At 63.6% G+C, this 55281-nt stretch carries 58 protein-coding genes (2 of these 58 cut by a window edge); 28 read left to right on the top strand and 30 right to left on the bottom strand.

Annotated features, from left to right (window positions below; genetic code table 11):
• From ACOQOU_RS10205 to ACOQOU_RS10190, 4 genes are all read right to left on the bottom strand, one after another.
• A protein-coding gene (locus ACOQOU_RS10205; RefSeq protein WP_306025977.1) for a malate synthase G crosses the window boundary here: on the bottom strand, nucleotides 1-657 show its 5' portion. Its footprint begins 1491 nt before the window's first position; only the first 657 of its 2148 coding nucleotides appear in the window; its start codon is at nucleotides 655-657; its stop codon lies beyond the left edge, outside the window.
• A gap of 119 nt (nucleotides 658-776) precedes the next feature.
• Entirely contained in the window at nucleotides 777-2783 is a 2007-nt protein-coding gene (locus ACOQOU_RS10200) for a hydantoinase/oxoprolinase N-terminal domain-containing protein (protein ID WP_109768383.1), read from the bottom strand.
• Between the two features lie 73 nt (nucleotides 2784-2856).
• A complete protein-coding gene (locus tag ACOQOU_RS10195) occupies nucleotides 2857-4245 on the bottom strand; it encodes a cytochrome P450 (RefSeq protein ID WP_306025978.1) in 1389 nt (462 codons plus the stop codon).
• Nucleotides 4246-4309: 64 nt separating this feature from the next.
• Nucleotides 4310-5026 (bottom strand): glutathione S-transferase, encoded by a 717-nt coding sequence (locus tag ACOQOU_RS10190; RefSeq protein ID WP_306025979.1) that lies wholly within the window; start codon nucleotides 5024-5026, stop codon nucleotides 4310-4312.
• Here ACOQOU_RS10190 and ACOQOU_RS10185 point away from each other — a divergent pair.
• Nucleotides 5025-6068 (top strand): aldo/keto reductase, encoded by a 1044-nt coding sequence (locus ACOQOU_RS10185; RefSeq protein ID WP_109768400.1) that lies wholly within the window; start codon nucleotides 5025-5027, stop codon nucleotides 6066-6068. The genes ACOQOU_RS10190 and ACOQOU_RS10185 overlap by 2 nt on opposite strands.
• A gap of 6 nt (nucleotides 6069-6074) precedes the next feature.
• On the opposite strand, the gene ACOQOU_RS10180 is transcribed toward ACOQOU_RS10185, so the two are convergent.
• Both ACOQOU_RS10180 and ACOQOU_RS10175 read right to left on the bottom strand, forming a co-directional pair.
• Nucleotides 6075-6572: a thioesterase family protein gene (locus tag ACOQOU_RS10180; protein WP_306025980.1), complete on the bottom strand. Its 498-nt coding sequence runs from the start codon at nucleotides 6570-6572 to the stop codon at nucleotides 6075-6077.
• A 172-nt stretch (nucleotides 6573-6744) separates the two neighbouring features.
• Nucleotides 6745-6957 carry a hypothetical protein gene (locus ACOQOU_RS10175; RefSeq protein WP_306025981.1) on the bottom strand — a complete coding sequence of 71 codons (213 nt, stop codon included), beginning with the start codon at nucleotides 6955-6957 and terminating at the stop codon, nucleotides 6745-6747.
• A gap of 95 nt (nucleotides 6958-7052) precedes the next feature.
• Here ACOQOU_RS10175 and ACOQOU_RS10170 point away from each other — a divergent pair, with 95 nt between their 5' ends.
• On the top strand, nucleotides 7053-7610 hold the full coding sequence (locus tag ACOQOU_RS10170) for a DUF2269 family protein (protein WP_306025982.1): 558 nt from the start codon (nucleotides 7053-7055) through the stop codon (nucleotides 7608-7610).
• A gap of 34 nt (nucleotides 7611-7644) precedes the next feature.
• Here the strand turns inward: ACOQOU_RS10170 and ACOQOU_RS10165 are convergent, their stop codons facing one another.
• Entirely contained in the window at nucleotides 7645-7917 is a 273-nt protein-coding gene (locus ACOQOU_RS10165; protein WP_109768378.1) for an usg protein, read from the bottom strand.
• Between the two features lie 262 nt (nucleotides 7918-8179).
• On the opposite strand from ACOQOU_RS10165, the gene gyrB reads away from it, so the two are divergent.
• From gyrB to ACOQOU_RS10135, 6 genes are all read left to right on the top strand, one after another.
• Nucleotides 8180-10639: a DNA topoisomerase (ATP-hydrolyzing) subunit B gene (gyrB, locus tag ACOQOU_RS10160; RefSeq protein ID WP_306025983.1), complete on the top strand. Its 2460-nt coding sequence runs from the start codon at nucleotides 8180-8182 to the stop codon at nucleotides 10637-10639.
• Between the two features lie 56 nt (nucleotides 10640-10695).
• Nucleotides 10696-10914, top strand: a complete 219-nt coding sequence (locus tag ACOQOU_RS10155; RefSeq protein WP_109768377.1) for a hypothetical protein — start codon at nucleotides 10696-10698, stop codon at nucleotides 10912-10914.
• Nucleotides 10915-11010: 96 nt separating this feature from the next.
• Nucleotides 11011-12780 (top strand): B12-binding domain-containing radical SAM protein, encoded by a 1770-nt coding sequence (locus ACOQOU_RS10150; RefSeq protein ID WP_306025984.1) that lies wholly within the window; start codon nucleotides 11011-11013, stop codon nucleotides 12778-12780.
• Nucleotides 12781-12963: 183 nt separating this feature from the next.
• Nucleotides 12964-14385 (top strand): cytochrome ubiquinol oxidase subunit I, encoded by a 1422-nt coding sequence (locus ACOQOU_RS10145; RefSeq protein ID WP_306025985.1) that lies wholly within the window; start codon nucleotides 12964-12966, stop codon nucleotides 14383-14385.
• Between the two features lie 11 nt (nucleotides 14386-14396).
• A complete protein-coding gene (locus ACOQOU_RS10140) occupies nucleotides 14397-15398 on the top strand; it encodes a cytochrome d ubiquinol oxidase subunit II (RefSeq protein ID WP_306026079.1) in 1002 nt (333 codons plus the stop codon).
• Nucleotides 15399-15437: 39 nt separating this feature from the next.
• A complete protein-coding gene (locus ACOQOU_RS10135; protein ID WP_306025986.1) occupies nucleotides 15438-16052 on the top strand; it encodes an alpha-ketoglutarate-dependent dioxygenase AlkB family protein in 615 nt (204 codons plus the stop codon).
• A gap of 29 nt (nucleotides 16053-16081) precedes the next feature.
• Here ACOQOU_RS10135 and coaA read toward each other — a convergent pair whose 3' ends face one another.
• The 7 genes from coaA to hisB all read right to left on the bottom strand — a co-directional run bounded on the left by coaA (nucleotide 16082) and on the right by hisB (nucleotide 20865).
• Nucleotides 16082-17122, bottom strand: a complete 1041-nt coding sequence (coaA, locus tag ACOQOU_RS10130; RefSeq protein WP_109768374.1) for a type I pantothenate kinase — start codon at nucleotides 17120-17122, stop codon at nucleotides 16082-16084.
• Nucleotides 17123-17158: 36 nt separating this feature from the next.
• The gene (locus tag ACOQOU_RS10125) at nucleotides 17159-17476 is read right to left on the bottom strand and encodes a phosphoribosyl-ATP diphosphatase (RefSeq protein WP_306025987.1); all 318 of its coding nucleotides are present in this window, start codon (nucleotides 17474-17476) and stop codon (nucleotides 17159-17161) included.
• Nucleotides 17477-17482: 6 nt separating this feature from the next.
• Nucleotides 17483-18268, bottom strand: a complete 786-nt coding sequence (gene hisF / locus ACOQOU_RS10120) for an imidazole glycerol phosphate synthase subunit HisF (protein ID WP_306025988.1) — start codon at nucleotides 18266-18268, stop codon at nucleotides 17483-17485.
• Nucleotides 18265-19026, bottom strand: coding sequence for a 1-(5-phosphoribosyl)-5-[(5-phosphoribosylamino)methylideneamino]imidazole-4-carboxamide isomerase (hisA, locus tag ACOQOU_RS10115; RefSeq protein WP_306025989.1), 762 nt, complete (start codon nucleotides 19024-19026; stop codon nucleotides 18265-18267). The genes hisF and hisA overlap by 4 nt, the downstream gene beginning before the upstream one ends.
• A gap of 105 nt (nucleotides 19027-19131) precedes the next feature.
• Nucleotides 19132-19782 carry an imidazole glycerol phosphate synthase subunit HisH gene (gene hisH, locus ACOQOU_RS10110; protein WP_306025990.1) on the bottom strand — a complete coding sequence of 217 codons (651 nt, stop codon included), beginning with the start codon at nucleotides 19780-19782 and terminating at the stop codon, nucleotides 19132-19134.
• A complete protein-coding gene (locus tag ACOQOU_RS10105; RefSeq protein ID WP_306025991.1) occupies nucleotides 19782-20261 on the bottom strand; it encodes a DUF2628 domain-containing protein in 480 nt (159 codons plus the stop codon). The genes hisH and ACOQOU_RS10105 overlap by 1 nt, the downstream gene beginning before the upstream one ends.
• Before the next feature lie 4 nt (nucleotides 20262-20265).
• The gene (gene hisB, locus ACOQOU_RS10100; RefSeq protein ID WP_109768396.1) at nucleotides 20266-20865 is read right to left on the bottom strand and encodes an imidazoleglycerol-phosphate dehydratase HisB; all 600 of its coding nucleotides are present in this window, start codon (nucleotides 20863-20865) and stop codon (nucleotides 20266-20268) included.
• Nucleotides 20866-20997: 132 nt separating this feature from the next.
• On the opposite strand from hisB, the gene hslV reads away from it, so the two are divergent.
• From hslV to hslU, 4 genes are read left to right on the top strand one after another with little or no spacing between them, the layout of a single operon-like run.
• The gene (gene hslV / locus ACOQOU_RS10095; protein WP_306025992.1) at nucleotides 20998-21561 is read left to right on the top strand and encodes an ATP-dependent protease subunit HslV; all 564 of its coding nucleotides are present in this window, start codon (nucleotides 20998-21000) and stop codon (nucleotides 21559-21561) included.
• On the top strand, nucleotides 21551-22102 hold the full coding sequence (locus ACOQOU_RS10090) for a GNAT family N-acetyltransferase (protein ID WP_306025993.1): 552 nt from the start codon (nucleotides 21551-21553) through the stop codon (nucleotides 22100-22102). The genes hslV and ACOQOU_RS10090 overlap by 11 nt, the downstream gene beginning before the upstream one ends.
• Before the next feature lies 1 nt (nucleotide 22103).
• Nucleotides 22104-23276 (top strand): hypothetical protein, encoded by a 1173-nt coding sequence (locus tag ACOQOU_RS10085; protein WP_306025994.1) that lies wholly within the window; start codon nucleotides 22104-22106, stop codon nucleotides 23274-23276.
• Complete coding sequence (gene hslU / locus ACOQOU_RS10080; protein ID WP_109768365.1) at nucleotides 23273-24583, top strand: ATP-dependent protease ATPase subunit HslU; 1311 nt, start codon at nucleotides 23273-23275, stop codon at nucleotides 24581-24583. The genes ACOQOU_RS10085 and hslU overlap by 4 nt, the downstream gene beginning before the upstream one ends.
• Nucleotides 24584-24762: 179 nt before the next feature.
• On the opposite strand, the gene ACOQOU_RS10075 is transcribed toward hslU, so the two are convergent.
• Genes ACOQOU_RS10075 through ACOQOU_RS10060 form a run of 4 tightly spaced genes read right to left on the bottom strand, consistent with a single transcriptional unit; the run spans nucleotide 24763 to nucleotide 27577 of the window.
• Complete coding sequence (locus tag ACOQOU_RS10075; protein ID WP_306025995.1) at nucleotides 24763-25134, bottom strand: helix-turn-helix transcriptional regulator; 372 nt, start codon at nucleotides 25132-25134, stop codon at nucleotides 24763-24765.
• Nucleotides 25131-25763 (bottom strand): Smr/MutS family protein, encoded by a 633-nt coding sequence (locus tag ACOQOU_RS10070; RefSeq protein WP_306025996.1) that lies wholly within the window; start codon nucleotides 25761-25763, stop codon nucleotides 25131-25133. Before ACOQOU_RS10070 ends, ACOQOU_RS10075 begins: the two co-directional genes overlap by 4 nt.
• Entirely contained in the window at nucleotides 25760-26857 is a 1098-nt protein-coding gene (locus ACOQOU_RS10065; RefSeq protein ID WP_306025997.1) for a murein transglycosylase A, read from the bottom strand. The genes ACOQOU_RS10070 and ACOQOU_RS10065 overlap by 4 nt, the downstream gene beginning before the upstream one ends.
• A 21-nt stretch (nucleotides 26858-26878) precedes the next feature.
• A complete protein-coding gene (locus ACOQOU_RS10060; protein ID WP_109768395.1) occupies nucleotides 26879-27577 on the bottom strand; it encodes a Tim44/TimA family putative adaptor protein in 699 nt (232 codons plus the stop codon).
• A gap of 137 nt (nucleotides 27578-27714) precedes the next feature.
• On the opposite strand from ACOQOU_RS10060, the gene ACOQOU_RS10055 reads away from it, so the two are divergent.
• Together ACOQOU_RS10055 and secB are read left to right on the top strand one after the other, a co-directional pair.
• Nucleotides 27715-28215, top strand: coding sequence for an FxsA family protein (locus ACOQOU_RS10055; RefSeq protein WP_306025998.1), 501 nt, complete (start codon nucleotides 27715-27717; stop codon nucleotides 28213-28215).
• 122 nt (nucleotides 28216-28337) lie between these two features.
• Complete coding sequence (secB, locus tag ACOQOU_RS10050) at nucleotides 28338-28859, top strand: protein-export chaperone SecB (RefSeq protein ID WP_109768360.1); 522 nt, start codon at nucleotides 28338-28340, stop codon at nucleotides 28857-28859.
• A 27-nt stretch (nucleotides 28860-28886) separates the two neighbouring features.
• Here secB and dnaQ read toward each other — a convergent pair whose 3' ends face one another.
• From dnaQ to ACOQOU_RS10030, 4 genes are all read right to left on the bottom strand, one after another.
• Nucleotides 28887-29594: a DNA polymerase III subunit epsilon gene (gene dnaQ, locus ACOQOU_RS10045; RefSeq protein ID WP_109768359.1), complete on the bottom strand. Its 708-nt coding sequence runs from the start codon at nucleotides 29592-29594 to the stop codon at nucleotides 28887-28889.
• Nucleotides 29595-29688: 94 nt separating this feature from the next.
• On the bottom strand, nucleotides 29689-30300 hold the full coding sequence (gene coaE, locus ACOQOU_RS10040; RefSeq protein WP_306025999.1) for a dephospho-CoA kinase: 612 nt from the start codon (nucleotides 30298-30300) through the stop codon (nucleotides 29689-29691).
• The gene (locus tag ACOQOU_RS10035; protein ID WP_306026000.1) at nucleotides 30297-31154 is read right to left on the bottom strand and encodes a shikimate dehydrogenase; all 858 of its coding nucleotides are present in this window, start codon (nucleotides 31152-31154) and stop codon (nucleotides 30297-30299) included. Before ACOQOU_RS10035 ends, coaE begins: the two co-directional genes overlap by 4 nt.
• The gene (locus tag ACOQOU_RS10030) at nucleotides 31147-31740 is read right to left on the bottom strand and encodes a Maf-like protein (RefSeq protein WP_109768356.1); all 594 of its coding nucleotides are present in this window, start codon (nucleotides 31738-31740) and stop codon (nucleotides 31147-31149) included. Before ACOQOU_RS10030 ends, ACOQOU_RS10035 begins: the two co-directional genes overlap by 8 nt.
• A 479-nt stretch (nucleotides 31741-32219) precedes the next feature.
• Here ACOQOU_RS10030 and hemE point away from each other — a divergent pair, with 479 nt between their 5' ends.
• From hemE to ACOQOU_RS09990, 8 genes are all read left to right on the top strand, one after another.
• Nucleotides 32220-33245 (top strand): uroporphyrinogen decarboxylase, encoded by a 1026-nt coding sequence (gene hemE / locus ACOQOU_RS10025; RefSeq protein WP_306026001.1) that lies wholly within the window; start codon nucleotides 32220-32222, stop codon nucleotides 33243-33245.
• A 5-nt stretch (nucleotides 33246-33250) separates the two neighbouring features.
• Nucleotides 33251-33796 (top strand): protoporphyrinogen oxidase HemJ, encoded by a 546-nt coding sequence (hemJ, locus tag ACOQOU_RS10020; protein ID WP_306026002.1) that lies wholly within the window; start codon nucleotides 33251-33253, stop codon nucleotides 33794-33796.
• A gap of 152 nt (nucleotides 33797-33948) precedes the next feature.
• Entirely contained in the window at nucleotides 33949-35214 is a 1266-nt protein-coding gene (rho, locus tag ACOQOU_RS10015; RefSeq protein ID WP_109768394.1) for a transcription termination factor Rho, read from the top strand.
• Nucleotides 35215-35320: 106 nt separating this feature from the next.
• Nucleotides 35321-36631, top strand: a complete 1311-nt coding sequence (gene mnmE / locus ACOQOU_RS10010; RefSeq protein WP_306026003.1) for a tRNA uridine-5-carboxymethylaminomethyl(34) synthesis GTPase MnmE — start codon at nucleotides 35321-35323, stop codon at nucleotides 36629-36631.
• 140 nt (nucleotides 36632-36771) lie between these two features.
• Nucleotides 36772-38652, top strand: a complete 1881-nt coding sequence (mnmG, locus tag ACOQOU_RS10005; RefSeq protein ID WP_306026004.1) for a tRNA uridine-5-carboxymethylaminomethyl(34) synthesis enzyme MnmG — start codon at nucleotides 36772-36774, stop codon at nucleotides 38650-38652.
• Nucleotides 38649-39305 (top strand): 16S rRNA (guanine(527)-N(7))-methyltransferase RsmG, encoded by a 657-nt coding sequence (gene rsmG, locus ACOQOU_RS10000; RefSeq protein ID WP_306026005.1) that lies wholly within the window; start codon nucleotides 38649-38651, stop codon nucleotides 39303-39305. Before mnmG ends, rsmG begins: the two co-directional genes overlap by 4 nt.
• Nucleotides 39306-39318: 13 nt before the next feature.
• Nucleotides 39319-40110 (top strand): ParA family protein, encoded by a 792-nt coding sequence (locus ACOQOU_RS09995; protein WP_306026006.1) that lies wholly within the window; start codon nucleotides 39319-39321, stop codon nucleotides 40108-40110.
• Nucleotides 40111-40144: 34 nt separating this feature from the next.
• Nucleotides 40145-41023, top strand: coding sequence for a ParB/RepB/Spo0J family partition protein (locus ACOQOU_RS09990; protein ID WP_306026007.1), 879 nt, complete (start codon nucleotides 40145-40147; stop codon nucleotides 41021-41023).
• Between the two features lie 37 nt (nucleotides 41024-41060).
• Here ACOQOU_RS09990 and holA read toward each other — a convergent pair whose 3' ends face one another.
• From holA to leuS, 3 genes are read right to left on the bottom strand one after another with little or no spacing between them, the layout of a single operon-like run.
• Nucleotides 41061-42095, bottom strand: a complete 1035-nt coding sequence (holA, locus tag ACOQOU_RS09985; protein WP_306026008.1) for a DNA polymerase III subunit delta — start codon at nucleotides 42093-42095, stop codon at nucleotides 41061-41063.
• A gap of 12 nt (nucleotides 42096-42107) precedes the next feature.
• The gene (gene lptE, locus ACOQOU_RS09980) at nucleotides 42108-42659 is read right to left on the bottom strand and encodes an LPS assembly lipoprotein LptE (protein ID WP_109768348.1); all 552 of its coding nucleotides are present in this window, start codon (nucleotides 42657-42659) and stop codon (nucleotides 42108-42110) included.
• On the bottom strand, nucleotides 42656-45274 hold the full coding sequence (gene leuS / locus ACOQOU_RS09975; RefSeq protein WP_306026009.1) for a leucine--tRNA ligase: 2619 nt from the start codon (nucleotides 45272-45274) through the stop codon (nucleotides 42656-42658). Before leuS ends, lptE begins: the two co-directional genes overlap by 4 nt.
• Nucleotides 45275-45438: 164 nt before the next feature.
• On the opposite strand from leuS, the gene ACOQOU_RS09970 reads away from it, so the two are divergent.
• The gene (locus ACOQOU_RS09970) at nucleotides 45439-46098 is read left to right on the top strand and encodes a YggS family pyridoxal phosphate-dependent enzyme (RefSeq protein ID WP_196780322.1); all 660 of its coding nucleotides are present in this window, start codon (nucleotides 45439-45441) and stop codon (nucleotides 46096-46098) included.
• 124 nt (nucleotides 46099-46222) lie between these two features.
• A complete protein-coding gene (locus ACOQOU_RS09965) occupies nucleotides 46223-47050 on the top strand; it encodes a lytic murein transglycosylase (protein WP_306026010.1) in 828 nt (275 codons plus the stop codon).
• A gap of 86 nt (nucleotides 47051-47136) precedes the next feature.
• On the opposite strand, the gene rpmF is transcribed toward ACOQOU_RS09965, so the two are convergent.
• Both rpmF and ACOQOU_RS09955 read right to left on the bottom strand, forming a co-directional pair.
• Nucleotides 47137-47319 (bottom strand): 50S ribosomal protein L32, encoded by a 183-nt coding sequence (rpmF, locus tag ACOQOU_RS09960; protein WP_109768345.1) that lies wholly within the window; start codon nucleotides 47317-47319, stop codon nucleotides 47137-47139.
• 141 nt (nucleotides 47320-47460) lie between these two features.
• Complete coding sequence (locus ACOQOU_RS09955) at nucleotides 47461-48087, bottom strand: biosynthetic peptidoglycan transglycosylase (protein WP_342633462.1); 627 nt, start codon at nucleotides 48085-48087, stop codon at nucleotides 47461-47463.
• A 283-nt stretch (nucleotides 48088-48370) separates the two neighbouring features.
• Between ACOQOU_RS09955 and ACOQOU_RS09950 the strand changes: the two genes are divergently transcribed.
• A complete protein-coding gene (locus ACOQOU_RS09950; RefSeq protein ID WP_306026011.1) occupies nucleotides 48371-49276 on the top strand; it encodes a polyprenyl synthetase family protein in 906 nt (301 codons plus the stop codon).
• 6 nt (nucleotides 49277-49282) lie between these two features.
• Here ACOQOU_RS09950 and ACOQOU_RS09945 read toward each other — a convergent pair whose 3' ends face one another.
• On the bottom strand, nucleotides 49283-50158 hold the full coding sequence (locus ACOQOU_RS09945) for a lytic transglycosylase domain-containing protein (RefSeq protein WP_306026012.1): 876 nt from the start codon (nucleotides 50156-50158) through the stop codon (nucleotides 49283-49285).
• Nucleotides 50145-51395, bottom strand: coding sequence for a flavodoxin-dependent (E)-4-hydroxy-3-methylbut-2-enyl-diphosphate synthase (ispG, locus tag ACOQOU_RS09940; RefSeq protein WP_306026013.1), 1251 nt, complete (start codon nucleotides 51393-51395; stop codon nucleotides 50145-50147). Before ispG ends, ACOQOU_RS09945 begins: the two co-directional genes overlap by 14 nt.
• Nucleotides 51396-51575: 180 nt before the next feature.
• On the opposite strand from ispG, the gene ACOQOU_RS09935 reads away from it, so the two are divergent.
• Together ACOQOU_RS09935 and ACOQOU_RS09930 are read left to right on the top strand one after the other, a co-directional pair.
• A complete protein-coding gene (locus tag ACOQOU_RS09935; protein ID WP_109768341.1) occupies nucleotides 51576-52370 on the top strand; it encodes a 3-hydroxybutyrate dehydrogenase in 795 nt (264 codons plus the stop codon).
• Nucleotides 52371-52395: 25 nt separating this feature from the next.
• Entirely contained in the window at nucleotides 52396-53517 is a 1122-nt protein-coding gene (locus ACOQOU_RS09930) for a patatin-like phospholipase family protein (RefSeq protein ID WP_245412769.1), read from the top strand.
• A gap of 48 nt (nucleotides 53518-53565) precedes the next feature.
• Here the strand turns inward: ACOQOU_RS09930 and ACOQOU_RS09925 are convergent, their stop codons facing one another.
• Nucleotides 53566-54162: a TetR/AcrR family transcriptional regulator gene (locus ACOQOU_RS09925; RefSeq protein WP_109768339.1), complete on the bottom strand. Its 597-nt coding sequence runs from the start codon at nucleotides 54160-54162 to the stop codon at nucleotides 53566-53568.
• Between the two features lie 184 nt (nucleotides 54163-54346).
• Here ACOQOU_RS09925 and ACOQOU_RS09920 point away from each other — a divergent pair, with 184 nt between their 5' ends.
• Nucleotides 54347-55281: the 5' portion of an efflux RND transporter periplasmic adaptor subunit gene (locus ACOQOU_RS09920; protein WP_109768338.1), read on the top strand. Its footprint extends 226 nt past the window's final position; only the first 935 of its 1161 coding nucleotides appear in the window; it begins with the start codon at nucleotides 54347-54349; its stop codon lies beyond the right edge, outside the window.

The raw sequence follows: 55281 nt of genomic DNA, 5'->3' as shown, positions 1-55281 counted from the left end.
CGCTTTCGGATTGCCCCTGTAGCCGGCAAACTTTTGCGGCTCGAGCAGCGGCAGATCGTCGATGAGAAGCGCGCCGTCCTTGACGTGGTAGCGGCGCGCATCGGCGTGGCTGGTGCCCTCGATCGGGAAAGCCTGGTCGAGAAAGACACGAGCGCGGGCGACGACGCGTGCTCCGCGTCCGCGGTCGTAACCGCCGGGCCTGGGCGGCGTGCCCATCGCATCGGTGCCGTAAAAGCCGTCATAGAGACTTCCCCAACGTGCATTGGCGGCGTTGAGCGCATAGCGGGCATTGGTGATCGGCACGACGAGCTGCGGGCCGGGCACACTGGCGATCTCCGGATCGACATTGGCGGTCTCGATCTCGAAATCGGGTCCCTCCGGCAACAGATAGCCGATCTCCTCGAGAAAGCCGCGATAGGCGTCATGGTCATGCGGCTGGTTGCGGCGCTTTGCATGCCATGCATCGATCTGCGATTGCAGTTTCTCGCGTGTTTCCAGAAGTGCGCGGTTCTTCGGGGTCAGATCGGAAACCATCGCCGCGAAGGCGGCAAAGAACGCGTCCGCGTCGATACCGGTTCCCGGCATTGCCTCGTCGACGAGGAAGTCGTGCAGGGCCTTGTCGATCTGCAATCCATTGCGGTCGATGCGGTCGGCCATGAAGGTCTCCAAGAGCTGGTTTGGCTGCAGTGCAGCAAAAAGCGGTTGCGCGCGGTTATCGCGGCCGGCCATTCGGTGTCAATCCAGCCGATAGTGCGACCCGGCTCCACGGCGCCGCGTCAGACCGCCGCCGGCCTTCCCGTTGCCGTGGCGGTCACCGTCGCGGAAACGAACTGGCGACGATCATCGAGTGTCACCGCCTCGACGTCGCTGCGCACATCGATCTCCGGTTCGCCGGCGCCCGCCGCCGCGGCCTTGGCCGCCGCCGCGACGCGGCAGGCAGCTGCGGCTGCTTCGAGCGCTGCTTTCTCCGAACGAAGGACCTGACGCGGCGGTTCTATTGCGGCACCGGAGACGACGAAACCGCCGCTTTCATCATCCGGGACGATCTCGGCCATCGCCGAAACGCGAATTTGACCGGCCACCGCGCCGATCGCATTGGCGACATCTGCATGGTCGGGCACGACCGCTTCGATCGCCAGGAGCCCGCCGACGCCGGGATAGACCGATGCCGCGCCGGCGCCTAGCCCGATCACCGGGCGGTCAAGCAGAAGTGCGGCACGCACATAGTGTCCCGATCGGTCGAGGGCACGCTGGACGAGCGGCGAGGCAAGAAGACGCCGATCGCTCAGCCCATCGGCGGCCAGACCGGTTTGCAGCACCCGTTCGGCAGAAAGGCGGACGAGACGCTCGGCGACGGTTCGGGCCAGGGCTTCGGGCGAGGCCGCGATCGGCCTGCCACGCCCATCCTTGCGGCGGGCGAAAAGCGCGGCGCCCAGGTGAGCCGCGTCTGTGTTCCAATGGTCGAACCGGCCCTCCACATGCCCGGCATCGGTGGGCGTAAAGCCGGCCACCAGAACCAGCCCACGCGCGGCGAGCCCGTCGAGCGTTGCCACCTCGGATGTGGATCTCAACAACCGGTCAAGCGGCACGGGCTCGTCGCCGATCCGTGCGAACAGATCGGCCTGCGACCGGGTGAGACCGCCATACTGGTCCTGCGGCAGACCGGCCTGGACGGCGAACCGACCATCGAGCCGGCCTGCGAACGGGGAATCGAGCTGTCGTTTCAGATGCGGAACAATTTGTCCGGGATAGAGCGTTTCGAGCAACGACACTGGAACAAGCCGTCGCGGACCCAGGCACAGTTCGGGTTCGAGCGCGCCGTCTTCGAGATGGATTTCACTGTCACCGCCCAGACCATAGGTGTGAACGTCGATGGCTTCGACCATGGTGCGGTGACCGCCCACTTCGGCGCCGGCGGGGTCGAGCATCGGCCGTCCGGCATCCAGAATCGCGACGTCCGTCGTAGTACCGCCAATGTCGGCGACATAGCCATCATCACGGCCGGTGAGAAAATGCGCGCCGACGACGCTCGCGGCCGGCCCCGACAGGATCGTCTCAATCGGCCGAAGCGTGGCGAACTCTGCCGAGACGAGCGAACCGTCGCCGCGCACGACCATCAGCGGCGCGGTGATGCTGCGTTCCGCCAAAAAGCCGCGCGTGGCCGCGATCAGCCGGGCGATCAGGCCGATCAGACGGGCGTTCAGGACCGTGGTCAAGGCGCGGCGCGGGCCGTCCAGTTTCGATGACAGCTCGTGGCTGCAGGTGACGGCGCGGCCGGTGCGTGTGGCGATCAGGTCGCGCACGGCGATCTCATGCTCGGGGTTGCGAACCGCAAAATATCCGGCCACCGCAAAGGCGGAAACATCGGCGCCGAGCGCATCGATCCGGGCTTCGAGCGGCGCCAGATCGAGCGGCTTGGCGCGGCCGTGAATATCGTGGCCACCGGGTAGAAGCTGGACCGGATCGTCGCCGAGCGCATTGCGCAGGCCGGCCTTATCGAGATCGGCTTCGCCGAAGCCGATCATGACAAGCGCGACCCGCCCGCCCTGACCTTCGACCAGCGCGTTGGTTGCGAGCGTCGTCGAGACCGACACCAGGCCGATCGCGGCCGGATCGGCGCCGGCCCTATCAAGCGCCTTGCCGGCAGCCTCTGCAATGCCGATCGCCAGATCGTGTCGGGTGGTCAGCGCCTTGGCCTTGGCGACAACCAAGCCGGCGGCAGCGTCGAAGATCACCGCGTCGGTGTAGGTGCCGCCCGTATCGAGACCGAGAGAAAGGGACATGGATCACGCCTGTTTGCGGCGTCAGCATGTATGGCGTGCGCGGCACAGCCGCAACGGCTTTGTGGTCTTGGCGTCAGCGTCGGACGATCCGCATGGGCAGGCCGTTTTGCGCCTGCACGGTGAGCTTCTGGACCGGCCAGGGCGCCAGGCCCGGTGTCGGCTCGAAGCGGAATTCGTTGAGCATCAGCGCCAGCGCGATCACCGCTTCCTGCAGCGCGAAGGTGGCGCCGATGCAGATTCGCGGGCCCGCGCCGAACGGCAGATACTGGAACCGGTCGATCGCGCCGCGGTTCTCCGGCCAGAAACGCGATGGCTGGAAGGCGTTCGGATTGTCCCAGTAAAGCCGGTGCCGGTGCAGCACCCAGGGCATGACGAGCACGGTCGTCCCGGCCTTGATCTCGACCGATGTGCCGTCCTTGAAGGTGAAGATTTCGTCTTCGACGGCCATCCGGTTGATCGACGGCGCCGGCGGATAGAGCCGCATCGCTTCCTCAAAAGCCGCACGGGTCTTTGGCATCTTTTCAAGCCACTCGACCGGCGGCGGATCATCGGCCAGAACCTTTGCGATCTCTGCTTCGAGCAGCGCCCGTTCGTGGGGTGCATTGGCCAACAGATAAAGCGTCCAGCCCAGAGCGCGTGCCGTCGTCTCGTGGCCAGCGCCGATGAAGGTTATCAGATTGTCCTCGATTTCGTCGGCGTCGAGACCGTCGGGGCCTTCCGCGTTAAGCAAGAGCGCCAGAAAGTCGTTGCGGACGGCGTTGGCATCGGTGCGCATCTTCTCGCGCCTTGCATCCATCGTGTCGCGGACGACCTTGCGGAACTTGGCGAGCGTCGCCTTGCCGCGCAGGCGCTGGATGCGCGGAAACCATTCGGGCGCCTTGAGCAGGTCAAGCGGATCGACGCGTCCCATGGTCGACAGCAGCCGGTCGACATCCTCGGCAAAATCGACGCCATCGGTGACCACCTCGTCGGAAAACAGCGTGTAGGCGAGGATTTCGTAGGTCAGCTCGGTCATGTCGTGGCTGATGTCGCGCACCGAACCGGCATCCTCTCGGTACCGCGCTAGGAACGTATCGGCCCTCGACCGCATCATGTCGGCGAACCCGTTGATGTGGCGCGGGGTGAAGACCGGCGCCATCGCCTTGCGGCCGCGCCGCCAGGTCTCGCCCTCGGCGGTCAGGAGCCCGTCGCGCAGGATCGGGCGCAGGATGAGCTGGCGCACCCGCGCCATGCGATAGTTCTTCTGGTTGTCGACCAGGACGTGCCGGATCAGCTCGGGATGATTGCAGATCAGTGTCGTCTCGTTGAGAAAGCGCGCGGTGATGTGCGTTTTGGTGTAGGACGGCTCTCCCCACAGTTCGAGCGGGTTGCGCATGACCGTGCGGACCACTTCCAGCCGCGTCGGTATGTGGGTGCGCGGAACCGGATGCGGCGGCACGAAAGGTTGCGGCTTGGTGTCCATGGCGACTGTCCTCGACTTTGGCCAATATGGCCGCAGTTTGCGCCCGGTCAAAGGTGACAGATGATCACGGGAACACGGTATCGACGTCGCCCGGGTGCCATTGCGGGTATTTCCGCATGATCGACGCAAAGCGTTCAGATGCGAGGAAACGGTCCAACCAGTCCCGCAGATGCGGCCATGGCTGCGCATCGAACCAGCCCCGATCGACATGGGCGAATTGGCGCACGAAGGGCAGTATGGCGTAGTCGGCGAGCGTGGCGCGATCTCCGAGCAGCCACTCATGGCGCTCGAGCCGTGCGTCCAGCGGCTGAAGATGGTCCGCCGCAATGGCGCGCTGCTGGGTTTCCGATATTGTTTCGTTTTCGTAACGATTTGGATATTTGTAGCGATCCAATGCCGCCTTGAACGAGCCGTCATTGGCGGCCACCAATGTTTCGACTTCGGAACGAACAAATCGATCCTTCGGCCACCAACATTCGGGATCGGCTTGCGACAGCGCCCAGACCATTACGTCCCAACTTTCGTCGATCACCGTACCGTCGGGCAAGACAAGGACCGGCACAGTGGCCTTGGGGGACGCTTGGATCATGGCGGCGGGCTTGTCGCGCAAGACCACCTCGCGCAGCTCTACCGCGATGCCGCTTGCGGCAATCGCCAGCCTGGCGCGCATCGCGTAGGGGCAGCGGCGAAAAGAATAAAGAACGGGTGGAAGCGCCGTCATGGCCGGCCTATCTTTCAGTGCATCCAAGATTTTCAGCCAGACCAATTTGGGGACGACCATGAAAATGCGCAAGCTGGGCCGCACGGGCCTCGACGTGTCCGAGATCTGCCTGGGCACGATGACCTGGGGCTCGCAAAACTCCGAGGAGGAGGCGCATGCCCAGATGCGCTATGCGGTCGAGGCAGGCGTCAACTTCTTCGATACCGCGGAGATGTATCCGACCACGCCTTTTGCGATCGAGACCGCAGGGCGCACCGAGGAGATCATCGGTACCTGGCTGGCCGAGGACGGACGGCGTGACGAGATCGTTCTCGCCACCAAGGTGATCGGCCCGGGCGGCCATGGCGTCGATGGCGGGCGGCCGATCGATGCGGCGAAGATGCGCACCGCCTGCGAACGCTCGCTCAAGCGGCTGCAGACGGACCATATCGATCTCTACCAGATTCACTGGCCGAACCGCGGCTCCTACCATTTCCGCCAGAGCTGGACCTATGCGCCCGACAAGCAGGACAAGGCCGAGGCGCTCGACGGCATTGCGGAGATTCTCGAAACCGCACAGGCGCTGGTCGACGAGGGCAAGATCCGGCATTTGGGCCTGTCGAACGAAACCGTATGGGGAACGGCGCAATATCTGCGTATCGCCGGGGAGAAGGGCTGGCCGCGCGTGCAGTCGATGCAGAACGAATATTCGTTGCTGCACCGCATCTACGATCTCGATTTCGCCGAACTGGGCCATCATGAGGATGTGGGACTGTTGTCCTATTCCTCGCTGGCCGGCGGGCTCCTGACCGGTAAATATGAAGGCGGCAAACTGCCGGAAGGCTCGCGCCGGACGATCAACGAGAACATCGGCGGGCGCGTGACCGATTACCTGGAGCCGGCGCTCGGCCGGTATCTGGACATCGCCCGCAAGCACGGGCTCGATCCGGCACAGATGGCGCTGGCCTTCTGCCTCTCCAAACCGTTCCTGACCTCGGTGATCATCGGCGCGACGACGATGGACCAGCTCAAGACCTGCATCGACGCGGCCGATGTCACACTGGACGATGCGGTGCTTGCGGACATCGAACAGGTCCACCGCAAATGGCCGATCCCGATGTGAGGCGCCTCAATCCAGCGCCGCCACCATCTCCGGATCGAGGTCCGGCGAGGGACCGTCATGGCCCAGCGCCCGGGCGAGTTCGGCGCTGGGCACTTTTTCTCGCCCCTTGAGGAAAAGCGCCTTCAGCACCCCGCGGGCATGCACCGTTTCGCCGACGACGAAGCGTTGCTCCATGTAAACCCATTTGCCATCCCAGCCGGCGACGCGCGTCGTCAGTTCATATGCCTGGAACGGGTCGAGTGGGCGGCGAAACACCATCCTGGCGCTGCCGACCACGGGATACCAGCGATTGGCACGCATGACACGCCACAGGCCGGAGCGGATCGTCAGATCGACGCGACCGAGATCCATGATCGTCAGGTAACGGCCATTGTTCATGTGGATGTTGGTGTCCAGATCGTTCGGCAGAACACGCAGGCAGATACGCGTCTCATCGAAAACGCCCGTGGCCGGTTTGCGGAACGCGGCCAGCACGATCCAGATTAGACGGAAGATGAGATTCATGGCGCACCATCGCTCGCAGGGCTTCGACATTACGTTTACGTAAAAGGAATATCAAGCCGCCAAGCTTCCACCGGAGGGATCAGCGCGGATCCAGCGGCAACGGCACCATCGAAGCAAAAGAGGCCCGCCAACGGCGCCTGTTGACGACTGGACGCAGCATTTCGCTGTCGGCTCAGCCTTCGGCGTTGGCCCGGAGATGATCGGCGACAGTGTCGGCGTCACGGGTCACGTCCCCGGGATTGTCGCGGAAGTCGAACCGCGTGACATCTTCGAGCATCGGCGGCGTGGCATCACCGAGATGGCCATCAGGGAAGGTGCGCACGCCCTGCGGAACTGCGGCGGCTTCCGAGTGGACGATCGCCAGCCGCTTGCCCGGGACGAGCAACGCGGAAACGGCCGGGTCCGGCAGCGGTACAGCCAGTCTTACAATGGCCCCCACAGGCCCTATAAGATGGTCGGAAACGCCAAGAAGGAGTGCGCATGCGCAAGACCTTGAAAATTCTGCACACGATCGCGGCCTGCGGGCTGATCGGCGGGCTTGCCGGACACATGGTGCTTCTGATCGTGGCGCATCCGCAGACGCCCCGCGCCTACAGCGCCTTGCGGGAGGCGATCGCCGCCATCAGCGATTACGTGCTGCTGCCGTCGCTGGCGATCGCGCTGGTGACGGGGCTCCTGTCGATGGCCGTGCACAAGCCGTTCATCGACAAGGGATGGGTGCTGCTCAAGGCGGCGATGGGCATCCTGATGTTCAAGGGCGTCCTGACGGTGATCGCCGCTCAGGCCGATCATGCGGCGGCGGTCGCCGAACGGGTGGCCAACGGCGAGGCCGGGGCGGACATGCTCGCACGAGCCATCGCCTATGAATGGGCTGCGCTGTGGACTGTGATGGCGCTGTCGGTGGCCAACGTCGTTCTGGGCGTCTGGCGCCCGCGCCTGTCGCGCAGGCCGGCCGCAAAGGCCCGAGAGGTCCGGCCAAAGCCGGCCGACGCCCGCACTGTCGCGGCACGCAAGCAACCATCCGTCAAGGCGGCCTGACCGTCAGCGCGGCCTGCCGAGGCGATGATGCCGCTCAGTGCAGGATGATTTCGCCATCGACCTTGCGCCACTCGCCGGGGCTGATCAGCCGCTTGTGCGCATAGCGCACGGAATGAAGCGGGCCGTCCAGATTGTCTTCCCAGAAGTCCAGGAACCGGTACATTTCGGGAAAGTCCGGGGCCAGATCGTAATGCTGCCAGATGAAGGTCTGCAAGATCCCCGGATGGTCGGGCATGCGGTAGAGAATGTGCGCCGTGGTCAGCCCGTATCCGGCCAGCTGCCGTTGAAGATCTCCGTGTTCGGTCATGCGTGTCCTCGCCTGAACGTGGAACGATTCTCTCATGCTGACGGCGACATGGTAAACAATTAATGAATTCAATGGCTTGGCAGCCTTACATTGCGAGTGCTGCCAGATGTGGCCTGCACGCCGGAACGGCGTTGCGTCTATCCCCCGCAAACTGCGCGGCGGATTTGGATTCGGACCCGCAAAAGCCTATATATCTTGGGCAATTGGCCCGCCGATTCGCGTCCACCGCGCGCACATGGCGATACAGACAAAAAAGGCCCGCATGAGCGATCAACCGCAAACGCCTCCCGATCCTTCCGAAACCGGCAATGGCGCCTATGGCGCCGAGCAGATCAAGGTCCTCAAGGGCCTCGATGCGGTGCGCAAGCGCCCGGGTATGTATATCGGCGATACCGATGACGGCTCCGGCCTGCACCACATGGTCTACGAGGTGGTGGACAACGCCATCGACGAGGCGCTGGCCGGCCATGCCGACCGCGTGACGGTGACGCTCAATGCGGACGGATCGGTGACCGTGACCGACAATGGCCGCGGCATTCCCGTCGACATTCATGAGGGCGAAGGCGTTTCGGCGGCCGAAGTGATCATGACGCAACTTCATGCCGGCGGAAAGTTCGACCAGAACTCCTACAAGGTATCGGGCGGGTTGCACGGCGTCGGCGTCTCGGTGGTCAACGCACTGTCCGTGTCACTGAAAATGAAGATCGGCCGCAACGGCAAGTTCCACGAGATGAGCTTCACGCACGGCGTCGCGGACGCGCCGCTCGCGGTGACCGGCGATGCGGGCGATTATACCGGCACGGAAATCACGTTTCTTCCGTCGACGGACACGTTCACCCGAACCGAGTTCTCGTTCGACACGCTCGAACACCGGCTGCGCGAACTGGCATTTCTCAATTCGGGCGTGCACATCGTCCTGACCGATGCGCGGCATGCCGACCGGCGGGAGGTGGATCTGGTCTATGATGGCGGGCTGGAGGCGTTCGTGCGCTATCTCGATCGCGCCAAGAAACCGCTGATCGAAACGCCGATCGTGATCAGCGGCGAAAAGGACGGAATCACGGTCGAGGCGGCGCTGTGGTGGAACGACAGCTACCATGAGAACGTCCTGTGCTTCACCAACAACATCCCGCAACGCGACGGCGGTACGCATCTGGCCGGCTTCCGCGGCGCGCTGACCCGGCAGGTCAACGGCTACGCAGAAAGCTCGGGCCTTGCCAAAAAGGAGAAGGTCTCGCTGACGGGCGATGATTGCCGGGAAGGGTTGACCTGCGTCCTGTCGGTCAAGGTGCCCGATCCGAAATTCTCGTCGCAGACAAAGGACAAGCTGGTTTCTTCGGAAGTGCGCCCCGTGGTCGAAAGCCTCGTTAACGAGACGCTGGGCGAGTGGCTGGAGGAAAACCCGGCCGAAGCCAAGACGCTGGTCGGCAAGGTGGTCGAAGCGGCCGCGGCGCGCGAAGCGGCGCGCAAGGCGCGCGAACTGACCCGCCGCAAGGGCGCGCTCGATATCACCTCGCTGCCGGGCAAGCTGGCCGACTGCCAGGAACGCGATCCGGCAAAATCGGAAATCTTCATCGTCGAGGGCGATTCTGCCGGCGGCTCGGCCAAGTCCGGCCGCTCGCGCAAGAACCAGGCGATCCTGCCGCTGCGCGGAAAGATCTTGAATGTCGAGCGGGCACGGTTCGACCGGATGCTCGGTTCGGATCAGGTCGGCACGCTGATCACGGCGCTTGGCGCGGGTATCGGCAAGGACGAGTTCGATGCCGACAAGCTGCGCTATCACAAGATCATCATCATGACGGACGCCGACGTTGACGGCGCCCATATCCGCACGCTGCTTCTGACCTTCTTTTTCCGGCAGATGCCGGAGATCATCGAACGCGGGCACCTCTATATCGCCCAGCCGCCGCTCTACAAGGTGACACGCGGCAAGTCCTCGCAGTATCTCAAGGACGAACAGGCGCTCGAGGACTATCTGATCGATGTGGGGCTGGAGGATACCAGCCTCGAGACCGGCGATGGCGACGTGCGCTCCGGCAACGATCTGCGCGCGCTGATCGAGACGAGCCTTCAGGGCCGCACGCTGCTGCAGGGGCTGCATTCGCGCTACGACCGCGCTGTGGTCGAGCAGGCCTGGCTGGGCGGCGCCCTCGATCCGGCGCTTCTGAGCGATCTGGGCCGGGCCGCGGACGTGGCGACGCAGGTTGCCGGCAGGCTGGATACGATTTCCGAGGAGACCGAACGCGGCTGGACCGGACGGATCAATCCCTCCAACGAAGGCGATGGCGGCTTCGTGTTCGAACGCACGGTGCGCGGCGTCAAGGAAGCGGTGATCATCGATGCGGGGCTGATCCAGTCGGCCGATGCGCGGGCCCTCAATGCGCTTGCGCCACGTTTCGACGGCGCGTTCGACGTGCCGGCGACGCTGCGGCGCAAGGATGCCTTCCAGACCATCACCGGTCCGATGGCGCTGATCGAGAGCATCTTCGAGACCGGCCGCAAGGGCCTGACGCTGCAGCGCTACAAGGGCCTTGGCGAAATGAACTCCGAACAGCTCTGGGAGACGACGCTCGACCCGGAAGCGCGGTCGCTGCTGCAGGTGAAGGTCAACGATGCGACGGACGCGGATTCTCTGTTCAGCCGGCTGATGGGCGATGAAGTGGAACCGCGGCGAGAATTCATCCAGGACAATGCGCTTTCCGTGGCGAACCTGGATATCTGATAAGCCGACCAAACGGCGGGCCTGATGCGGCCCGCCGCCGATGTGGGAGGGCCGCCATGGCACCTTCTGACGATTTTCTAGGTGTGCCCGGCTATTGGACGCTCGAAGACCTTGCGCGTTCCGGCCAGGTGGTCATGTTCGAGTGCAGCCATTGCACGCACACCAAGATCCTCGACATTCCGGCGCTCGCCCGCAAGCACGGGCCGCAGACGCGGGTCAATTTTTTCAAGCGCAACATGCCCTGCCCCCGGTGCGGCAAGACCGGTATGGCGTAGCTTCGATCAAGCCACGATGGGCTGCGCGGCGGACGGTCGCCATCCCACTCATCCTATGGTAGAAGGCGCCAAACTGCCCGCCGAAGGGATGGCCCCGTGTTGCAATCGCCCAAGACCGCCGAGCGCCGATTTCAGCTCGTTCTGATCAAGCCGTCGCACTATGGCGAGGACGGCTATGTCATCCGCTGGTGGCGGTCGATCATCCCGTCCAATTCGCTGGCTGCGGTTTACGGAATCGCCGCCGAATGCGCCGAGGCCAAAGCGCTTGGGCCGGACACCCAGATCGACATCGACGCGATGGACGAGACCAATACGCGCATCGATGTCGACGGGCTGGTCAAGCGGTTCGCCGAAAACAACAATTTCGGCATGGTGGCGCTGGTCGGCGTTCAGTCCAACCAGTACCCCCGCGCACTGGATTTGGCCCGGCAGTTCCGCGCCGCCGGCATCCAGGTGGCGATGGGCGGGTTTCACGTATCCGGTTGCCTTGCCATGCTCGATGGCCACGCGGTCGATCTCGACGCATGCCGCGATCTGGGCGTTTCGATGTTCACCGGCGAAGCCGAGGGCCGGTTCGACACGATCCTGTCGGACGCGGCGCAGGGCCGTCTCCAGCCCCTCTATGACTATATGAACGATCTGCCCGGCATCGAGGGGACGCCGGCACCCTTCCTGCCCAAGCGCTATGTCGAACGCACCGTCGGCCATTCGACCAGCTTCGACGCCGGCCGGGGGTGCCCCTACCAGTGCTCCTTCTGCACCATCATCAATGTGCAGGGCCGCAAGTCGCGGTACCGTTCGGCCGACGATGTCGAGCGTTTGGTGCGGCTGAACTGGGAACAGGGCATCCACAAATTCTTCATCACGGACGACAATTTCGCCCGCAACCGGGAATGGGAATCGATCTTCGACCGGCTGATCAAGCTGCGTGAGGAAGACGGCATTCCGCTCGGCCTGATGATCCAGGTCGATACACTATGCCACAAGATCGACGGGTTCGTCGAAAAAGCCAAGCGGGCCGGCGTCACCCGGGTCTTCATCGGGCTTGAGAACGTCAATCCCGACAATCTGATCGCCGCCAAGAAACGCCAGAACAAGATCACCGAGTACCGCAAGATGCTGCTGGCCTGGAAGGCGCAGGGCATCATCACGCTCGCCGGCTACATTCTGGGTTTTCCGGCCGACACGCCCGAGACGATCCGGCGCGACATCCGCATCCTGCAGGAAGAATTGCCGCTCGACATCATCGAGTTCTTCAACCTGACGCCGCTGCCCGGCTCCGAGGATCACAAGGTCTTGTGGCAGAAAGGCGTCGACATGGATGCCGATCTGAACGCCTACGATCTGCACCATGTGGTCACCGACCATGGGAAGATGAGCCGCGACGAGTGGCTCGCCATCTACTATGAGGCTTGGCGGCTCTATTACACGCCCGAGCACATGAAGACGCTGCTGCGGCGCGCGGCGGCGACAGGCGTGCCGATTGCAAGTCTCGTCAAACTGCTCGTTCAGTTCGAAACCACGATCCGCCTCGAGGACGTCCATCCGCTGGAATCGGGCATTTTGCGCCTGCGCCACCCCAGCGAACGGCGTCCGGGCCTTGCCCGCGAGAACCCGCTCGTCTTCTGGCCGCGCTTTGCCTGGGACACGGTCCGCACCCATGTCCTGTTTGGCTTGGCGATTGCGCGCTGCACGCTCTGGGCGGTTCGAATCGCCCGCGATCCGGCGGCAAAGGACTATACCGATACCGCGCTCACACCGGTCGCTGACGAGGACGAAGCGCTCGAGCTCTACACCAAGACAACGGGCGGCACCGCGGCAGTGGCACACTCCAAGAAAGTGGCCGAACTGACCGGCCACGGCTGATCTGCGCCGCGCCGGCCTCTGTTACCGGTCCGATTTGAGCTGATCCCGATACGCGGTTGTGACTGCAACGGACGGGTTTTTCCGTCCAAAAGCCGCAAGTCCGTCATGATTGTTTCATGCGGCAGCGTGTCCTATCCCAATGGTGCGGTGCGGCATCCATATCCGGCCTCGAAAGGCTCAATCATGGACTCCACCGCTCTCGACCCGTTCATCCTGTCGCGCATCCAGTTCGCGGCCAACATTTCGTTCCACATCCTGTTTCCGACGATCACCATCGCGCTCGGCTGGGTGCTGTTCTACTTCAAGCTGCGCTACCACCGCTCGGGCGACGCGGCGTGGATGGATGCCTATTTCTTCTGGGTGAAGGTGTTTGCCCTGTCCTTTGCGATGGGCGTCGTCTCGGGCATCACCATGAGCTTCCAGTTCGGCACAAACTGGCCTGGCTTCATGGAAACCGTCGGCAACATCGCCGGTCCCTTGCTGGCTTATGAGATCATGACCGCCTTCTTCCTGGAAGCGGTGTTCGTCGGCATCATGCTGTTTGGCTTCCGCCGCGTTTCGAACCGCGTCCACACGCTGGCAACATTTCTCGTCGCCTTTGGCACGACGATGAGCGCGTTCTGGATTCTCGTCCTGAACTCGTGGATGCAAACGCCCGCGGGCTTTGAAATGCGCGACGGCGTGGCGCATGCGACCGACTGGTTTGCCATCATCTTCAACCCGTCCATGCCCTACAGGCTCATCCACATGCTGCTGGCGTCGGGCCTGACCGTTGCGTTCCTGATCGCCGGCATTTCCGCCCTGCGCTACCTGCTCGGCGACCGCACCCCTGCATTGCGCAAGGCGCTGAACACCGGGATCGTGCTCGGCGCGGTTCTCATTCCTGCGCAGATTCTTGCCGGTGACATGCACGGGCTGAATACGCTGGAACATCAGCCCGCCAAGATCGCCGCGATGGAAGGCCATTGGGAGACGCAGAGCCGCGCGCCGCTGATCCTGTTTGCGCTGCCGGACGAAGAAGCCCGTCAGAACCATTTCGAGGTGAAGATACCCGGGCTTGCCAGCCTGATCCTGACCCATTCGCTGGATGGCGAGGTGCCGGGGCTGAACGATTTCGTGCTGGAGGATGGCACCATCAAGCATCCGCCGGTGGTGCCTGTCTTCTGGGGTTTCCGCATCATGGTCGGCATCGGCATCCTGATGCTGGTCATGGCATGGACGGGCACATGGTTTTTGTGGCGCCGCAGAGCTTCGGACAACCCGCTGCCGCGCTGGCTCGCGCTTGGCCTTGTGCCCATGGCCGCCAGCGGATGGGTCGCGACCCTGTCGGGCTGGTATGTCACCGAGATCGGCCGGCAGCCATGGCTCGTCACCGGCGTGATGACCACCAAGGACGCGCTCGGCCCCGTCGCTGGCGGCATGGTGCTGTCGACGCTTCTGGCCTACCTCGCCGTCTATGTTCTGCTGCTCGGCGCCTACGCCTTCGTCATCATCCGGCTGGCCGTCAAGGCAGCCAGACAGGGCGATGAACGGCCGGAGCCCGGTCCCGCGGGAGGCACCGCGATCCCGGGCGGCAAAGACGCCATGCCCCAACCGGCGGAGTGACGGCGATGGATGTGACGCTTTTTTACCCTTACCTGCCGGTGGTCTTTGCCGGGCTGATGGGGATTGCCATCCTCGTCTATGTGATCCTCGACGGTTTCGACCTGGGCGTCGGCATCCTGTTTGCCGTGGCACCCGTCGAGGACCGCGACCGTATGATCGCATCGATCGGCCCGTTCTGGGACGCCAACGAGACATGGCTGGTCCTGGCGATCGGCATCCTGCTGGTCGCGTTCCCTGTCGCGCACGGTGTGATCCTGACCGAACTCTACCTGCCCGTCGCCATCATGCTGATCGGCCTGATCGCGCGCGGCGTGGCGTTCGAATTCCGCGCCAAGGCGACCGACGAGGAAAAGTGGCTGTGGAACCGCGTCTTCTTTCTCGGCTCGCTGGTGACCGCGCTCAGCCAGGGCTACATGCTCGGTGCCTATGTACTTGGCCTCGACGGTGACCGCGCAACCATGCTGTTCGGCTTTGTCGTTGCGCTGTGCCTGACGGCAGCCTATGCGGCGATCGGCGCGGCATGGCTGATCTACAAGACCGATGGCGATCTGCAGAAGCGCGCCGTCGCCTGGATGCGCCGCGCGCTGATCCTTGCGATGGGCGGAATGGCCGCGATTTCACTGGCAACGCCGTTCGCCAGCGACCGGATCTTTGCCAAATGGTTCTCGGTTCCCGAGATCGTCGCGCTGGCGCCGTTGCCGCTGATGACGGCGATCCTGTTCGGCTATCTGTTCTGGCAATTGGCCCATCTGCCCGACCGCAACGACCGGTTTTCGCTGCTGCCGTTCATCGCCATGACGGCGATCATGGTGCTGGGTTTTTTCGGGCTGGCCTATTCCTTCTACCCCTATGTCGTACCCGACCGGACGACGATCTATGAAGCGGCGGCAGCGCCCGAAAGCCTGATGATCGTTCTGGTCGGCGCGATGGTCGTCATTCCGGTGATCGCGATCTATTCGATCTATGCCTACCGCGTGTTCGGCGGCAAGGCGACGGATCTGCGCTATGATTGACGCGCCCACCATTTCGTTGCTGGAGCTGGAGCCGCAGCGTTGACGACACTGCCCGATGGCGTGCGCCACATTGCCGGCGCCCTCGATCCCGAGGCGCAGACGGCGCTGGTCGACGACATCCGCGCCGTGGTCGCGCAGGCGCCGCTGTTCGTGCCCGCCATGCCTCGGACCGGCAAGCCGATGTCCGTGCGGATGAGCAATTGCGGGCCGCTCGGCTGGGTTACCGACAAGGCACGCGGCTATCGCTACCAGCCGGCGCATCCGGTCACCGGCGAGCCCTGGCCGGCGATACCGCCACAGCTTCTGGCACTCTGGACCGAAGTCACGGGCTATCCGCACCCGCCGGAGGCCTGTCTGATCAATTTCTACGCGCCCGATACGAAGATGGGCCTGCATCAGGACCGTGACGAAGCGGATTTCGATGCGCCGGTGCTGTCCATCTCGCTGGGCGATGACTGCCTGTTCCGCATTGGCGGCACCAGGCGTGGCGGCAAGACCATGTCGTTGCGCCTCGTCTCCGGCGATATCGTCGTTCTCGGCGGCGCCAGCCGGCTTGCCTATCACGGCGTCGACCGGATTTATCCGGGCACTTCGATGCTTCTTGAGAAAGCCGGCCGGATCAATTTGACATTGCGGCGCGTCACAGTTCCGTAGCCGGCAAATTCATTGACTTGATATGCCGGCTACAATTTTCGCAGGAGCACCGATTCGACCAGATGGTCCGAACCCTTGCGCAGGATCAGATCGGCGCGCGGCCGGGTCGGCAGGATGTTCTCCCGCAGGTTCCGCAAATTGATGTTGGCCCACAGTCCCTCGGCGATGGCCCGCGCGGCATCTTCCGACAGCTGCGAATAGCGGTGAAAGAAGGACTGCGGATCCTGAAACGCGGTTTGCCGCAGCTTCATGAACCGGTCCACATACCAGGTGTGGATCAGGTCGTCGTCCGCATCGATGTAGATCGAATAGTCGAAGAAATCCGATACGAAGGGGATGGTCCGGCCGTCTTCGGGCAGGTCGCGCACCTGAAGCACATTGATGCCTTCGAAGATCAAAATGTCCGGCCGGTCGATCGTCTTGTAGGCGCCTTCGCGCACATCGTAGGTCAGGTGCGAATAAAGCGGCGCCTTGACCGTCTGCTCGCCGGCCTTGATCGCCGACAAAAACCGCAGGATCGCGCCGACATCGTAGCTTTCGGGAAATCCCTTGCGTTCCATCAGCCCGCGTTCGCGCAGAACCGCATTGGGCAGCAGGAAGCCGTCGGTCGTGATCAGGTCCACCTTGGGGCTGGACGGCCAGCGCGACAGCAGCTCGGTCAGAACACGAGCGGTGGTCGACTTTCCGACCGCCACCGATCCGGCGATGCCGATGATGTAGGGCGTCTTGATCGCCTCGGGAAAGTTCAGAAACCGCTTGCGCTGCCGAAACAACTCCTGCGACGCCTCGACATGGGCTGACAGAAGCCGCGAGATCGACAGATAGATGCGGCGGACCTCTTCGAGATCGACCGGGTCGTTCAGCGAGCGCAGGCGTTTGACCTCGTCGGCGCTCAAGGTGAGCGGCGTGTCGGCGCGGAACTCGGCCCATTTGGTCGCGGTGAAATGGCGGTAGGGCGACAGGTCACCGCCTGACAGCTGGTCCGCCAGGGACAGGCCGTCGGCAACCGCATCGAGACTGTCCGGCGCATGTCCGGCCCGTTCGTTGGTGCTGTCGGCGGTGCGATCCATGGGTCAATCCCCGTCGGTCGGCAGCTTGGAGCGCTTTTATGCGTCGCGCGCGGCCTTTTCCGCAAGTCCACTTTCGGCGGTACGGCGTTCAAGCTCGGCGAGGACCTCATCGAGCGCGATCCCGCGGGTGCGGCAAACGACCAGCCAGTGATAGAGAAGATCGGCGCTTTCTGCGATCAGCGTGTCCCGGTCATCGCCCAGCGCGGCGATCACCGTTTCGACCGCCTCTTCGCCAAGCTTTTTGGCAGCCCGCTCCGGTCCGGCGGCAACAAGCCTGGCCGTCCAGCTCTCGGAGGGATCGGCTTTTGCGCGCGCCGCGATGATCGCTTCAAGGTCGTGAAGGGTGAAAGACATGGCCGTTCATGCCGCAGGATCGAGGCGAACCGCAAGCCCGGCGTTTGCCATGTGCGTCTTGGCCTCTCCGATCGTGTGCGTGCCGAAATGGAAGATCGAGGCGGCCAGAACGCCCGTGGCGTGACCGTCGCGCACGCCCTCGACCAGATGATCGAGCGATCCCACGCCGCCCGAGGCGATGACAGGGACGCGCACCGCATCGGCGATCGCGCGCGTCAACGCGATATCGAAACCGGCCTTGGTTCCGTCACGGTCCATCGAGGTGAGCAATATCTCGCCGGCGCCGAGATCGACCACTTTCCGCGCAAACGCCACGGCGTCGATGCCCGTAGGCTCGCGGCCGCCATGGGTGAAGATTTCCCAGCGGTCGGGCTCGCCTTCGCCCGACACTTTTTTTGCATCGATGGCGACGACAATGCACTGGTTGCCGAACTTGTCGGCGGCCTCGGCGACAAATTGCGGATTCTTGACCGCCGCCGTGTTGATCGAAACCTTGTCGGCGCCGGCCAGGAGCAGCTTGCGGATGTCCTCGATGGTGCGGACGCCGCCGCCGACCGTCAGAGGCATGAAGCAGTGTTCGGCGGTTCGCGCGACAACATCGAAGATCGTCTCGCGATCATCGGACGAAGCGGTGATGTCGAGAAAGCACAATTCGTCGGCGCCGGCGGCGTCATAGGCCTTGGCAGCCTCGACCGGATCGCCCGCATCGATCAGATCGACGAAATTGACGCCCTTGACGACGCGGCCGTCCTTGACGTCGAGGCAGGGAATGACACGGGCTTTCATGGTCATGTGAACAGGCCCTCGTCCGGCGGCAGGATGCCTTCGAGCACGCCGAGCGCAATCTGCGCGTCGATGCGCCCGTCATAGAGCGCGCGGCCGGAAATCGCGCCTTCGAGCCGTTCGGCGTCGGGCATGACCATCCGCACGACATCGGCAAGCGACGCCATGCCGCCCGAGGCGATGACGGGAATCGAGACCGCTTCGGCCAGATCGATGGTCGCCTCCCAGTTGATGCCGGTCAGAACGCCGTCGCGGTCGATGTCGGTGAAGACGATGGCGGCAACGCCGGCCCCCTCAAATTGTTTGGCCAGTTCGATGGCGCCCAGTTCGGAAGCTTCGGCCCAACCCTCGACGGCGACCTTGCCGCCTTTCGCGTCGATGCCGACGGCGATCTTGCCGGGAAAAGCGCGGCACGCCTCGCGAACCAGGTCCGGATCGCGCACCGCGACCGTGCCGAGGATCACCCGGGCGAGGCCCTTGTCGAGCCAGCGCTCGATGTCGGCCAGCGTGCGAATGCCGCCACCGAGCTGAACGGGGTTCTTCGTCGCGGAAAGAATCGCTTCGACCGCGTCGCCATTGACGCTTTCGCCCTCGAACGCGCCGTTCAGGTCGACAACATGAAGCCATTTGAAACCTTCATCCTCGAAGGCCTTGGCCTGCGCGGCGGGATCGTCATTGTAGACAGTCGCCTGGTCCATGTCGCCGAGCCGGAGCCGGACGCATTGCCCATCTTTCAGATCGATCGCGGGGAAGAGAGTTTTAGACATGGCCAATGCCCTTTTCCGTATGCGCGTCCTCGCGGGCAAGCCGCTGCGGGCGCCGCGCGGGGCCGTCTTTCAGATAAATGGCGGGGAACAGGATCGTCGATCGGTTCACGGCGTCCACTCCAGGAAATTGCCGATCAGGGCCAGGCCGAGCGTCTGGCTCTTTTCGGGGTGGAACTGGGTTCCGGCCATGTTGTCGCGCGCGACAGCAGCGGTCACCGGTCCGCCATAGCCGCATGTCGCGACAATATCGGCCTCGTGCGCGGCCGCCAGATGGTAGGAATGGACGAAATAGGCGTGCAGCCCGTCCGGCCCGGTGGGAATGCCGGCAAACAGCGGATGCTCACGTCTGACATCCAGCGTGTTCCAGCCGATCTGCGGAATGCGCAGCGCCGGATCGGACGGTGTCATCAGCGTCACGTCGCCCTCGATCCAGTCGAAACCGGGCGTGACGGTCTTTTCGAGCCCGCGCGTCGTCATGAGCTGCATGCCGACGCAGATGCCCAGAAACGGGCGCCCCTTGGCGATGACGGCCTCGTCGATCGCCTCATGCATGCCGGGTACGGCATCGAGCCCGGCGCGGCAATCGGCATAGGCGCCGACACCCGGCAGGACGATTCGGTCGGCATACGCAACGCGATCGGCATCGGCGGTAACCTGTATCTCGGCGTCGATTCCGCGTTCGCGCGCTGCGCGTTCGAACGCCTTGTGGGCAGACCGCAGGTTGCCCGAGCCGTAATCGATGATCGCAACACGCATCAGCGGTTCACCCCGCCGGGCGCGGCAAAGAGGAAATCGGGCGCTTCGGCTGCGGCCAGCCCCCGGCCGGGCACCATAGCGGCGGCCAGTGGTGCTTCGAAGGATTCATCGCCCGCCATGTCCGCAAACCGCAATTCCGCCGCCTCTTGCGTGTCCGCTTCGACGACATCGGCAAGCCGGTAGCCGCGCGGGCGCGCCGCGCCGATCCTCCAGCCCTGTCCTTCCAGACCCACGAAAAGCCCGACCAGCAGGTTGAACGGCAGGGCGAGCGATGCCCATTGCGGGTTCTGCGCCAACAGCGCGATGGCCAGCGAGGCTGCAAAGACGCCGAAGGCGGCGAACCAAAGCCTGTGCCACAACAGCCAAAACAGCGGCACGACGAAGCCGAGCCACGACCAGCCGTCCCGGATCACCAGAAGGGGCGCCCGGCCACGCGGCGGTGTCCGGTCCTCGTGCCGCAGGATCACATAGCGCGCCATGGCCTTACCCGCTCAACGAACCCTTGGTGGACGGAACGGCGCCGGCCTGCCGCGGATCGATCTCGATGGCTGTGCGCAACACCCGCGCCACCGCCTTGAAGCAGGTTTCGGCGATGTGGTGGCTGTTGGCGGCATAAAAGTTCTCAACATGCAGCGTGATGCCGGCATGCTGGCTCAGCGCCTGGAAGAACTCCCGGACCAGCTCGGTGTCGAACGTGCCGATCTTCGGCGCGGTGAAGTCCACCTTCCAGACCAGGAAGGGCCGGCCGGAAACATCGAGCGCGGCGCGCGTCAGTGCCTCGTCCATGGCAAGGTCGAGGCTGGCATAGCGGGTCACACCGCGCCGGTCGCCAAGCCCCTTGCTGATCGCCTGACCGAGCGCGATGCCGACATCCTCGACCGTGTGATGATCGTCGATATGCGTGTCGCCGTTCGCCGCAATCGTCATGTCGATCAGCGAATGGCGCGCCAGCTGGTCGAGCATGTGGTCGAAAAACCCGATTCCGGTCGTAATCGACCGTTTGCCGGTGCCGTCCAGATCGACGGTCACACTGATGTCGGTTTCGTTGGTCTTGCGGCTGACAGTGGCCGTGCGGGCGCTCATCGTCTTGCACTCCGGGTTGATCGCGCGCCTCTTACCAAGCGACGGGCGCAAACGCCAGCCGGGCGAACGCCCGGATTGCATGGGCCTTTGCGCCACCTACATAGGGCGCAACGGTTCAAGAAGGACGAAGAGATGAGCGAACGAAACGGACTGCCTTCCATGCACGCGACGACCATCGTGACCGTGCGCAAGGGCGGCAAGGTCGTCATTGCCGGCGACGGCCAGGTGACGATGGGCCAGGCGACCGTGATGAAGGGCAATGCCCGCAAGGTGCGCAGGATCGGCAAGGACGGACAGGTGATTGCCGGATTTGCCGGCGCGACGGCGGACGCCTTCACCCTTCTGGAACGGCTCGAAAAGAAGCTCGAGCAGTATCCCGGACAGTTGATGCGCGCCTGCGTGGAACTGGCCAAGGACTGGCGCACGGACAAATATCTGCGCAATCTGGAAGCGCTTATGCTGGTCGCCGACAAGGATGTGTCGCTGTGCGTGACGGGCAATGGCGACGTGCTGGAACCCGAGCATGGCGTCATGGCGATCGGATCGGGCGGCAATTATGCGCTTGCAGCCGCCCGCGCGCTGGCCGACGGCGATCATGACGCGGAAACGATCGCCCGCAAGGCGATGGCCATCGCCGCCGAGATCTGCGTCTACACCAATGACAATCTGGTCATGGAAACGCTTGATGAAGGCTGACGCCGACGAGATCACCTTCCGGCCGGTGACCGACGGCGACTTGCCCATGCTGCGGTCGTGGATGGTCCAGCCCCATTGGCAGGAATGGTGGGGCGATGCGGAGACCGAACTGGGCTATGTCCGCGACATGATCGAGGGTCGCGACACGACCCGTCCGTACCTGTTTCTCGTCGGCGATGTGCCGATGGGCTATATCCAGTATTGGTTCATCGACGATCATCGGCGCGAACCCTGGCTGACCGACGAGCCCTGGATTGCCGAGTTGCCGGCCGGTAGCATCGGTGTTGACCTGTCGATCGGCGATGCGGCGGGGCTCGGCAAGGGTCTTGGTTCGGCGGCCCTGGCAGCCTTCGTCAGGACACTATGGGACGAGGGGTTTCGGGAGATCATCATCGATCCCGATCCCGCCAATGCGCGCGCCGTGCGGGCGTACCACAAGGCCGGATTTCGCACGATCGACGCCCTGAAGGGCCGGTTCGACAGCGTCCATCTCATGCGTTTTGACCCGAATGCGGCGATGTCCGGCGAAGAGGCGGCATGACATGATCACGCGCGAGCAACTCGACGACGCGGTACGCCGCGGCCTCATTGGGGCCGAACAGCGCGACGGTCTCATCAGGTTCGCTGATACGGGCTCTGTCGCATCCGAAGAAGCCAAAGACACGCCAGCGGCCGGCTTTGACGAACAGATGCGCCTGATCGGTGGCGGCAACGATGTGTTCGTGACGATCGGCGTCGTCATGCTGAGCGCCGGGCTCTTTGCCGCGCTGATCACGTTTCTGGGTGATCGGACGACGGTCATGTTCGGCATCATGGCCGTTTTCCTGTGGGCCGTCGCCGAGTTCGTCACACGACAGCGCCGCATGCGCCTGGCTTCCACCGTGATCGGGTTGGGCTTCCTGTTTGCCGTGCAGGCGATCCTCACCGACTGGGTGGTCACGGGCTATGGCATCGCGATGCCGGAAAACCCGCTGCAGCTTGCCGCCATGCGCCCGCAGCTGGGCATTGCAGGCACGGTTCTGCTGGGTGGTGTTGCGACCGCGGCGGTGCTCTATTTCTGGCGTTTCCGCGTGCCGGTCATGGCCGGCGCGATCGCGCTCTGCCTGACGGCGCTGTCCTTCTTCTATGTCACGCTGTTCCTTTATGACGGCGTGACCGAAGGCCGGCTTTATCTGCCGGCGCTCGACGATCTGCCGGACCTGTTGCGCAACGCGCTCTACATGCCGCTGATCTCGGGCCTTGCGATCTTCGCCGTCGGCGTGATGTTCGACCTGCGCGACCGCGAGCGGGTAACGGTCTGGTCGGACTGCGCCTTCTGGCTGCACGTGATCTCGGCGCCGCTGCTGGTCCATCCGCTGTTCATCATGTCGACGGGCCAGGATGTGGTGTTCGGCGAGATCGAGCCCGGCACGAGCGCCATGGTGATGCTCGCCGTTCTGATCACCGTCTTCGTCTATGTGGCGCTTGCCATCGACCGGCGTTCGCTGCTCATCCCGACGCTGGCCTATTTCGGGTCGCTCGGCATCTATTATCTGGTCAACTCGGCAGCCAACCAAACGGGAATTCCGCCGTTCGCGCTGATCCTGCTGGTCGTCGGCGCACTGATCATGGCGTTCGGCGCGGGCTGGCAGCGTATCCGCGGCTTGATCATACGCCCGACCCTCCCCACATCGCTGCTCGACAAACTTCCCCCCATCAGAGTGCATACCACATGACCAATTTCTCGCCCCGGGAGACCGTCTCGGAACTCGACCGCCATATTATCGGCCAGAAGGACGCCAAGCGCGCCGTTGCCATCGCGCTGCGCAATCGCTGGCGCCGCCAGCAGCTTGCCGACGATCTGCGCGACGAGGTGATGCCCAAGAACATTTTGATGATCGGGCCGACCGGCGTTGGCAAGACGGAGATCTCGCGTCGCCTGGCGCGGCTTGCGGGCGCCCCCTTCATCAAGGTGGAAGCGACCAAGTTTACCGAGGTCGGCTATGTCGGCCGCGATGTCGAGCAGATCGTCCGCGACCTGGTCGAGGTGGGTATCGGGCTTGTCCGGGAAAAAAAGCGCGAAGCGGTCAAGGCCAAGGCGCGCATCAATGCCGAGGAGCGTGTGCTCGAGGCACTGGTCGGCAAGAATGCCAGCCCGGCAACCCGGGATTCGTTTCGCAAGAAGCTGCGCGAAGGCCAGTTGGACGACAAGGAAATCGAGATCGAGGTGGCCGACCACGGCCAGGGCGGGATGCCCGGCTTCGACATTCCCGGCATGCCCGGCGGCAATGTCAGCATGATCAATCTCGGCGAGATCATGGGCAAGGCGTTCGGCCAGCGTACCAAACAGATCAAGACGAGCGTGCGCGAGAGCCACGATCTGCTGGTGGCCGACGAATCCGACAAGCTTCTGGACGAGGACCAGGTCGTGTCCGAGGCGCTGCGGTCGGTCGAAAATGACGGCATCGTCTTTCTGGACGAGATCGACAAGATCGCCGCCGGCGACGGTCGCATGTCGGGCGGCGTCAGCCGCGAAGGCGTGCAGCGCGACCTGCTGCCGCTGGTCGAGGGCACGACCGTGGCGACCAAATACGGGCCGGTGAAGACCGACCATGTGCTGTTCATCGCCTCGGGCGCCTTCCACGTCTCCAAACCGTCGGACCTTCTGCCCGAACTTCAGGGCCGGCTGCCGATCCGCGTCGAACTGCGCGCATTGGAGCGGGACGATTTCCGCCGCATCCTGACCGAGACCGAGGCCAGCCTGATCAAGCAGTATATCGCGCTGATGGCGACCGAGGAGGTGACGCTCGAATTCACCGACGACGCGATCGATGCACTGGCCGACATCGCCGTCGATCTCAACGCCTCCGTCGAGAATATCGGCGCGCGGCGGCTGCAGACGGTGATGGAACGGGTGCTCGACGAGATCTCGTTCGAAGCGCCCGACAAGGCGGGCACGACGATGGTGATCGACGCCGATTATGTGAAGACCAATGTCGGCGAACTGGCCCGCAACACGGACCTGTCGCGCTTCATTCTGTAGAACGCTTCTTATCCAACCCAGCCCTTGAGCGAAGGTCGGCGGCTGCCGCGTTTCAAACGGGGCAGCGCCGGATGGGGGGCAACGGCTCACCGTGGCGCCACATCGTTGTCCCTACCCGCTCGACCATCGCGAGCTTGGTTTCGCGTGCCTCCCCTCTCGGGGAAGGCGGGGCCTTGGCTTCACCGTTCCGATTGCCGGATCGCCGCATCGAGTCTCAGACGCAGATCTTCGATCGCGTCGTCCGACAGCACGTCGATGCCCGATGCCAAAAGATTGGCCAGTTCGGTCGCGCGCGGAGACAGCTCTGTCGTATCGATCGTCACGCGCGGCGCCGACTGAAGCGCCAGCCGCTGCAACTCGTCGGCGTCGTCCCAGATGATGTTCAGGCAGGCAATGATCTCCTGAACCAGGATCCAGCGCGGCACGCCGCGTTTGCCATGCTCGAGCGCCGACAGATAGGCGGGCGAGACGCCGATCGCCTGCGCCATCTGCCTCTGCGTCATGCCGCGCTCAGCGCGCAATTGCCGCAGCCGTTCGCCGAACGGGGTCATCGGTGCCGGTGCCCGTGCGGTTCGGCGGTCTTGCGCAGACGGACATAGAATGCGCCGTCGCCGCCATGGCCGCGTGCGGCGGACCGAATGCCGCTGACCAGGCCGGCGAACGGTTCGCGCGACAGCCAGAACGGCACCATCCGGCGCAGAACGCCGTCGCTGTGCGGTGAGCGTCCTTTGCCGGTGATGACCAGGACGTGACGGCAATCGCGCGCCCGCGCCTGCGTCAGAAAGCGGTGCAGCTGGCTCATCGCTTCGTTCTGGTTCATGTTGTGGAGATCGATGCTGGCGTCGATCGGTGTCCGGCCACGCGAGAGTTTTCGGTAGACCGGCTGTTCGATGGGAACAGGTCCGGGCGCCCGCGCTGCCCGTTGCGCCTGGCGAACAGGTGCCGGCGGCGCTGCCGACCGATTCGGTTCGCCTGCGGCGCCCCGCCTGGCAGGCGTCGATTGCGTCGGTGCATCCTCGCCGAACGCACCGGCCACCCAATCGTCCCAGACATCCTGCTGCGCCTGACGGTGACGCACGCGATCGAGCGGATTGACCGTCCGCGCGACCTTGTTCCACAGGATGCGGTCTTCAAGGCTGAGCGGATGGGTCGGTTTTCGGGACTTGCGGTGCTCGGTCACGGCGCCCATTCCTCCGGCAACCGGTCCACCATGTCACGGGGGACAAGAATCGTGAAGGTGCATGGCGACTTGACGCCACCGGCCGCCTCGCCCGCGGCCGAGCCGGTTCCGAAGAAGATGTCGCCGCGCGCGGCGCCAACGATCGCGGAACCGGTTTCCTGGGCGATCATCAGCCGCCGGAATGGCATGTCCCCGACACTGTCGGCATCGACGAAGACCGGCGTGCCGAACGTATGCAGAAGCCGATCGACGGCGAGCGAGCGGCCGGCGGTGAGCGGAACCTTTGCAGCCGCAACCGGTCCGTCGCCGGGCTCGCCTGCCGGCGTTTCGCGAAAGAAGATGTAGGACCGGTTTTCGGCCATCAGACCCGATGCCTGATCGGGATGAGCGGCAAGCCAGGCCCGGATCGACTGCATGGAGACGGAGGCGGCCGGTATCTCGCCACGATCGACCAGAAGCTTGCCGATGGCCGTGAATGGGTGACCGGTCTTGCCGTCATAGGTGATGCGCGTGGTGCTGCCGTCCGAAAATGTCAGGCGCGCTGCGCCCTGGATGTGGACGAAGAAGGCATCGACCGGGTCCGCGACAAAAGCGATCTCGAGGCCCTGTCCATCCAACGCACCGGCTTCGATCGCCGCCCGGTCATGAAATTCCGTCAGAACCCCATCATCGCCACGGCGGCCAAAGCGCATTTGCGGGTCGAAGTCTGGCGGACGATTGCTGTCATCGACGGGCACCAGATCGGGCGGGCGCCGGAGAAAGGGCACGGCAAAGGATGGTGTTCGACGATGGGAGGCCGAAAGCTCGGGTTCGTAGAAGCCGGTTACAAGGCCCTGCTCGCCGGTTCCGTTATCAAGGCGCACCGGGGCAAACCTGTTCTCGAAGAATCCGCGCGGGTCGTCTCGGGCGCCGAGCTCCGCCGCCTCTGCGGCCAGTGTCATCAGAGGTTCGGGCGGAATGCCGAGCCGTCCGGTTCGATAGGTTTCGCCCACCGGTTTTTGGCAGTGGCGCGCCAGTGTTGCCAGCGCGGCGGCATGATCGTCCTGCGCCCAGCCAGCCATGTCGGCGAATGCGATGCGGTTCAGGGACCACATGGTGGCCGCCAGTACCGCAGCTTACTCGTCGGCTTCGGTCGCTTCGAGTTTCCAGTCGGGCGCCTCGCTGCGCACATCGCGCATGAAGGTCCACACATCCTTGACCTCGGCGACCGCCTCGGGATCGCCTTCGATGATCTCGCCATCCTTGCCGCGCGTCGCCGAGACGAGCTGACTGACGACGGACACGGTGATGTGGGCTTCTGAATCGCGCATCTGGGCGCCGACAATATCGATGGTGTCGATGCCGACAAAGTTGGTCTGCACCGTTTCGCCCCGCGCCTCGCGTTCGTCGAGCGCTGCGGCAAATCCGTCATAGACATCGGCCGACAACAGGTTGCGCAGCGTCTTGCGGTCCCCATCGGCGAACGCCATGACGATCATCTCGTAGGCCATCTTGGCGCCGGCCAGGAACTCGCCGGGGTGGAATTCGGGCGCCGCATCGCGGATGGCACGCAGACCCTTGTTAACCTCGGTACCCGGTTTGGCCATCTTGTCGATATCGGCATAGGGTTCGGGGTTCTCGCCACGCCCCGGCAAAGTGATCACATTGTCCGCTTCGCCGGCGTCATCGCGCGCCACGTCCTCACCCTGACGGGAATAGGGATCGAAGGGCGGGCGCTCCTGGCCGGTGCGGCGCCCTAGGACATTGCGAAGCTGTATGAAGACGAAGACAGCCGCGACGACAAAGATCAGGGTGACAAAATTCGACGAGTCCATTGGGTTTCCGTTTTCGGTCTGGTTGTCGCACGCGGCGCGCATAGCTGATATAGAACGTGCACCGCCATCATTCAAACCGGGACCGGTCACGCTTACATGGGTTCAAACACCGTGTTCAACCTGTCCGGACCGCCACCATGCCATTTTCGCTGATCCCCTTCGCCCTGCTGGTCATCCCGCTGCTCGAAATTGCCGCTTTCGTGGTGATCGGCGGACAGATCGGTGTCTTCCCGACGCTGGCGCTGGTGGTCGTCACGGCGGTCATCGGCTCGATCCTGCTGCGCGTGCAGGGGTTCGGCCTGCTCAACCGTATCCAGGCCGAAATGAATGCCGGGCGGGTGCCAGCGCGCGAGCTGGTGCATGGCGTGATGCTGCTGGTTGCGGGAATTCTGCTGCTGACACCCGGTTTTGTGACCGACGCGGCAGGCTTTCTGCTGTTCGTGCCGCCGGTGCGCGATGCGGTCTGGGGCTTTGTCCGAAGCCGCGTTCGCGTCGTCGGGCCGGACGGTGCCAAATTTCACGATGGCGCGTCGGAAACGACCCCGCGGGACGGCCGCACGATCGATCTCGACGAGGACGATTTTGCGCGCGAACCCGACCCCGACACACCTTGGGGCGACGGCCCGCCACGCTCGTAGCTGACAGAAAGGCCGGTTACTATGGCCCGCTTGTCACACAGGGGGCACCATGCTAGGCGACCGCGAAATCTCCCGATCCGGCGCATTTGCGCCACTCCAGCAATTCCAAGAAGGCACCCAAGATGGCGGATGAAACCGACAAGACGAACGATGGCGAAACGGCAGCAGCCGCAGGAGCAACGACGGGCAACGGCAAATCGCCGCAGCTCAGCATCCTGACGCAGTACGTCAAGGATCTGTCGTTCGAGAGCCCCGGCGCGCCGATGACGCTGCGCCAGCGCGACAAGGCGCCGGCGATCAACATCAACATCAACGTCAACGCCAATCCGATGTCGGAAACCGACTATGACGTGGTGCTGACGCTGAACGCGACGGCCAAGGATGACGACAAGGTCCTGTTCAATGTCGAACTGATCTATGGCGGCGTGTTCCGCGTCGACGGCTTTCCCAAGGAGCACACGCTGCCGGTGGTCTTCATCGAATGCCCGCGCATGCTGTTCCCGTTCGCGCGGCAGATCGTGGCCGAATGCACACGCAATGGCGGTTTCCCGCCGCTGATGATCGATCCGGTCGATTTTGCGCGGATGTTCCAGCAGCGCATGGCCGAAGAACAGGCGCGCCAGAAGGTCGAAACGACGAACTGACCGAGAAAAGGGCCCGGCCGTGCCGTTTCAGGCGGGGCGGCGCCAGAGCGGGGCCTCGCCCAGCAGTCCGATCATCTCTTCATGCGCGGCGGCTTCGGCCGCCGTCAGGCGCGGCGGCAAGGGGTCGGCGCGCGTACCGACCACCGCAACCTTGTCCGGACCTTCGGATCCCGTGGCTTTGTCGGCGGCAGTGTCGGCGACCACCGACAAGCCGAGCGCCGCCTGCTTGCCGCCGACCAGCTCGATATAGACTTCGGCCAGAAGCTCGCTGTCGAGGAGCGCGCCGTGCTTCTCGCGCCGCGAATTGTCGATCCCGTAGCGCTTGCACAGGGCATCGAGCGAGTTCGGGCCCATCGGATGGCGCCGGCGGGCAAGGGCGAGCGAATCGACGATCCGGGCCGGATCGAGCGCCGGAAAGCCGATCCGGGCGAACTCCTCATTGAAGAAGCCGGCATCGAAGCCGGCATTGTGAGCGATCAGCCTGGCATCGCCGACAAAGGCGAACCAATCGTCGACGATTTCGGCAAAGCGCGGCTTGTCGATCAGCATCTCGTTGGAAATGCCGTGTACAGCCAGCGCCTCGGGATGCACCTCACGCCCGTCCGGATTGATGAAGACGTGAAACGATCGTCCGGTGATGAACCGGTTGTCGAGTTCGACGGCGCCAATCTCGATGATGCGGTCAGCCTTGTTGTCGAGGCCGGTCGTTTCGGTGTCGAAGATAATTTCACGCATTGTTCGCCCAGTCTGCAAATCGCCATAACAGGATGGCGGTGCGCCCTGCCTCGGGCAAGACGTGCGCGGAACCATCCAAAGGCAATCGGCCGGTTCAGCCGGCCGCTTCGGCAAGGTTTCGGGGCGGCGGCTGCAGCACGGTGATCAGATCACGCACCTTGGCGCGCGCGCAGTCCATGCCCAACGACGTGTCGATGATGAAATCGGCCTTGGCACGCTTTTCACGATCCGGAACCTGGCGGGCGAGGATCGCCGCGAAACGATCTTCGGTCATGCCGGGCCGGGCGAGGACGCGCTCGCGCTGCACATCGGCCGGCGCAGTAACCACAAGCACCTTGTCGACCCGATCCTGTGCGCCCACCTCGAACAGAAGCGGGATGTCGAGGACCACCAGGCCAGCTCCATCGGCACGCGCACGGTCGACGAACGCGGCTTCGTGCGCAGCGACCAGCGGATGGACGATCGCCTCGAGCCGTCCCAGCGCCTCAGCGTCGCCCAGAACCCGCTCGCCCAGCTGTTTGCGATCGACAATGCCGTCCATCACCGTGCCGGGAAAAGCCGTCTCGATGAGCGGCGCAGCATCGCCGCGGTAAAGCTCGTGAACGGCGGCGTCGGAATCGTGCACGGGAATTCCTGCCTCGGTGAACATGGCGGCGGTCGTCGACTTGCCCATACCGATCGAACCGGTCAGCCCCAGACGGATCATGACGCGTTGTCCCCCGCACAGTGCGCCTCAAGGTCGGCGACGATATGGGCGCGCAGGTCCGGTGTCACCAGTGGCCGGACGCCGAACCACCGTTCGAATCCCGGGACTGCCTGATGCAGCAGCATGCCTAGACCGTCGGCAACGGTCAGGCCGCGGTCGCGCGCGGCGGCAAGCATGGGCGTGACCAGCGGCGCATAGACGATGTCGGTCACGATCGCCTGGTCACCGACCTTGTCGAGATCAAGCATCAAAGGCGGTTCGCCGGACATGCCCAGCGACGTCGTGTTGACCACCAGATCGGCATCGGCCGCCCGTTCGTCGATTGCGGCGAGCGGGGCGGCATGAATGGACTCGCCAAACAAGTCGGCGAGTTCAGCGGCCCGGTCGCGGGTGCGGTTGGCCAGATCGATATGGCGATAGCCGGCTTGGAGCAGCGCATGGAGGATTGCGCGGCTTGCGCCGCCCGCGCCGATCACCAATGCACGTTGGCCGGCGCGCCATTGCGGTGTCCAATCGTCGAGATTGGCCGCAAAGCCATAGGCATCGCTGTTGCCGGCGGCGAGCTCGCCGCGCTCTTTCCAGATGGTATTGACGGCCCCGATCGCTTCGGCCGCCGCATCACGCTTGTCGATAGCGGCAAACGCGGTCTGCTTGTGCGGAATGGTGACATTGCCGCCGGCCCAATTGGACGCCGACAGACCGGCCAGGAAGAACGGGAAATCGTCAGGGGCGATATCGAGCGGTTCGTACGATCCGGCCAGGCCAAGCCGGTCGAGCCAGAAGCGATGGATCAAAGGCGATCGCGAATGGCCGATCGGGTGCCCGGCGACGAAGGCGCGCGCCGGATCAGCCATCGATCATGTCCAGGCGCCGCAGTTCGGCCAGAAGCGGCAGCATGGGCATGCCGATGATGGTGAAGTAATCGCCCTCGACCCGGTCAAAAAGCCTGATGCCCGCGCCTTCGATCTGATAGGCGCCGACGCTCTGCAACGCCGCCTCGCCGACTTCGGCGAGATATCGGCCTATGAATGCCGGTGACAGGGTCCGCACATGCATGTGTGCCGTCGATACATGACGCCATAGCGTCTCTCCGTCGCGGACAAGCGCCAGTGCGCTGTGCAGCGCGTGCGCCTTGCCGGACATGGCCAGAAGACGGAACCGCGCTTCTTCCATGTTGGCCGGCTTATGCAGCAGTTCGCCGTCGAGCGCCATCGTCTGGTCCGCCCCCAGGACCAGCGCGCCGGGATGGCGTGCGCTGACATCGAGCGCCTTGGCCTCGGCAAGCACGGCCGCCACGTCGGCGGCATCGAGACCGCTTTCAACGAGCGGCGCTTCCACCGCCCGCTCCTCAATATCGGCCGCATCGGTCGAAAAGATGAGGCCGGCCTTGGTCAGAAGTTCGGCTCGGAAGGGGCTGGACGATGCAAGAACGAAGGTCATGGTCGGCTCTGAAGGCTGGGCGTCAGTGGGTGGCCTAACCTGCCGGAGGGCGCCGGACAAGCGCAAAGCCCCGGACGGACGCCTGCCGTGGGTTGGGGACAATTCCGGTGGGCAAACGCGATTGTCTGCCGCTTGGTTCACAGGCGCGGGCAAATGCGCGTGATCGGTCAACATGGATGGACCGGACTTTTGCTCCTGCACGCCGGTAGTGAACGGAGAAACAAAACGCCGTCCACTGGCCATTCACATGAAATGATCCCGTTGGTAACGATTAAATATCTGATAAATAATCATTTTTAGGTTTGTCCTCGTCGATTCTGGTTTTCACTATCCAGCCGTCCGACGCAGGAACGCTGTGTATGAGAGGTGGAAAACCGCGGACAAAAGATTCATACCCGCAACTCACAGACTCATAGAAAAATCAAAAAACCTTCGTTAGACATCTCATTCTTAAAAGGGCTGTGAAAGGAGTGCGTTGCATGGGCCAGCGGACGATACTGGAAGTCATGCAGGGCGCGACGGTTACGCCACCGCCGATCTGGGTGATGCGGCAGGCGGGGCGTTATCTGCCCGAATATCGCGAGACACGCGCGAGGGCGAAGAACTTCCTCGATTTCTGCTACACGCCCGATCTGGCCGTTGAAGCGACGTTGCAGCCAATCCGCCGTTACGGCTTTGATGCGGCGATTCTTTTTTCGGATATTCTGGTGATCCCCGACGCACTCGACCGTGATGTGTCCTTCGTGCAGGGCGAGGGACCCCGAATGCGTCCGCTTGAAGGCGACGAAATCGAGAAGCTCGATTCAAGCCGTGTTCTTGATCATCTGGCGCCTGTTTTCGAAACGGTGCGGCGATTGCGCGTGGCGTTGCCGGATGAAACGGCGCTTTTGGGTTTTTGTGGCGCCCCCTGGACGGTGGCGACCTACATGATCGCCGGGCACGGAACACCCGACCAGGCCCCATCGCGTCTGATGCTCTATCGCGAGCCGGCGCGGCTGGAGAAGTTGCTCGACATACTCGCCGAGGCGTCGGCGCGTTATCTGATCGCGCAGATCGATGCGGGGGCCGACGCCGTCAAGATTTTCGACAGTTGGGCGGGTGTTCTCGATCGTGTGGCATTCGAGCGGTGTTCGGTGGCGCCGGTTCGCAAGATCATTGAAACGGTGAAGCGCGAACGGCCCGGAACGCCGGTGATCGCCTTTCCGAAAGGCGCCGGCTGGCAATATCGCGACTACCGCGAAAAGACGGGTGCGGACATGATCGCGCTCGACTGGACGGTTCCACTCGATGTCGCGGCCCAGTTGCAGAAAGAAGGGCCGGTTCAGGGCAATCTGGACCCTTTGCGGGTCGTGGCGGGCAGGGCGGCGATCAAGGAAGGGGTCGATCGCATTCTCGACGCGCTGGCGGGCGGGCCGTTCGTCTTCAATCTCGGACACGGGATCACGCCGCAGGCCGATCCGGACGATATGGCCTATCTGGTCGACTGCGTACGCGGCAAGGCCTAGCGGCCATGAAGGGGCCGGGCGGGGAGATATCGGAGACCAAGGGGCGCAAGGCGGCCATGCGTGCGTTGATGGCGCTGGCGGTTTTTCTTGGCCTGGCGGCTTTCATATTCGTTTTGTCGCCGCCGGCGCGCTATGACTGGGCAAAAGCCATCCATGTCGTCGCGGTGATTTCGTGGATGGCGGGCATGCTGTACCTGCCGCGGCTGTTCGTTTATCATTGCGATGCAGAACCGGGTTCGGTCCAGGCCGACACATTCGTCGTCATGGAGCGGCGGCTCCTGAAGGTGATCATGCTTCCCGCGATGATCGTTTCCTGGGCCGTCGGTCTCTGGCTGGCATGGACCGGCGCATTTTTCCTGGAAATCTGGTTTATCGGTAAACTCGTCGCCGTGCTGATCATGAGTTGGGCGCATGGCTATCTGGCGAAATCGGCCCGTCTGTTCGCCGAAGGACGCAACGACAAGCCGGCGCGTCATTGGCGGATCGTCAACGAAGTGCCGACGATCGCGATGATCGCGGCGGTGATCCTGGTAATCGTCAAACCGTTCTAGGAACGCCGCGCTTGTCGGGTGGCACGGCGAATTGTCTTGCCCGTGCGGCTTGAAATCGCCATGATGACGGCGTATGTGGCGGCCAGTTCTCGGTGCCCTTCTTCCTTCCCTCCGCGCCGGGCTTTTCCCTTTACGTCCGCATTGGTTCAACCATGGAACAAATGAAGCTACACGATTTGCAGCAGAAGTCTGCGCCCGAACTTGTGGAGTTCGCCGAAAGCCTTGAGGTCGAAAATGCCAGTGTCCTGCGCAAGCAGGAGCTGATGTTTGCCATTCTCAAGCGTCTGGCCGCCGATGATATCGAGATCATCGGCGAGGGCGTGGTCGAGGTGCTTCAGGACGGGTTCGGCTTTTTGCGGTCGGCCAGTGCGAATTATCTGCCTGGACCTGACGACATCTATATCTCGCCATCGCAGATCCGGCGTTTTTCGCTGAAGACCGGCGATACGGTCCAGGGCACGATCCGTGCGCCCAAGGACGGGGAACGCTATTTTGCTTTGCTCAAGGTCAACACGATCAATTTCGAAGACCCCGAGAAGATCCGTCACAAGAGCCATTTCGACAATCTGACGCCGCTTTATCCCGACAGCCGCATCAATATGGAGGTCGAAAACGCCGAGACGAAGGATTTGTCGGCGCGCGTGATCGATCTCGTCGCGCCGCTCGGCAAGGGCCAGCGCGGTCTGATTGTCGCGCCGCCTCGCACGGGTAAAACGGTGCTTTTGCAGAACATCGCCCATTCGATCACCGCCAATCACCCCGAATGCTATCTGATCGTGCTGCTGATCGACGAACGGCCCGAGGAAGTCACGGACATGCAGCGTTCGGTGAAGGGCGAGGTCGTGTCGTCGACGTTCGATGAACCGGCGACCCGCCATGTTCAGGTTGCCGAGATGGTGATCGAAAAGGCCAAGCGTCTGGTCGAACATGGCCGCGATGTCGTCATCCTGCTCGATTCGATCACACGGCTGGGCCGGGCCTACAACACGGTCGTGCCTTCGAGCGGCAAGGTGCTGACCGGCGGTGTCGATGCCAACGCGCTGCAGCGGCCCAAGCGCTTCTTCGGTGCGGCGCGCAATATCGAGGAAGGCGGTTCGCTGACGATTATCGCCACCGCTCTGATCGATACGGGCAGCCGCATGGACGAGGTGATCTTCGAAGAATTCAAGGGAACGGGCAATTCGGAAATCGTGCTCGACCGGAAGGTTGCCGACAAACGCATCTTCCCCTCCATGGATATCCTCAAATCGGGTACCCGCAAGGAAGACCTTCTGGTGCCGCGTTCGGACCTTCAGAAGATCTTCGTGCTTCGGCGCATTCTGTCGCCGATGGGAACGACGGATGCCATCGAGTTCCTGATCGACAAGCTGCGCCAGACCAAGAACAATGGCGAATTCTTCGATTCCATGAACGCCTGATCGATTCGGTCTCGAAACGTCGTTGGTGCAGATCGCGGAGACCGATTCGATTCTGATGTGAAACGAATCGAATGAACATTGATGTCTGGCGCCGCATGGAGCCTGCATGACGGATACGATCATCGCGTTGTCCAGCGGAGCCTTGCCGTCGGGCATTGCCATTGTTCGGGCATCCGGCACCGCGTCGGGAGCGCTTGCGGAGCGCTTTTGCGGCGCCCTTCCCGCGCCGCGAACGGCGGCGTTGCGTGTCTTTCGCGACGATGAGGCATTGGAGATCGATCGCGGGTATGTGCTGTGGTTGCCAGGCCCGGCGAGCTTTACCGGAGAGGATTGCGTCGAATTTCACCTGCACGGCAGCCGCGCAGTGGTCGATCGTGTTTTGGACCTGGCCACGGAAATGCCCGGGGTTCGTCTTGCAGAAGCGGGTGAATTTGCCCGCCGGGCGTTTTCCAACGGCAAGCTCGATTTGGTGGAAGCCGAGGCGCTTGGCGATCTGATTTCGGCGGAGACGGAAGCACAGCGTCGTTTTGCGGTCGAACTGGCCGGTGGGGCGCAATCGTCCCTTTACGAGGATTGGCGAGCCCGCTTGCTCCATGCGCGGTCGATGATCGAGGCGGAGATCGATTTTTCCGATGAGGACGATGTGCCCGGTTCGGTGTCCGATCGGGTTTGGGCGGACATGCGGACGATGAGCGACGCATTGTCCCGCCACATGGACGGTGAACGGCGCGGCCGCATCATGCGGTCCGGACTTCAGGTCGCCATCGTCGGCGTTCCGAATGCGGGCAAATCCACGCTTCTCAATGCGATGGCCGGCAGCGACCGCGCGATTGTTTCCCCGGAACCGGGCACGACGCGCGATGTTGTGGAGGCTCGTCTGGACCTTGGCGGCCATCTGGTGGTGCTGGCCGATACCGCCGGATTGCGCGATGAAGCGGGCACGGTGGAAGGAGAAGGCATTCGCCGTGCGATTCAGCGCGCTGCGGAGGCCGACCTTGTGTTGCACGTATCGGAGACGGGTTTGTTCGAGATGCCCCAACTGCCTGATGGCCTGGCGGTCTGGACCGTGCGCACCAAGGCCGATTTGACCGTGGACGGCGCGAGGCCGGTCCAAGCAGCCGATTATGCGCTGAGCGCCGTGACAGGTGAGGGGCTCGGGGCCTTGGTTGCCGCGCTGACCGATTTTGCACGGGATCGCGCCGGAGGCTCGGATCTCGCGCCGGGACGTGCCCGACACATGCAACATCTGGCTGCCTGCAAGGCCCACCTGATCGATTCGCTGTCGGAACAATTGCCGTTGGAGCTGAGGGCGGAGCATTTGCGTCTCGCCGGAGAGCAGCTCGGGCGGATAACGGGCCGCATCGATGTTGAGGACATGCTGGGAACGATTTTCTCGCAGTTCTGCATCGGCAAGTGATTCACGTGAAACAGCGCTGGCCTGGATGCGATATGCCGCCGTTGTTTCACGTGAAACAGCGGGTGGCTTGACCTCGGCCGTCAATCACGCCATGTGCGGCTGAGAAGACCCTTTACCTGTACTTTTTTGGAGGCTGGCCGATGATGGTCACAGCCTATGATGTCATCATCGTTGGCGGCGGCCATGCTGGCGTCGAGGCGGCGCGTGCGAGTGCTGCGGTCGGGGCGTCGACGGCTCTTGTGACCCACCGTTTTGATACGATCGGTGTCATGTCGTGCAATCCCGCCATTGGCGGTTTGGGCAAAGGGCATCTGGTTCGGGAGATCGACGCGCTGGACGGATTGATGGGCCGGGTCGCGGATGCCGCCGGCATCCAGTTCCGCCTGTTGAACCGCCGGAAGGGGCCGGCCGTGCGCGGTCCGAGGACGCAGGCCGACCGGGCTCTGTATCGCGCCGCCATGCAGAACGAAGTCGGCGCCATCGCCAATCTCGACATAGTCGAGGGAGAGGTGGCCGCTCTGCGCATGCCGGCGCCCGACCGTGTCGAGGGAGTGGTGCTCGCCGACGGCCGGGAATTGACGGCCGGCGCGGTGGTTCTGACGACGGGCACCTTTCTGCGCGGTGTCATCCATATCGGCGACCGGACCATCGCTGCTGGCCGCATGGGCGAGGCACCGAGCAATGCACTGTCCGGCCAGCTGCAGGCGATGAACGTGCCGATCGGCCGTCTGAAGACGGGCACGCCGCCGCGGCTTGACGGTCGCACCATAGCGTGGTCGCAGCTGTCCATGCAGAGCGCAGACGACGATCCGGTGCCGTTCTCGATGCTGACGGAGCGCATCGTCAATCGTCAGATCGAATGCGGCATCACGCGGACGACGGCCGACACGCACGCCGTTGTTCGCGCCAATATCGGTCGTTCGGCGATGTACTCGGGCAAGATCGAAGGGACCGGGCCGCGCTATTGCCCTTCCATCGAAGACAAGATCGTCAAGTTCGGCGATCGCGACGGGCACCAGATCTTTCTCGAACCGGAAGGGTTGAACGATCATACCGTCTACCCGAACGGCATTTCGACATCGCTGCCGGAAGACGTGCAAGCGGCTGCCCTGAAGACGATACCGGGGCTCGAGCACGCAAAGATCCTGCAACCGGGTTATGCGATCGAGTATGATCATGTCGATCCGCGCGCGTTGGATGCCAGCCTGGCGTTGCGCAGCGTGTCGGGCTTTTATCTCGCCGGCCAGATCAACGGCACAACCGGCTACGAGGAAGCGGCGGCGCAAGGGCTTGTGGCGGGCCTGAATGCGGCACGTTTTGCGGCCGGACAGGCGCCGGTCCTGTTCAGCCGAACCGAGAGCTATATCGGAGTGATGCTGGACGATCTGACGTCGCGCGGCGTGTCGGAACCCTATCGCATGTTCACGTCACGCGCCGAATACCGGCTGTCACTGCGGATCGACAATGCGGACATGCGGCTCACGCCGTTGGCGATCGAATCGGGACTGGCGTCCGCAGAACGGCGCGAGCACTTCAACGCCGTGAGGACGGCACTGGATGCTGCCCGCGATTTGAGCCGTTCGGTGACATTGACGCCGCAGGAAGCCAACCGATTCGGCCTCGAAATCAATCACGACGGCGTTCGGCGGTCCGCCTATGATCTGATGGCTTATCCCGACATCACCTTTGATCGGCTCACGTCCATCTGGCCGGAACTCTGCGATATCGATCGGTCGATCGCCGAGCGGCTGGAAATCGAGGCGCAATATGCCGTCTATATGAAGCGCCAGGCCGCAGACATCGCTGCAGTGCGTCGTGACGAGGCGCTGTTGCTGCCCTGCGATCTGTCATTTGACGGCATTGCCGGGCTCTCCAACGAGCTGAAGCAGAAGCTTGCCGAACGCCGCCCCTCGTCGATTGCCGAGGCACAAAGGATCGACGGCATGACGCCCGCGGCGGCCGCACTGCTCATTGCCCATGTCCGGAAACAAGAGTTTCGAACCGACATCGATGCGGCATGAGCGATCCCGATGCGATGCGCGCTGCGCTTTCTTCAGGCCATGATGGCGTCGATGTTTCACGTGAAACGCTGATGCGCATGGCGCAGTTTGCCGATCTGTTCGATGCTTGGTCGAAACGGATCAATCTCGTCGCGGCGTCGACCGGCGGCGATTTCTGGATGCGGCACGTGGCCGACAGTGCGCAGCTGCTGCGACTGAAACCAGACGCCCGCCATTGGTCCGATCTTGGCTCGGGCGGCGGTTTTCCCGGAATTGTGATTGCCATTCTGCTTTCGGAGACCGAAGGCGCGCGTGTCGACCTGATCGAGAGCAACCGAAAGAAGGCGGCGTTCCTGCAGACGGTGCGCGCTGCCTGTGCACCGTGCGCCCGTGTGCATCCCGCCCGCATCGAGGATGCGGTGATGCGCCTGCCGGCACCGGAGGTCATTACGGCGCGTGCCCTGGCACCGCTGGCAGACCTGTTCTCCCTCGCCGAACCCTGGCTGGCGGCCGGCGCGTCCTGCCTGTTTCACAAAGGCCGTGGATATGCCGATGAAGTGGAGGAAAGCCGTGCACATTGGCGATTCGATCTGGTAGTACATGACAGTGTTGCTGCCCCGGACTCGGTCATTTTGGACATCAGCCAGGTCCGGCGGGCGCCCAATTCACACTGAACCGGGGACCGGCATGACCAGTTCACCCAAGGTCATCACCATTGCCAACCAGAAAGGCGGCGTCGGCAAGACGACCACCGCGATCAATCTGGCAACGGCGCTTGCCGCAATCGGCGAGCGGGTGCTGGTGGTCGATGTCGATCCGCAGGGCAATGCCAGCACGGGGCTCGGCATCGATCGGGACGACAGAACCGTGTCAGCCTACGAGATCCTGCTGGGCGAAGCGTCGGTCACCGACGCAGCCATCGCAACCGCCGTTCCCGGGCTGTCGATCGTTCCGTCGACCATGGATCTGCTGGGCATCGAGATGGAAATCGCTTCGGCGTCCGACCGCGTCTTCCGGTTGCGCACGGCCCTTGGTCAGCCGGATGTGCGGCGCTTTTCCTATGTCATCATCGATTGCCCGCCCTCGCTGAACCTTCTGACGCTTAACGCGATGGCGGCCGCGCATTCCGTGCTGGTGCCGCTGCAGTGCGAGTTCTTCGCGCTGGAAGGGCTCAGCCAGCTTCTGAAGACCGTCGATCAGATTCGCGGCTCGGTCAATCCGGGCCTGACCATCCAGGGGATCGTGCTGACCATGTATGACGGCCGCAACAATCTGGCCAACCAAGTGGTGGACGATGTGCGCAGCTATATGGGCGATACCGTCTACACCACGGTAATCCCCCGCAATGTCCGGCTGTCCGAGGCCCCGTCGCACGGCAAGCCGGCCATCCTCTACGATCTGCAATGTGCAGGAAGCCAAGCCTATCTCAACCTGGCGTCGGAAGTCATTCAACGCGAGCGCGGCGCGCGGGCCGCCTGAACGGATTCGAACCCGGAACGATACGGACATCATGATGGCAGATGACAGATCGGACAGGCGGCTGGGCCGCGGACTGGCGGCACTGATCGGCGAGATGGACCAGCCGGTGCAGGCCGCGGCGGCACCCGTTGCCAGCGACCGCAGCGTTCCGATCGAGATGATCGCCCGCAATCCCAACAATCCCAGGCGCACCTTCAGCGACGATGAGCTGGACGATCTTGCCCGATCGATGCGCGATCACGGTGTCATCCAGCCGATCGTCGTGCGCCCCGTGGCGGGAACGGGCGGTGGTGCCTCGCATGAGATCATCGCCGGCGAGCGGCGATGGCGCGCGGCGCAACGTGCTGGGCTCACCGAGGTGCCGGTGATCGTCCGCGAAGTCGACGACCGTTCGGCGCTGGAGCTCGCGATCGTCGAAAACGTCCAGCGCTCCGATCTCAATCCGATCGAGGAGGCGCTTGGCTATCGGCAGCTGATGGACGACCATGGCTACGGGCAGTCGGACCTTGGTGACGTTATCGGCAAAAGCCGCAGCCATGTGGCCAATACGCTGCGCCTGTTGAAACTCCCCGATTCGGTCCAGGCGATGGTTTCGGCAGGCGATTTGTCGGCCGGCCATGCGCGGACGCTGGTAACGGCCGATGATCCGGCCGCTATCGCGCGCAAGATCGTTGCAGAGGGATTGTCCGTGCGCCAGGCAGAGACATTGGCCCAAAAGCCGGTTGGCGACGACGATCGATCCATTGGAAAGCCGGCAAAAGATACCGATCTTGTCGCGCTCGAGAAGACCTTGTCCGATGCGTCAGGCTACCGCGTCGAAATCCAGCCGAAGGCAAAGGGTGGCGAAGTGCGCATTGCCTACCAGTCGCTTGAGCAACTCGACGATCTATGCCGTCTTCTGCAACGCCAATAGATTCCCATTTTGATTCGCGATCGAAACGATCTGAACCCTAACGCCGGCGAGCGCTCTGGACTGTGAGCGCCAGCAACGTCATACGCAGGACGTCGGTTTCGAGGTGTCGCGACTGGCGGGCCTGAAGGACTGCTTCACGCAAACGGCCAAGCCCGGCGCGAATGGCGGGCGCGCTCCATATCGCGACCGCCTGCTCCATTGCCTGGCGGCGCGCGAAGAAGACCGGCGGCCTGGCGTGGGCCACCGCCGCGGCGGGATTTTTCCCCTGCATGTCCATGTCGGCACGGATCCGGTCCAGCGCCTGGAACTGCCGTGTCAGGATCGCGAGCAGCGCCGATGGCGCACCGCCTCCGCTTTCGAATTTCACCACCGCGCGGTCGAGCGCCTTGAGATCGCCCGTCAGCACGGCCATCGAAATGTCGTCAAACCCCAGTGCCGACGCGTCGCCGCAAATGGCCTGCACGTCAGACAGTGTCACCGTTGGCTGGCCGAGCGCATAAAGCGCGATCTTGTCCAGTTCGGCGCGCGAGGCGGCCCGGTCGCCGCCAAGATGATCGATCAGAAAATGACGCGCATCGAGTTCCAGCCGTAGTCCGGCCGCAGAAAATGTGCGGTCGATCAGCTCCTGAAGTGCCCTGTCGTTGTCGGTGTAGCAGGCAATGGCGAGGCCGGCCGCAGCCTTTTCGACCGCCCCGCGCAGGCCGCCCTTCTTGAGATCGCCGGCCTCGACAATGATCATCGTGTCCGCTGGCGGCTCGCCGAGCAGCATGTCGATCTGGCCGAGCAGTGCTCGATCGTTTCCCGCGCCTCGGAGCCAGATCAGCCGGCGGCCGCCAAACATGCCGACCGTGTAGGCTTCATTGACGAGCCGTTCGGGGTCCGCCCCAGGGCTCGCGGCGTCGATGCGAATCGTGCTGAACGGATCGTCCAGCGGCACACCGCTCCCTTTGGCCAGCGCCGAGGCGCGTTCCGACACCAGACCGTGATCCGGCCCGTAGACCAGATAGATCGTGTAGTCGCGATCGGGCCGGGCGATGAAGCGGTCGGCCTCGTGGTTCTTGAGCTGGGCCAAGGTACGCGCGCCTCAGCGGGCGGCGAGCGCCGTCGCCACGACGATCCGGAACCGTTCGGCGAGTTCGGCGGCCGCGCGGTTCTCGGCATCGCGCAAAGCACGCAGATTGGCGAATTCCTGCCGCGTATTGTCGAAGGAGGCGGTTGCCGACCGGGTTTCGGAGGCGATGGTGACGCCGTCCTCGATCCGCGTCAGCGTCAGCGTTCCCGTCAGCGTCACGCGCCTGGCCGTGATGTTGGTCGAGCCGTCCGGCGCCGACACGCGGAAAATGTCAACGGTGGACGATGAAACGGCCAGCGATGCGCGGTGATCGGCCGACGGGTCCACGGAGCCGCCATTGTAGAGCAGGAAGACAAGTTCGTTGCGGACCTGCTGGCTGATCCGGTCATCGACACCATCGACGCTGACCCGGCTGAGCGGCGCTGTCGACACGATGAAGTCTGTCGAGCCGGCATGGTAGAGCGGCTGCACCGTGCAGCCGCCCAGCATCGCCAGCGCGCCCAGCATCGCCGTCCGGCGCGTGACGCTCCATCTCCGGCGTTGATCAGGCGCGATCTTCATCATGCGACTATATTGACGATGCGGCCCGGCACCACAATCACCTTTTTGGGCGCCGCGCCGTTCAAATGGCGCTGCACGGCGTCAAGCTCCAGGGCCGATGCCTCGACGCTGTCCCTTTCCGCATCACGCGCGACCGCGATCTCGCCGCGTTTCTTGCCGTTGATCTGCACCGGCAGGACGATCGTGTCGTCGGCGATCAGCGCCGGATCGAATGCCGGCCAGGGCTCCTTGGCCACCATGTCCGCATGCCCCAGAATGGCCCAGCATTCCTCGGCCACGTGCGGCGCGATCGGCGCCATGATCTGGATAAGGATGGACAGGGCCTCATGGGCTGCCGCCTTGCCGGCCCGATCGTTTCCGCTCCCCGCCCTTTCGATCACAGGGGCGATTGCGTTGACCAGTTCATGGATGCGGGCAATGGCCTTGTTGAAGGCCAGCCGTTCGAAATCCTCGCCCACACCCTCGAGCGCCTTGTGCGCAGCCTTTCGCATAGCCGCGAAATCGCCGTTCGCGGCGGACGGGTCACCGGCCGCGATGGTCGGCGCGGCGCCCGCGACGAGGCGCCAGACACGCTGGATGAAGCGATGCGCGCCCTCGGCGCCCGAATCGGTCCATTCCACGTCACGCTCGGGCGGCGAATCCGAAAGCATGAACCAGCGTGCCGTGTCCGCGCCGAAGCTCTGGGTGATGTCCTCCGGTCCGATCGTGTTCTTCTTGGACTTGGACATTTTTTCGAGCGGCCCGATGGTCACCGGCTTGCCGGTGTCGGCGTCGAAGGCCTTGCGGTTCGAATCATGCCCTTCGATCCGGACCTGACCGGGATCGAGCCAGCCTCCGTCTTCGGACCGGTAGGTCTCGTGGACGACCATGCCTTGGGTGAAAAGCCCCTTGAACGGTTCGTCGACCGCCATGTGCCCAGTGCGGCTCATCGCGCGGGCGAAGAAGCGAGAATAGAGAAGGTGCAAAATGGCGTGCTCGATGCCGCCAATATACTGATCGACGGGCAGCCACGCATTGGCCGCGTCGGGGTCGGTCGGGGCATCCTCGTTCGGCGCGGTGAAGCGCGCGAAGTACCAGGACGAATCGACAAACGTGTCCATCGTGTCGGTTTCGCGGCGCGCGGGCTTTCCGCAGGACGGGCAGTCAACATGTTTCCATGCCGGATGATGGTCCAGCGGATTGCCCGGCCGTTCGAACGTGATATCGTCCGGAAGCGTGACGGGCAATTGCGCCTTCGGCACCGGCACCAGGCCGCAGTCGTCGCAGTGGACGACCGGGATCGGACACCCCCAGTAGCGCTGGCGCGAAATGCCCCAGTCGCGCAGCTTGAACTGTACTTGCCGGTCGCCTTGCGGACGACCGTCCAACTCCATCGCTTCCAGACGGTCGGCAATGGCGGCGAAAGCGTCGGCTGGCGTCATGCCGTCGAGGAACGACGAGTTGATCATCGTGCCGTCGCCGGTCCAGGCCTCCTCGCCGATCGCAAAGTCCTCGGCGTCGGCGTCTGGCGGCAACACGACGGGCACGACCGGCAGGTCGTACTTGCGCGCGAAATCGAGGTCGCGCTGGTCGCCCGAGGGGCAGCCGAAGATCGCGCCGGTGCCGTAGTCCATCAGGACGAAGTTGGCGACGTAGACGGGCAGTTCCCAGTCGGCGTCGAACGGGTGCCGGACCTTGATGCCGGTATCGAACCCTTTCTTCTCGGCTGTTTCCAGCGCGGTGACCGATGTCCCCATGCGGCGGCATTCCTCGCAGAAGGCGGCGAGCGCGGCGTTCGTCTCGGCTGCCTTCCTGGCCAGCGGATGATCGGCTGCGATCGCCATGAAGGACGACCCGAACAGAGTATCGGGCCGGGTCGTATAGACTTCGAGTTCCGTTTCGCCTTCGGGCGCCGTTTCAGGTGTCAGCGCCCAGCGGATCGAAAGGCCCTCGGAGCGCCCGATCCAGTTGCGCTGCATCAGGCGCACCTTGTCCGGCCACCCGTCGAGATCGTCTATGGAATCGAGCAGATCCTGGCTGAAATCGGTGATCTTGAAGACCCATTGAGCCAGTTCGCGCTGCTCGACCTCGGCGCCCGAGCGCCAACCCTTGCCGTCGATCACCTGTTCGTTGGCCAGAACGGTCTGGTCGACCGGGTCCCAATTGACCTTGGAGACACGGCGACCGACGAGGCCGGCTTCGAGGAAATCGACGAACAGCATCTGCTGGCGGTGGTAATAGTCGACATCGCAGGTGGCAAATTCGCGCGACCAGTCGATCGAAAGGCCCATCAGTTTGAGTTGGGCACGCATCGTGCCGATGTTCTGGTAGGTCCAGTCGCGCGGATGAACCTTGTTCTGCATGGCCGCGTTTTCCGCCGGCATGCCGAATGCGTCCCAGCCCATCGGGTGCAGCACATTGTAGCCCATGGCGCGCTTGTGGCGGGCGACGACATCTCCCATCGTATAGTTGCGCGTGTGACCGATATGAATGCGCCCGGACGGATAGGGAAACATCTCGAGGACGTAATATTTCGGCCGGGGATCGGCATTATCGGTCTCGAACAGCCTGGCCTCGTCCCAGGCCTTTTGCCATTTGGGCTCGGATGCGCGCGGATTGTAACGTTCAGGTGTCGTCATCGGGTCAGAGCTGTCCGGTGGGCGGCCATGCGGCTTGAAATCGGAGCATCGGCATGCACTTAAGCTGTCGGATGCGCGCCGGTGTCATGCCGGCAAATGAGTACAGCGTCAACCATGCGGCAGGGGCGGGAAACGTGTCGGATCACCAGCGGAACACATCGGACCTGACCTCGGCGGATCGCTTCGACACCGTCGTCGCAGCTGTCGCCACGGCCGCGCGGACGGCAGGGCGTACCCCGGAAGCCGTCACGCTCGTTGCCGTCAGCAAGACGTTCGATGCCGATGCCATCCGACCCGTTCTTGAACGGGGTCATCGCGTGTTCGGCGAGAACCGCGTCCAGGAGGCGGCGGGCAAATGGCCGGGCCTGCGCGAAACCTATGATGACATCGAACTTCACCTGATCGGTCCCCTGCAGTCGAACAAGGCCGCCGAGGCCGTTGCCCTGTTCGACGTGATCGAAAGCGTCGACCGCGAGAAGATCGCCAGGGCGCTGGCCAAAGAGATGGTCAAACAAGGCCGCAGTCCGAGGCTTTATGTGCAGGTGAACACCGGCGAGGAGCCGCAAAAGGCAGGCATCGCGCCACCCGACGCAGCGGTCTTCGTTGCCAAATGCCGCGACGAGCTTGGTCTCGAGATCGAGGGGTTGATGTGCATTCCGCCGTTGGACGAAAATCCGGGGCCGCATTTTGCGCTTCTCAAGAAACTGGCTGCCGAATGCGGTGTCGCGCGCTTGTCGATGGGCATGTCGGGCGATTTCGAGACCGCAATCGTCTTTGGCGCGACCAGCGTCCGCGTCGGATCGGCCATATTCGGCACCCGATGAAGGCGGTTTCATTTTTTTGCAGTGTTTGTGACTGACTTTCTTGAGCGAATCCGGCAATGTGCGCCGGGGCGGAGCTCCGCGACGGCCAGTCCGGAGCATTCCTTTACAGATAAGGGAGTTTCACATGACACCGAAATGGGTCCGGTTGGGTGTAGGGCTTGTATTGGCTGGCGTACTCGCAACGGCGCCGGCACATGCGGCGCGATGCATCACCAGCCAAGGCCAGTTCGAGGCCTACAAGCAGGCGCTCGCCCAGCAGGCCGCATCGGCCGGGGTCGGCCAGCGCGGCATGCAGGCCCTGCAGCAATCCGGGATTTCGGGGATTACATGGCGCTTCGAATCCAACCCCTCCTCCCAGACCGGAACCCGCTATCGGAGCCCGGAACAGTTTCTCAGAAGCCGCTTTTCAAGCGTCAACTCGTTCGTTTCGGGGGCAAAGCGCCGTCTGGGCCAGAAAGCCGGCCTGTTTCAGGCGCTTGAACGCCAGTATGGCGTGCCCGGCTCGATCCTCGTTGCGATCTGGGGTTATGAGACATCCTGGGGCGGCTATACGGGCGACACGCCGATCGTCAGCGGCGCGGTGACGCTCGCATCCTACTGCCGGCGCCACCCGCGGTTCGAGGACGATGCGATCGCCGCGCTGAAGCTCGTCGATCGCGGCGTCATCTCGGGCAACAGCCGTGGCGGACCGTCCGGTGAACTGGGCCACATGCAGTTTCTGGCGGGCAACTGGATCCGGTTCGCGGTCGATGGCAGCGGAGACGGGCGCGCCGATCCCAACAATTCCGCCGACGCGCTGGCGACCGCGGCCAACATGCTGCGCCGCAATGGCTGGCGCGCCGGCCAGCCCTTCACCGAGGGATCGCGCAATTTCCGTGTGCTTTCGGCTTGGAACGACAGCGGCAATTACCAGCGTGCCATTGCCTATGCGGCAAGCCTGATCGACCAGTAGGCGTCTCAGTCGGCTCTACAAGCCGCCAACACAAAAACCCGCGCCGGCCGAAGCCAGCGCGGGTTTTTTCAGACCACGCGAAAGACCTAGTCTTCCTTGGGGGCGAGGACCTGACGGCCGCGATACATGCCGGTCTTCAGATCGACATGGTGCGGTCGGCGCAATTCGCCCGATGCCTTGTCCTCGACATAGGCCGGGTTCTTCAGCGCGTCGGTCGAACGGCGCATGCCGCGCTTGGCGCGGGTGACCTTCCTCTTGGGTACAGCCATTTTCGTTTCTCCAGATATCGGCGCAGCAGTGTGACCTGACCGGTGACCGGTCCGTCACATACCGTCATGCGCGGAAAAGTGGGTGGCCTATACACAATCGCTACGGGTTTTGGAAGATGGCGCCCCGCGTTTTTTGGCGCCTTACCGGGGCAGGCATCCGACATAGGCGCCCGACTGCGCGGCACGCCGCTGGACGATGTCGGCCACCCTTTGCATGCCGGCGCCAGGGCGGGCCGGATCGCGGACATGGGGGTTGGGCAGCGTGACCGCCAAAAGGGCCGATTGGCGGTTTGTCAGTCCATCGGGCGCTCGGCCGAAATGATGAGCGGCGCCGGCCTTGATGCCGAACTGGCCGCTCGGGCCCCATTCGGCGATGTTCAGATAGATCTCCATGATCCGCTCTTTGGGCAGGACCAGATCGATCCAGATCGCAAGCGGCACCTCCAGGCCTTTGCGGATGAAGGATCGGCCGCTCCAAAGAAACAGGTTCTTGGCCGTCTGCATGGTGATGGTCGATGCGCCGCGTACGCGCTCGCCCTCCAGCGCATCTCCGACCACCGCCTGCAACTCACGCAAATCCACCCCGTGATGGGCGCAGAACTGGCCGTCCTCGGACATCATCACAGACTGATAAAGGCGCGGCGTGACATCGTCGATCTCCACCCATTGCCGGTCGACCGGCTGCAGCGTGATCATTCGAGACAGCATCAGCGTCGATACCGGGCGTACGACCTCCATGCGGTAGACAAGCGTGAGCAGCAGCGGCAACGCTGCCAGGACAAACAGTGTGACGAGAGGATAGAAAACCCAACGCCGCCGAAGAAGGGACCGGCGCTTTGAGGCGCGCTTTGCCTCAGCTGCCCTCTTTCGGTCGGAACCGGCCGGCGCTGCGCCGCGTGCCGCCTTGCCGGCCGTCTTCGATGTCGCTTTGGCTCGGCTCACCTGATCATGGTCCCGGCTGCTTGGTTGCGCTGCGGCGACTGAGGACGATCAATCGCCTGCATGTACAAGGCTTATTGCAGATCGGAGACGAAAACGCCAAAAGCAAGCCATGTCCGATCATGATGCCTTCCGTCAGTCCCTTTCCGATCGCGCAGTCCTTGTCGAGGCGTTTCTCGACACGCAATTGTCGGCCGGCCCGCGCGATCACGAAACCGAGCGGCCCGAGCGATTGCTGGCGGCGATGCGTCATGCAGTTCTCAATGGCGGAAAAAGACTGCGGCCGTTTCTCCTGTTCGAAGTCAACGCGCTTCTGGGCGGTTCGGACGATGCCGTTCTCGGAGCGGCGGCCGGGCTCGAGCTCGTGCACTGCTATTCGCTGGTTCATGACGATCTGCCGTCGATGGATGACGACGATCTGCGTCGCGGCCAGCCCACCGTGCATCGCAAATTCGATGAGGCGACGGCAATCCTTGCGGGCGATGCGCTTGTGACGCTGGCGTTCGATCTGACCATATCGGGCTCGGCTGGATTGCCGGCCGAGAGGCGCAGCGAACTGGTGTTGCTTCTGGCCCGCTCGGCGGGGCTCGGCGGGATGGTCGGCGGGCAAATGCTCGATCTGTCGCTCGAGCATGGCGATGCTGCGTCCGACATGATCACGACCATCCATGCCATGAAGACGGGCGCGCTGATCCGCTATGCATGCGAAGCCGGTGCGATCGCGGCCGGCGGGACAGAGAGGGCGCGCATGCGCCGCTTCGGCGAAGTGATTGGGCTGGCGTTTCAACTGGCCGACGATCTTCTGGACGTGACCGCCGACAGTGCCGCGATGGGCAAGGCGACGGGCAAGGACGCCGCTGCCGGAAAGCAGACGCTGGTCGGCATGCACGGTGTCGATTGGGCCCGCGCCCGGCTCGATGCCCATGTCGCGGAAGCCGAAGCGTTGCTCGCGCCTTTCGGTGCCCGGGCCGCGGTTCTGTGCGGCGCCGCACGCTTCATCGCCTACCGTACAAATTAGCCGGATTCAGTTCCTCTTGATGACACAGGCGCTGCCGGCGGCCCGCAGCCGCCCGCAGATCGCATTGGCTTCGATCCGCGAATCCGCGCCGATCCGCACCGCGTAAATCGGTTTCGGTCCGAGCGGGCTCCTGTGGCGTCCGATATTAACCGGCAAACCGGCCAGCAGCGTGCTGTGTCTGCGCTTGATTCGGTCCCACTGCCGCATCACGGCCGCGCGCCTGTAACCGCCGGCAACCTGCACGCCCCATGGCTTGACCGGAGCCTGGGCCAGGCCGGCAACGCCGAACCCCGCCGCCGATGCCATCCGCACGCATGATTCGCCGAAGGGTTTTCCCTCCTCAAGAGGATGGTCGCGGATCTCGCGGCGTCGTTCGATGAAAATCTCGGCGGGTTCACCGGTGATCGACAGTACGTAATCCTCGGTTTCAAGCGGCAGCGTCGAAGCACCCACCAGCCAACGATCGATGCGCGCCTCGCCGGCATTGTACGCTGCGGCGGCAAGGCCGAGATTGCCGAACTGCAGACGCAGCGCGGCAAGGTAGGTCGCGGAGGCGGGCAAGGCCTCAGTCGGGTCGAAACTGTTGTCGAGGCCGCGCCGTTCGGCGGTCGCCGGCATGAACTGGGCGATGCCCTCGGCGCCCTTGGGGGACACGGCCAGCGCATCGAACCGGCTTTCCTTCCAGATCAGGCGGGCAAAAAAGGCCGGCGGCAGACCGTTGCGGTGCGCTTCGCGTTCGATCAGCGAACAAATCGCTCCGTGATCGACTTCTTCGAACGAGTCATCTTCGATTGCCCAACTTGTTGCGGTGGCGAAACAAGTCAACAGCGCCGCAATGAGCGACGAAGCTACAGGCTTTGGCTTGACCTCAAGCGGCGGCATCCTTGCCGCCTTCGCCGAAGCGTGCCTCGATATAGTCGGTGACCATTGCCTCGAACTTGCCCGCAATGTCGTCGCCGCGCAGCGTGGCGGCCTTCTTGCCGTCGACGAAGACCGGCGCGGCGGGTGTTTCGCCCGTGCCCGGCAGCGAAATGCCGATGTCGGCGTGCTTGGATTCTCCCGGTCCGTTGACGATGCAGCCCATGACCGCGACCTTGAGCTCCTCTACGCCTGGATATTTTTGGCGCCAGACGGGCATGTTGCGCCGAAGATCGTCCTCGATCTTGCGGGCCAGTTCCTGAAACACCGTCGATGTCGTACGGCCGCAGCCTGGGCAGGCGGCAACAAGCGGTACGAACTGCCGGAATCCCATGGACTGGAGCAACTCCTGCGCGACCTGAACTTCCTTGGTGCGGTCGCCGCCGGGCTCCGGCGTCAGGGAAATGCGGATCGTGTCGCCGATACCCTGTTGGAGCAGAACGGCAAGCGCCGCCGAGGAGGCGACGATGCCCTTGGACCCCATGCCGGCTTCCGTCAGGCCCAGATGCAGGGCGTGGTCGCAGCGCGCTGCCAGGTCGGTGTAGACGGCGATCAGGTCCTGAACGCGCGAAACCTTTGCCGACAAAAGGATCTTGTTGCGCGGCAACCCGGTCTGTTCGGCGAGTTCGGCCGACAGCAGTGCCGACCGGACGATGGCTTCCCGCGTCACCTCATCGGCGGACATCGGGAAACCCTTCTTCTGATTTTCGTCCATCAGGCGTGTCAGCAGTTCCTGGTCCAGCGAGCCCCAATTGACGCCGATGCGCACGGGCTTGTCATGACGGATCGCCATTTCGACGATCTCGATGAACTGCCGGTCGCGCTTGTCCCTGAAGCCGACATTGCCCGGATTGATGCGGTATTTGGCCAGCGCCTCGGCACAGGCCGGATGATCGGCCAGAAGCTTGTGGCCGATGTAATGGAAGTCGCCGACGAGCGGCACGTCATGGCCAAGCCGCTCCAGCCGTTCGCGAATTCTCGGCACGGCGGCGGCGCTTTCGTCGCGGTCGACAGTGATGCGGACCACTTCCGATCCGGCTCTGTGCAGCGCGGCACACTGGGCGACCGTCGCGTCGATATCGGCGGTATCGGTGTTGGTCATGGACTGGACCATGACCGGTGCATCGCCGCCGACGACGACGCCGCCGACATTGACGGGAACCGATTTTCGTCTCGGAAGAGGAGCTGCCAAAGTGTTCATGACGGTTTCTTGTTTGATCCGCTCCGGTTCTAGCGGCTTCGATGACGCGCCGCAATCGGCGCCGTCTTGGCGGCCGGCTGGCGGCGGCAAACTGTCATCACAATCATGCCAGGGCGATGACAAGCCTTTATCGCCGGCCTATGTTGCACCGCAACGACAGCATCGCAAACGGGGACAAGCATGGCCAGCGACGCACTCAAGACCGCCATCGTCACGGGTTCCAATTCCGGTATCGGGTTGGGCATAGCCCGGGCGCTCGCCGCCGAAGGGCACAATGTGGTGCTCAATTCCTACACCGATACGGACGATGATCATGCGCTGGCCAGGGAGATCGCCGCGAGCGCCGGCAATGAGACCGTGTACATCCAGGCAGACCTCTCGAAAGCCGATCAATCGCGCATGCTGGTGGACAAGGCGGCCGAACGTTTCGGATCGGTCGACATCCTCGTCAACAATGCCGGCATCCAGCATGTGGCGCCGGTCGAGGAGTTTCCGACGGAGAAATGGGACGCGATCATCGCAATCAATCTGTCGTCGGCTTTCCACACGGCGGCGGCGACCATTCCGATGATGAAGAACAAGGGCTGGGGCCGGATCGTCAACATCGCCTCGGCGCACGGGCTGACGGCTTCGCCGTACAAGTCGGCCTATATCGCCGCAAAGCACGGCATTGTCGGGCTGACCAAGACGATCGCGCTGGAGTTCGCCGAGGCCAAACTTGCCGCGACCTGCAACGCGATCTGCCCGGGCTATGTGCTGACACCGCTGGTCGAGAACCAGATCGAGGATCAGATGAAAGCGCACGGCATGGATCGGCAGGAGGTGCTGGACAAGGTCATGCTGCAGCGCCAGCCGACCCGCGAGTTCGCCACGGTGGAGGAACTGGGTGGAACCGTGGTCTTCCTGTGTTCCGACCACGCCCGCCAGATCACCGGCACGACGATTTCCGTCGATGGCGGCTGGACGGCGCTCTGACCACCGATTGAAGAGGCAACCTGCCGTGTCCAAACCAAACGGCGAAACCGCTCCCAAGCGCATCAATCTCGCCTTGCAGGGCGGAGGCTCTCATGGCGCGTTCTCCTGGGGCGTGCTCGATGCGCTTCTCGAGGACGGCCGGCTGGCGTTCGACGGCATTTCGGGGACCAGCGCCGGAGCGATGAACGCGGTCGCCCTGGCTGCCGGATGGGCCGGCGGCGGTCCCGAGACCGCGCGGCAGAGCCTGCACGACTTCTGGGCGGCGGTGGCGCGCAAGGGCCGGTTCTCGCCGATCCAGCGGACACCGATGGATTTGTGGTTCGGCAATTACGGGTATGAAAACTCACCGAGCTACCGGCTCTTCGATATTTTCAGTCGCGTTTTTTCGCCCTACGACACCAACCTGCTGGACATCAATCCGCTGCGCGACGTGGTTGCGTCGGAAGTCGATTTCGACCTTGTGCACGGCTGTGACGCGTTCAAGGTGTTCGTGTCGGCGACCAATGTCCACACTGGAAAGGTGCGGGTCTTTTCCGGCCAGGAGATCAGCATCGATGCGGTCATGGCATCGGCCTGTCTTCCGATGCTGTTCAAGGCGGTCGAGATCGACGGCGTTCCGTACTGGGATGGCGGATTTGGCGGCAACCCCGTGCTGTTTCCGTTTTTCTACGAAACCGAAACGGAAGACTGCCTTCTGGTGCAGATCAACCCGATCGAACGCGAAACGACACCGCGGACCGCCCAGGAAATTCAGGACCGGATGAACGAAATCACGTTCAATTCCGGGCTGTTGCGCGAGTTTCGCGCCATCGAGTTCATTCGGCGGCTGAAGCGTGACGGGCGGCTGGCGGGCACCGACTACCGATCCATCCGCATGCACAGGATCGCTGCCGATCCAGTGGTCGAAACCTTGTCGGCCTCGTCGAAGCTCAATGCGGAATGGTCGTTCCTCACCGATCTGCGGGACGCCGGCCGTGCGGCGGCGAAAGATTTTCTCGATGCGCATTTCGACGATATCGGCGAGCGACCGACGCTCGATCTCAGCGCCGAACTGCAGGCAGACATTCTGCCGGCCAGAAAGCGTGAGCCGATAGGCGCCAGGATGCGCGACGCCGTCAGGCGCATCGGCAGATCGCCTGACACCTAGGGTCGGGACCCTAGATGCGAACCTTCAGGAAGACAGCGGCAGGGGCCCTCAGGGCCGGCCGGCGGCAAGGGCTCCGGAGACGAACCGCACCAGCGCCTCGACGTAATGCTCGATGGCCTTGCCCCGCATGGCGTCGCTTTTCACCCCCTCCATGGCCTGCATGAAGATACGTGCGGCCGATTCGGGGGTGGCGCCGGTCCGCGACAGATCGAGTTCGCCATCGTCGACCGCCGATTTGATGCCGCGCGCGATCACGTCGATCATCACATCGCACCAGCGCTCCTCGATGTCGGCGGCGATCTCGTCATTGACGCCCATCAATTCCAGACCGTGCGGGGTCTGTTCGATGAAGCGGTGTACGTCGAGGATGGAATCGTTGATCGCCGCCTTCAGCCGGTCGTGAAACGATCCGGGCCTGGCCAGTGCCGCGCCCGCCTTCGCGGCCGCGCCGCTCATCATCTCTTCGGCCAGCCCTCGGAAAATCTCCGTCTTGTTGCGGAAAACCTGATACAGCGCCGGCCGCGACATGCCCGCCTGTCGCGCGATGTCGTCCATCGAGGTCTTCCGGAACCCGTAGGTCACGAATACTTCGAAGGCCGATTGCAGGATCTTGCTGCGCTTGTCCTCTGGAATGATGTGGAGCATGTTGGCTTGACTGTATGACGTTTTTTGTTATTTTGTCAAATTGTCAGCAGACACTACCAATGCGTGCGTTTCAATCTTATATTGCGGCGCAATGTGTGATTGATTGCCGGTCCAATCGGCCGGTCTTACGTACAGACGCCTTGAACAGCCCGGCGGCGGGCAAGAATTCGTGTTGGATTGATTGATGAGAGCGCATCGTTACGCGGCGATATTGGTGTTTGTCGCCTCGGCCGCCTGGGTACTGACCGGCGACTTCTCATCGGTCGGCAGCGCGTCGGACCAGGACGGCGCTGAAGCTCCGGCCATCACCGAGACCGACACTTCCTCCGATGCCGCGACCGCCGACACGCGGCCCGAGCAGTCCGTGGCGGTCGCGGTCATTCCGAGTATCGAGCATGCCCGCACCGTGCGCGTCTCCGGTGTCACCCAGGCCGACAAGCGCACCAACATGACCGCACGCGCCGGCGGCGTTATCGCCGAACTGCTCGTCGAGCAGGGCGATATCGTCGCGAAAGGCGACATGGTGGCGCGGATTGCGCCGGAGGGCCGCGATGCGGCGGTGCGCAGTGCCGAGGCGGCGCTGGAACAGGCGCGCGCGGAGTTTGCCGCGCGCGAGGAACTGGTGGAACGCGGAACATTGCCGCGCCTGCAACTGGACCAGCAGCGCTCTGCGCTGCGGCTGGCCGAAAGCCAATATGAGGCCGCCCTCGCCGAACTGGAACGGCTGGATGTCACAGCACCGTTCGGCGGCGTCGTCGACAATGTGATGGTCGAGCAGGGAAGCTCGGTCGATCAAGGCACGCCGGTGGCCAATCTGATCGCGCTCGATCCCATCATCGGCATTGGCGAAGTCAATGAAAGCGATCTCAACACGATTCGCGTCGGCGGCACAGCGCAATTGCGCCTTGTGACGGGCGACGTGATCGACGGAACGATCCGTTTCATCAGCCGCGAGGCGCAATCGTCCACCCGGACTTTCACCGTTGAGGTCGAGGCGCCGAACCCCGACCTTGCCGTGCCGGCCGGCATGACCGCCGAAGTGATCCTGCGCGGCGAGCCTGTGGTCGCTACACCTCTGCCGCGTTCGGTCGTCACGCTCGATGATGCGGGCGAACTGGG

Source organism: Oceaniradius stylonematis (assembly GCF_965223445.1).
GTDB lineage: Bacteria > Pseudomonadota > Alphaproteobacteria > Rhizobiales > Rhizobiaceae > Roseitalea > Roseitalea stylonematis.
Note: the sequence above shows the minus strand (reverse complement) of the source record. Positions and strands in the feature narration are given on the sequence as shown.

Excerpts from the sequence above, each read along its gene's own strand:
- ACOQOU_RS10200 (WP_109768383.1), bottom strand. The coding sequence starts at position 2,783 with ATGTCCCTTTCTCTCGGTCTCGATACGGGCGGCACCTACACCGACGCG.
- ACOQOU_RS10195 (WP_306025978.1), bottom strand. The coding sequence starts at position 4,245 with ATGGACACCAAGCCGCAACCTTTCGTGCCGCCGCATCCGGTTCCGCGC.
- ACOQOU_RS10185 (WP_109768400.1), top strand. The coding sequence starts at position 5,025 with ATGAAAATGCGCAAGCTGGGCCGCACGGGCCTCGACGTGTCCGAGATC.
- ACOQOU_RS10190 (WP_306025979.1), bottom strand. The coding sequence starts at position 5,026 with ATGGTCGTCCCCAAATTGGTCTGGCTGAAAATCTTGGATGCACTGAAA.
- ACOQOU_RS10180 (WP_306025980.1), bottom strand. The coding sequence starts at position 6,572 with ATGAATCTCATCTTCCGTCTAATCTGGATCGTGCTGGCCGCGTTCCGC.
- ACOQOU_RS10170 (WP_306025982.1), top strand. The coding sequence starts at position 7,053 with ATGCGCAAGACCTTGAAAATTCTGCACACGATCGCGGCCTGCGGGCTG.
- ACOQOU_RS10165 (WP_109768378.1), bottom strand. The coding sequence starts at position 7,917 with ATGACCGAACACGGAGATCTTCAACGGCAGCTGGCCGGATACGGGCTG.
- gyrB (WP_306025983.1), top strand. The coding sequence starts at position 8,180 with ATGAGCGATCAACCGCAAACGCCTCCCGATCCTTCCGAAACCGGCAAT.
- ACOQOU_RS10155 (WP_109768377.1), top strand. The coding sequence starts at position 10,696 with ATGGCACCTTCTGACGATTTTCTAGGTGTGCCCGGCTATTGGACGCTC.
- ACOQOU_RS10145 (WP_306025985.1), top strand. The coding sequence starts at position 12,964 with ATGGACTCCACCGCTCTCGACCCGTTCATCCTGTCGCGCATCCAGTTC.
- coaA (WP_109768374.1), bottom strand. The coding sequence starts at position 17,122 with ATGGATCGCACCGCCGACAGCACCAACGAACGGGCCGGACATGCGCCG.
- ACOQOU_RS10125 (WP_306025987.1), bottom strand. The coding sequence starts at position 17,476 with ATGTCTTTCACCCTTCACGACCTTGAAGCGATCATCGCGGCGCGCGCA.
- hisF (WP_306025988.1), bottom strand. The coding sequence starts at position 18,268 with ATGACCATGAAAGCCCGTGTCATTCCCTGCCTCGACGTCAAGGACGGC.
- hisA (WP_306025989.1), bottom strand. The coding sequence starts at position 19,026 with ATGTCTAAAACTCTCTTCCCCGCGATCGATCTGAAAGATGGGCAATGC.
- hisH (WP_306025990.1), bottom strand. The coding sequence starts at position 19,782 with ATGCGTGTTGCGATCATCGATTACGGCTCGGGCAACCTGCGGTCTGCC.
- ACOQOU_RS10105 (WP_306025991.1), bottom strand. The coding sequence starts at position 20,261 with ATGGCGCGCTATGTGATCCTGCGGCACGAGGACCGGACACCGCCGCGT.
- hisB (WP_109768396.1), bottom strand. The coding sequence starts at position 20,865 with ATGAGCGCCCGCACGGCCACTGTCAGCCGCAAGACCAACGAAACCGAC.
- hslV (WP_306025992.1), top strand. The coding sequence starts at position 20,998 with ATGAGCGAACGAAACGGACTGCCTTCCATGCACGCGACGACCATCGTG.
- ACOQOU_RS10090 (WP_306025993.1), top strand. The coding sequence starts at position 21,551 with ATGAAGGCTGACGCCGACGAGATCACCTTCCGGCCGGTGACCGACGGC.
- ACOQOU_RS10085 (WP_306025994.1), top strand. The coding sequence starts at position 22,104 with ATGATCACGCGCGAGCAACTCGACGACGCGGTACGCCGCGGCCTCATT.
- hslU (WP_109768365.1), top strand. The coding sequence starts at position 23,273 with ATGACCAATTTCTCGCCCCGGGAGACCGTCTCGGAACTCGACCGCCAT.
- ACOQOU_RS10075 (WP_306025995.1), bottom strand. The coding sequence starts at position 25,134 with ATGACCCCGTTCGGCGAACGGCTGCGGCAATTGCGCGCTGAGCGCGGC.
- ACOQOU_RS10065 (WP_306025997.1), bottom strand. The coding sequence starts at position 26,857 with ATGTGGTCCCTGAACCGCATCGCATTCGCCGACATGGCTGGCTGGGCG.
- ACOQOU_RS10060 (WP_109768395.1), bottom strand. The coding sequence starts at position 27,577 with ATGGACTCGTCGAATTTTGTCACCCTGATCTTTGTCGTCGCGGCTGTC.
- ACOQOU_RS10055 (WP_306025998.1), top strand. The coding sequence starts at position 27,715 with ATGCCATTTTCGCTGATCCCCTTCGCCCTGCTGGTCATCCCGCTGCTC.
- secB (WP_109768360.1), top strand. The coding sequence starts at position 28,338 with ATGGCGGATGAAACCGACAAGACGAACGATGGCGAAACGGCAGCAGCC.
- dnaQ (WP_109768359.1), bottom strand. The coding sequence starts at position 29,594 with ATGCGTGAAATTATCTTCGACACCGAAACGACCGGCCTCGACAACAAG.
- coaE (WP_306025999.1), bottom strand. The coding sequence starts at position 30,300 with ATGATCCGTCTGGGGCTGACCGGTTCGATCGGTATGGGCAAGTCGACG.
- ACOQOU_RS10035 (WP_306026000.1), bottom strand. The coding sequence starts at position 31,154 with ATGGCTGATCCGGCGCGCGCCTTCGTCGCCGGGCACCCGATCGGCCAT.
- ACOQOU_RS10030 (WP_109768356.1), bottom strand. The coding sequence starts at position 31,740 with ATGACCTTCGTTCTTGCATCGTCCAGCCCCTTCCGAGCCGAACTTCTG.
- hemE (WP_306026001.1), top strand. The coding sequence starts at position 32,220 with ATGGGCCAGCGGACGATACTGGAAGTCATGCAGGGCGCGACGGTTACG.
- hemJ (WP_306026002.1), top strand. The coding sequence starts at position 33,251 with ATGAAGGGGCCGGGCGGGGAGATATCGGAGACCAAGGGGCGCAAGGCG.
- rho (WP_109768394.1), top strand. The coding sequence starts at position 33,949 with ATGGAACAAATGAAGCTACACGATTTGCAGCAGAAGTCTGCGCCCGAA.
- mnmE (WP_306026003.1), top strand. The coding sequence starts at position 35,321 with ATGACGGATACGATCATCGCGTTGTCCAGCGGAGCCTTGCCGTCGGGC.
- mnmG (WP_306026004.1), top strand. The coding sequence starts at position 36,772 with ATGATGGTCACAGCCTATGATGTCATCATCGTTGGCGGCGGCCATGCT.
- rsmG (WP_306026005.1), top strand. The coding sequence starts at position 38,649 with ATGAGCGATCCCGATGCGATGCGCGCTGCGCTTTCTTCAGGCCATGAT.
- ACOQOU_RS09995 (WP_306026006.1), top strand. The coding sequence starts at position 39,319 with ATGACCAGTTCACCCAAGGTCATCACCATTGCCAACCAGAAAGGCGGC.
- ACOQOU_RS09990 (WP_306026007.1), top strand. The coding sequence starts at position 40,145 with ATGGCAGATGACAGATCGGACAGGCGGCTGGGCCGCGGACTGGCGGCA.
- lptE (WP_109768348.1), bottom strand. The coding sequence starts at position 42,659 with ATGATGAAGATCGCGCCTGATCAACGCCGGAGATGGAGCGTCACGCGC.
- leuS (WP_306026009.1), bottom strand. The coding sequence starts at position 45,274 with ATGACGACACCTGAACGTTACAATCCGCGCGCATCCGAGCCCAAATGG.
- ACOQOU_RS09965 (WP_306026010.1), top strand. The coding sequence starts at position 46,223 with ATGACACCGAAATGGGTCCGGTTGGGTGTAGGGCTTGTATTGGCTGGC.
- rpmF (WP_109768345.1), bottom strand. The coding sequence starts at position 47,319 with ATGGCTGTACCCAAGAGGAAGGTCACCCGCGCCAAGCGCGGCATGCGC.
- ACOQOU_RS09950 (WP_306026011.1), top strand. The coding sequence starts at position 48,371 with ATGTCCGATCATGATGCCTTCCGTCAGTCCCTTTCCGATCGCGCAGTC.
- ACOQOU_RS09945 (WP_306026012.1), bottom strand. The coding sequence starts at position 50,158 with ATGCCGCCGCTTGAGGTCAAGCCAAAGCCTGTAGCTTCGTCGCTCATT.
- ispG (WP_306026013.1), bottom strand. The coding sequence starts at position 51,395 with ATGAACACTTTGGCAGCTCCTCTTCCGAGACGAAAATCGGTTCCCGTC.
- ACOQOU_RS09935 (WP_109768341.1), top strand. The coding sequence starts at position 51,576 with ATGGCCAGCGACGCACTCAAGACCGCCATCGTCACGGGTTCCAATTCC.
- ACOQOU_RS09925 (WP_109768339.1), bottom strand. The coding sequence starts at position 54,162 with ATGCTCCACATCATTCCAGAGGACAAGCGCAGCAAGATCCTGCAATCG.